The organism is Streptomyces sp. NPDC048411, from assembly GCF_040704695.1.
GTDB lineage: Bacteria > Actinomycetota > Actinomycetes > Streptomycetales > Streptomycetaceae > Streptomyces.
In genome coordinates this window covers 115,176-172,846 of the sequence record NZ_JBEZKL010000003.1, presented here as the reverse complement: position 1 = coordinate 172,846, position 57,671 = coordinate 115,176, and the positions used below count along the sequence as shown (strand labels likewise).

Annotated in this window: 42 protein-coding genes and 1 tRNA gene (2 of these 43 cut by a window edge); 14 read left to right on the top strand and 29 right to left on the bottom strand. The window is 71.5% G+C overall.

All coding sequences use genetic code 11. From position 1 onward, the window contains the following. The 3 genes from AB0915_RS02375 to AB0915_RS02365 form a co-directional block, all read left to right on the top strand. Window positions 1–199: the end of a PP2C family serine/threonine-protein phosphatase gene (locus tag AB0915_RS02375; RefSeq protein WP_366689307.1), read on the top strand. It extends 1,151 nt beyond the left edge of the window; only the last 199 of its 1,350 coding nucleotides appear in the window; its start codon lies beyond the left edge, outside the window; it ends in the stop codon at window positions 197–199. Window positions 200–280: 81 nt separating this feature from the next. After that, window positions 281–1,642: a VWA domain-containing protein gene (locus tag AB0915_RS02370; protein WP_366689295.1), complete on the top strand. Its 1,362-nt coding sequence runs from the start codon at window positions 281–283 to the stop codon at window positions 1,640–1,642. Between the two features lie 87 nt (window positions 1,643–1,729). Then, the gene (locus tag AB0915_RS02365) at window positions 1,730–2,941 is read left to right on the top strand and encodes an FHA domain-containing protein (RefSeq protein ID WP_366689294.1); all 1,212 of its coding nucleotides are present in this window, start codon (window positions 1,730–1,732) and stop codon (window positions 2,939–2,941) included. Window positions 2,942–2,950: 9 nt separating this feature from the next. Here the strand turns inward: AB0915_RS02365 and AB0915_RS02360 are convergent, their stop codons facing one another. Continuing rightward, window positions 2,951–3,937, bottom strand: a complete 987-nt coding sequence (locus tag AB0915_RS02360; RefSeq protein ID WP_366689293.1) for a methyltransferase domain-containing protein — start codon at window positions 3,935–3,937, stop codon at window positions 2,951–2,953. Between the two features lie 434 nt (window positions 3,938–4,371). Here AB0915_RS02360 and AB0915_RS02355 point away from each other — a divergent pair, with 434 nt between their 5' ends. From AB0915_RS02355 to AB0915_RS02330, 6 genes are all read left to right on the top strand, one after another. After that, entirely contained in the window at window positions 4,372–4,776 is a 405-nt protein-coding gene (locus tag AB0915_RS02355) for a globin (protein WP_366689292.1), read from the top strand. Window positions 4,777–4,964: 188 nt separating this feature from the next. Next, the gene (locus tag AB0915_RS02350) at window positions 4,965–8,282 is read left to right on the top strand and encodes an ABC transporter permease (RefSeq protein ID WP_366689291.1); all 3,318 of its coding nucleotides are present in this window, start codon (window positions 4,965–4,967) and stop codon (window positions 8,280–8,282) included. A gap of 1 nt (window position 8,283) precedes the next feature. Then, a complete protein-coding gene (locus AB0915_RS02345) occupies window positions 8,284–11,106 on the top strand; it encodes an FtsX-like permease family protein (RefSeq protein WP_366689290.1) in 2,823 nt (940 codons plus the stop codon). Then, window positions 11,103–12,065 (top strand): ABC transporter ATP-binding protein, encoded by a 963-nt coding sequence (locus AB0915_RS02340; protein ID WP_366689289.1) that lies wholly within the window; start codon window positions 11,103–11,105, stop codon window positions 12,063–12,065. Before AB0915_RS02345 ends, AB0915_RS02340 begins: the two co-directional genes overlap by 4 nt. Window positions 12,066–12,178: 113 nt before the next feature. Then, entirely contained in the window at window positions 12,179–13,729 is a 1,551-nt protein-coding gene (locus tag AB0915_RS02335) for an alpha/beta hydrolase (RefSeq protein ID WP_366689288.1), read from the top strand. Then, window positions 13,726–13,887, top strand: coding sequence for a hypothetical protein (locus tag AB0915_RS02330; protein ID WP_366689287.1), 162 nt, complete (start codon window positions 13,726–13,728; stop codon window positions 13,885–13,887). Before AB0915_RS02335 ends, AB0915_RS02330 begins: the two co-directional genes overlap by 4 nt. A gap of 24 nt (window positions 13,888–13,911) precedes the next feature. On the opposite strand, the gene AB0915_RS02325 is transcribed toward AB0915_RS02330, so the two are convergent. From AB0915_RS02325 to AB0915_RS02295, 7 genes are all read right to left on the bottom strand, one after another. After that, window positions 13,912–14,601, bottom strand: coding sequence for a hypothetical protein (locus AB0915_RS02325; RefSeq protein WP_366689286.1), 690 nt, complete (start codon window positions 14,599–14,601; stop codon window positions 13,912–13,914). Further along, window positions 14,598–15,020: a thioesterase family protein gene (locus AB0915_RS02320; RefSeq protein ID WP_366689285.1), complete on the bottom strand. Its 423-nt coding sequence runs from the start codon at window positions 15,018–15,020 to the stop codon at window positions 14,598–14,600. Before AB0915_RS02320 ends, AB0915_RS02325 begins: the two co-directional genes overlap by 4 nt. Before the next feature lie 5 nt (window positions 15,021–15,025). Beyond that, complete coding sequence (ettA, locus tag AB0915_RS02315; protein ID WP_366689284.1) at window positions 15,026–16,690, bottom strand: energy-dependent translational throttle protein EttA; 1,665 nt, start codon at window positions 16,688–16,690, stop codon at window positions 15,026–15,028. 196 nt (window positions 16,691–16,886) lie between these two features. Beyond that, window positions 16,887–18,329, bottom strand: a complete 1,443-nt coding sequence (locus AB0915_RS02310; RefSeq protein ID WP_366689283.1) for an LAETG motif-containing sortase-dependent surface protein — start codon at window positions 18,327–18,329, stop codon at window positions 16,887–16,889. A gap of 215 nt (window positions 18,330–18,544) precedes the next feature. After that, entirely contained in the window at window positions 18,545–19,105 is a 561-nt protein-coding gene (locus AB0915_RS02305; RefSeq protein WP_366689282.1) for a single-stranded DNA-binding protein, read from the bottom strand. A gap of 92 nt (window positions 19,106–19,197) precedes the next feature. Further along, complete coding sequence (locus AB0915_RS02300; RefSeq protein ID WP_366689281.1) at window positions 19,198–21,132, bottom strand: GTP-binding protein; 1,935 nt, start codon at window positions 21,130–21,132, stop codon at window positions 19,198–19,200. Beyond that, a complete protein-coding gene (locus AB0915_RS02295) occupies window positions 21,129–22,781 on the bottom strand; it encodes a dynamin family protein (protein WP_366689280.1) in 1,653 nt (550 codons plus the stop codon). Before AB0915_RS02295 ends, AB0915_RS02300 begins: the two co-directional genes overlap by 4 nt. Window positions 22,782–23,099: 318 nt before the next feature. Here AB0915_RS02295 and AB0915_RS02290 point away from each other — a divergent pair. After that, window positions 23,100–23,172 (top strand) — tRNA-Arg (locus tag AB0915_RS02290). Between the two features lie 498 nt (window positions 23,173–23,670). Beyond that, a complete protein-coding gene (locus tag AB0915_RS02285) occupies window positions 23,671–26,442 on the top strand; it encodes a hypothetical protein (protein ID WP_366689279.1) in 2,772 nt (923 codons plus the stop codon). Between the two features lie 260 nt (window positions 26,443–26,702). On the opposite strand, the gene pstB is transcribed toward AB0915_RS02285, so the two are convergent. The 9 genes from pstB to AB0915_RS02240 all read right to left on the bottom strand — a co-directional run bounded on the left by pstB (window position 26,703) and on the right by AB0915_RS02240 (window position 39,467). After that, window positions 26,703–27,527: a phosphate ABC transporter ATP-binding protein PstB gene (gene pstB / locus AB0915_RS02280; protein WP_366689278.1), complete on the bottom strand. Its 825-nt coding sequence runs from the start codon at window positions 27,525–27,527 to the stop codon at window positions 26,703–26,705. Between the two features lie 11 nt (window positions 27,528–27,538). Further along, window positions 27,539–28,459, bottom strand: coding sequence for a sortase (locus AB0915_RS02275; protein WP_366689277.1), 921 nt, complete (start codon window positions 28,457–28,459; stop codon window positions 27,539–27,541). Window positions 28,460–28,531: 72 nt separating this feature from the next. After that, window positions 28,532–30,517: an Ig-like domain repeat protein gene (locus tag AB0915_RS02270; protein WP_366689276.1), complete on the bottom strand. Its 1,986-nt coding sequence runs from the start codon at window positions 30,515–30,517 to the stop codon at window positions 28,532–28,534. Between the two features lie 130 nt (window positions 30,518–30,647). Continuing rightward, window positions 30,648–33,269 (bottom strand): hypothetical protein, encoded by a 2,622-nt coding sequence (locus AB0915_RS02265; protein ID WP_366689275.1) that lies wholly within the window; start codon window positions 33,267–33,269, stop codon window positions 30,648–30,650. Beyond that, window positions 33,266–34,939 (bottom strand): phosphate ABC transporter substrate-binding protein PstS, encoded by a 1,674-nt coding sequence (locus AB0915_RS02260; protein WP_366689274.1) that lies wholly within the window; start codon window positions 34,937–34,939, stop codon window positions 33,266–33,268. Before AB0915_RS02260 ends, AB0915_RS02265 begins: the two co-directional genes overlap by 4 nt. After that, window positions 34,939–36,192 carry a phosphate ABC transporter permease PstA gene (gene pstA / locus AB0915_RS02255; protein WP_366689273.1) on the bottom strand — a complete coding sequence of 418 codons (1,254 nt, stop codon included), beginning with the start codon at window positions 36,190–36,192 and terminating at the stop codon, window positions 34,939–34,941. Before pstA ends, AB0915_RS02260 begins: the two co-directional genes overlap by 1 nt. Window position 36,193: 1 nt before the next feature. Then, window positions 36,194–37,219, bottom strand: coding sequence for a phosphate ABC transporter permease subunit PstC (gene pstC, locus AB0915_RS02250; RefSeq protein ID WP_366689272.1), 1,026 nt, complete (start codon window positions 37,217–37,219; stop codon window positions 36,194–36,196). 314 nt (window positions 37,220–37,533) lie between these two features. Next, window positions 37,534–38,484: an NAD-dependent epimerase/dehydratase family protein gene (locus AB0915_RS02245; protein ID WP_366689271.1), complete on the bottom strand. Its 951-nt coding sequence runs from the start codon at window positions 38,482–38,484 to the stop codon at window positions 37,534–37,536. Beyond that, the gene (locus AB0915_RS02240) at window positions 38,481–39,467 is read right to left on the bottom strand and encodes a ScbA/BarX family gamma-butyrolactone biosynthesis protein (RefSeq protein WP_366689270.1); all 987 of its coding nucleotides are present in this window, start codon (window positions 39,465–39,467) and stop codon (window positions 38,481–38,483) included. Before AB0915_RS02240 ends, AB0915_RS02245 begins: the two co-directional genes overlap by 4 nt. 132 nt (window positions 39,468–39,599) lie before the next feature. Here AB0915_RS02240 and AB0915_RS02235 point away from each other — a divergent pair, with 132 nt between their 5' ends. After that, entirely contained in the window at window positions 39,600–40,268 is a 669-nt protein-coding gene (locus AB0915_RS02235; RefSeq protein ID WP_366689269.1) for a ScbR family autoregulator-binding transcription factor, read from the top strand. Between the two features lie 262 nt (window positions 40,269–40,530). Here the strand turns inward: AB0915_RS02235 and AB0915_RS02230 are convergent, their stop codons facing one another. The 8 genes from AB0915_RS02230 to AB0915_RS02195 all read right to left on the bottom strand — a co-directional run bounded on the left by AB0915_RS02230 (window position 40,531) and on the right by AB0915_RS02195 (window position 52,418). Beyond that, window positions 40,531–43,563 carry a SpoIIE family protein phosphatase gene (locus AB0915_RS02230; RefSeq protein ID WP_366689268.1) on the bottom strand — a complete coding sequence of 1,011 codons (3,033 nt, stop codon included), beginning with the start codon at window positions 43,561–43,563 and terminating at the stop codon, window positions 40,531–40,533. Window positions 43,564–43,683: 120 nt separating this feature from the next. Then, the gene (locus AB0915_RS02225; RefSeq protein WP_366689267.1) at window positions 43,684–44,160 is read right to left on the bottom strand and encodes a phospholipase; all 477 of its coding nucleotides are present in this window, start codon (window positions 44,158–44,160) and stop codon (window positions 43,684–43,686) included. A gap of 198 nt (window positions 44,161–44,358) precedes the next feature. Beyond that, window positions 44,359–44,991: a response regulator transcription factor gene (locus tag AB0915_RS02220; RefSeq protein WP_366689306.1), complete on the bottom strand. Its 633-nt coding sequence runs from the start codon at window positions 44,989–44,991 to the stop codon at window positions 44,359–44,361. After that, complete coding sequence (locus AB0915_RS02215; RefSeq protein WP_366689266.1) at window positions 44,991–46,283, bottom strand: sensor domain-containing protein; 1,293 nt, start codon at window positions 46,281–46,283, stop codon at window positions 44,991–44,993. The genes AB0915_RS02220 and AB0915_RS02215 overlap by 1 nt, the downstream gene beginning before the upstream one ends. A gap of 193 nt (window positions 46,284–46,476) precedes the next feature. Beyond that, on the bottom strand, window positions 46,477–46,935 hold the full coding sequence (locus AB0915_RS02210) for an anthrone oxygenase family protein (protein WP_366689265.1): 459 nt from the start codon (window positions 46,933–46,935) through the stop codon (window positions 46,477–46,479). Between the two features lie 124 nt (window positions 46,936–47,059). After that, a complete protein-coding gene (locus tag AB0915_RS02205; RefSeq protein ID WP_366689264.1) occupies window positions 47,060–48,664 on the bottom strand; it encodes a von Willebrand factor type A domain-containing protein in 1,605 nt (534 codons plus the stop codon). 140 nt (window positions 48,665–48,804) lie between these two features. Then, window positions 48,805–49,680, bottom strand: a complete 876-nt coding sequence (locus AB0915_RS02200; RefSeq protein WP_366689263.1) for an ABC transporter permease — start codon at window positions 49,678–49,680, stop codon at window positions 48,805–48,807. After that, window positions 49,677–52,418 carry an alpha/beta fold hydrolase gene (locus tag AB0915_RS02195; protein ID WP_366689262.1) on the bottom strand — a complete coding sequence of 914 codons (2,742 nt, stop codon included), beginning with the start codon at window positions 52,416–52,418 and terminating at the stop codon, window positions 49,677–49,679. The genes AB0915_RS02200 and AB0915_RS02195 overlap by 4 nt, the downstream gene beginning before the upstream one ends. Before the next feature lie 567 nt (window positions 52,419–52,985). Here AB0915_RS02195 and AB0915_RS02190 point away from each other — a divergent pair. Beyond that, a complete protein-coding gene (locus AB0915_RS02190; RefSeq protein ID WP_366689261.1) occupies window positions 52,986–54,302 on the top strand; it encodes a sporulation protein in 1,317 nt (438 codons plus the stop codon). A gap of 5 nt (window positions 54,303–54,307) precedes the next feature. Here the strand turns inward: AB0915_RS02190 and AB0915_RS02185 are convergent, their stop codons facing one another. The 3 genes from AB0915_RS02185 to AB0915_RS02175 all read right to left on the bottom strand — a co-directional run bounded on the left by AB0915_RS02185 (window position 54,308) and on the right by AB0915_RS02175 (window position 56,377). Then, complete coding sequence (locus tag AB0915_RS02185) at window positions 54,308–54,925, bottom strand: DUF4291 domain-containing protein (RefSeq protein ID WP_366689260.1); 618 nt, start codon at window positions 54,923–54,925, stop codon at window positions 54,308–54,310. 51 nt (window positions 54,926–54,976) lie between these two features. Further along, the gene (locus tag AB0915_RS02180) at window positions 54,977–55,795 is read right to left on the bottom strand and encodes a maleylpyruvate isomerase family mycothiol-dependent enzyme (protein ID WP_366689259.1); all 819 of its coding nucleotides are present in this window, start codon (window positions 55,793–55,795) and stop codon (window positions 54,977–54,979) included. Between the two features lie 147 nt (window positions 55,796–55,942). After that, complete coding sequence (locus tag AB0915_RS02175; RefSeq protein ID WP_366689258.1) at window positions 55,943–56,377, bottom strand: hypothetical protein; 435 nt, start codon at window positions 56,375–56,377, stop codon at window positions 55,943–55,945. Between the two features lie 538 nt (window positions 56,378–56,915). On the opposite strand from AB0915_RS02175, the gene AB0915_RS02170 reads away from it, so the two are divergent. Next, window positions 56,916–57,338, top strand: coding sequence for a hypothetical protein (locus tag AB0915_RS02170; RefSeq protein WP_366689257.1), 423 nt, complete (start codon window positions 56,916–56,918; stop codon window positions 57,336–57,338). Between the two features lie 115 nt (window positions 57,339–57,453). Here the strand turns inward: AB0915_RS02170 and mmsA are convergent, their stop codons facing one another. Next, on the bottom strand, window positions 57,454–57,671 hold the final stretch of the coding sequence (mmsA, locus tag AB0915_RS02165; protein ID WP_366689256.1) for a CoA-acylating methylmalonate-semialdehyde dehydrogenase. Its footprint extends 1,282 nt past the window's final position; only the last 218 of its 1,500 coding nucleotides appear in the window; its start codon lies beyond the right edge, outside the window; its stop codon occupies window positions 57,454–57,456.

Sequence of the window (57,671 nt, the reverse complement as noted above, 5' to 3'; positions counted from 1 at the left end):
GGTGTGCACGGACGGGCTGTGGAACTACGCGGAATCGGCGGACGAGATGGCCGCCGCGGTACCCGCCGATGCGCACGAACGACCGCTGCACGGCGCCCAGGTCCTGGTGGGTCACGCGCTGGACGGCGGGGGCCACGACAACGTAACAGTGGCTCTGCTGCCGTTCGCCGTGCCGTCACCAGGGGCAGGATCGGCGTAAAGGCCCCACGTCCGGTACTGCCCGCTCTCGTGTCCGCTGCGACCTTTGCCAGCTCTGCCACCTCTGCCAGGAGCCGATCAGATGGCCAAGTTCTCCAAGTCCCACGTGCCGCAATTCTCCGTCGAGGTGTATCAGAACGAATATCTGCCGGAGGGCGGGCGCGAGGTCAACGCGATCGTCACGGTCACCTCGACCGGCGGCGGCACCACCGGTGGCGTCCCGCTGACCGGTGCGACTCTCTCGCCCGCGCAGGTGCCCGGCCAACGGCCGAAAGCCGCCGTGGTGATCATGGTGGACTGCTCCGGTTCGATGGACTATCCGCCGACGAAGATGCGCAACGCCCGTGATGCGACGGCAGCGGCCATCGACACCCTGCGCGACGGCACCTCGTTCGCCGTGGTCGGCGGTACGCACATCGCCAAGGAGGTCTATCCGGGCAACGGCCGCCTCGCCGTGGCCGGCGCGCAGACCCGCGCCCAGGCGAAGGAGGCGCTGCGCCGGCTCAGCGCGGGCGGCGGTACGGCGATCGGCACCTGGCTGCGGCTCACCGACCGACTGCTCGGTGCCGCCGACGTGGACATCCGGCACGGCATCCTCCTCACCGACGGCCGCAACGAGCACGAGTCGCCGGAGGATCTGCGGGCCGCGCTCGACGCGTGTGCGGGCCGCTTCACCTGTGACGCCCGCGGTGTCGGAACCGACTGGGAGGTGAAAGAGGTCACAGGCATAGCCTCGGCGCTGCTCGGCACGGCCGACATCGTCGCCGACCCGGCGGGGCTCGCCGCGGACTTCACGCAGATGATGGAGAACGCGATGGGCAAGGAGGTCGCGGACGTGGCGCTGCGCCTGTGGACGCCCGTCGGGGTCGAGATCACGTTCATGAAGCAGGTCGCGCCGACGGTCGCCGAACTGACCGACCGCCGCACCGAGGCGAGCCCACGCGCCGGGGACTACCCGACCGGTTCCTGGGGTGACGAGTCCCGCGACTACCACGTGTGTGTACGGGTACCGGAGGCCGGGATCGGGCAGGAGATGCTCGCGGCCCGCGTCTCGCTGATCCTCCCCGACCCGTCGGGCGCGGCGGCCCCGCAGGTCCTCTCGCAGGGGCTGGTGCGGGCGGTGTGGACGGACGACATGGTGGCGTCCACCTCGATCAATCCGCAGGTCGCGCACTACACCGGCCAGGCGGAACTGGCACAAGTCATCCAGCAGGGGCTCGATGCGCGCAAGTCGGGAGACTTCGACGGAGCGACGGCGAAACTCGGCCGTGCGGTGCAGCTGGCATCGGCGTCCGGGAACGAGGACACTGCGAAACTGCTTTCGAAGGTGGTCGACGTCGTCGATGCGGCGACCGGTACTGTGCGACTGAAGGCGAAGGTGGCGGAGGCCGACGAGATGACCCTCGAAACGCGCTCCACCAAGACCGTCCGCGTGAAGAAATAACACGAGGGCCGCGCAGCTCAGCGACGTGGCGAAGCGACAAGAAGTGACGGCCCCCGGGGCCGGACGAGGAGAGGGGGAAGCGCCGACATGCCGACCTGCCCGAACGGACACCAGTCGGGTTCCGAGGACTGGTGCGAGGTCTGCGGCCATCGCATGGCCGGGGCCGGCGCGCCTGCGGGTGCGGTCCCCCCGCCGCCTCCACCGCCGCCCGCGCCCGGATACGGCCACCCGCAGGGCCCCGGCTCCGACGCCACCCAGCAGGCAGAGCTCTGCCCGCAGTGCCGCACCCCGCGGGAGGCGATGGCGCCGTTCTGCGAGGAGTGCCGCTGGAACTTCCTCACGAACACGGCAACGTCGTACACCCCGCTGGCCCCGCAGCACGGCGGTCCTGGCGGGCCCGGCCCCGGCCGTCCGGTGCCTGGTCTGAACCTGCCGCCCGGCTTCCAGGCACAGCAGGGGCCGCCCGCGCCGCCGCAGCAGCGCGATCCGTACGAGTACCAGAGCTCGCGGCCCTCGCAGGTGAACCGCCCGGCCGAACCGCTCACCCCCGGGCCCCCGGCGCCGGGCCCGCAGCAGTCGCCGCACCCGTTCCAGCGGCAGGGCCCGACGCCCCCGCCCTTCCAGCAGCAGGGCCCGCCTCCTGCGCCGTCCTTCCAGCAGCAGGGCCCGCCTCCTGCGCCGTCCTTCCAGCAGCAGGGCCCGCCGCCTCCGCCGTCGTTCAAGCAGCAGAGCGCGCCGTCCTCGTTCGAACAGCCCGGCCCGCCCGCGCCTCCGCAGCCGCAGGCCACGGGGGACGACTGGATGCTGCCACCGCCCTCGCAGCAGCAGGTGCCGACGCAGCAGCCGCCCCAGAGCCAGGGCCCTCACCAGGGACCGGACCAGGACCAGGCGCCTGCGGGCTGGACGGCGGTCATCGCCCCGGACCGTCAGTACTTCCTCGCGATGATGCAGCGCAGCGGCCCCGAGGCGACCGGGCTCAACCTGCCCGCGTACTCCCCGGAGCAGCGCCTGCCGCTCACCGGCAACCAGGTCACCATCGGCCGTCGCCGGCACAGCACCGGCGAGTCCCCCGACGTCGATCTGTCCGTGCCGCCGGAGGATCCGGGCGTCTCGCACCAGCACGCGGTACTGGTTCAGCAGCCCGACGGCGGCTGGGCCGTGGTCGACCAGAACTCCACCAACGGCACCACGCTGAACGGCGCCGAGGACCCGATCCAGCCCTACGTCCCCGTACCGCTCCAGGACGGCGACCAGGTGCATGTCGGGGCGTGGACGACGATCACCATCCACCGCGACTGACCGGGTTTCTCAGCCGGAGACCAGTGGCCAGGCGTACGGCCCCTCGGGGTCGTCCAGCCAGGCCCACTGCCGCCCGTCCCGGACGGTGATACCGAACCTCTCCCTCTCGGGACGCTTCTCGCGCTGCCAGAGGGAGAGGGCCTCACGCGGGTCGAGGGTGGTGCCGGTCAGCGCCAGCAGGAACCGGAACAACTCGTTCTCGGCCACCCGCCTCGGCACTCCGCCGGTGTGCGGGTGGCGCACCGGCGGCGGCACCACCCCGCGCAGGGGCACGAAGTACGCGGGTGTGTGCAGGAACCGCCCCTCGGCATACGGGCCGTGCGGTGACGGGCGTACCCGCAGCAGGATCAGACCGGTCGCGAACGGTGCCAGGATCCGCGCCCGAGGCCTGCACTGCGCCAGCCAGGCCTCCGGTACGGACGGCAGGGTGCAGGTCACGATGATCCGGTCGTACGGGCCCCGCTCGGGGCAGCCCCGCGCCCCGTCCCCGGTGATCACCGCCGGGTGATAGCCCGCCGCCGACAGATGGTTGCGGGCCGACTCCGTGATCTCCGGGTCCAGGTCCATCGTGGTCACCGCGTCGTCGCCGAGGCGGTGGGCGAGCAGCGCGGCGTTGTAGCCGGTGCCCGCGCCGATCTCCAGAACGGTGTGGCCGTCCCGTATGTCCAGCTCTTCCAGCATCCGGGCCATCAGCGACGGCTGGCTGCTCGACGAGACGAGTTCGCCGTCCCTGATCCGGGTGGCCAGCGCCCCGTCGGCGTACGCGCCGTGCAGCCACTGGGCCTGCCGGGCCGGGTCGGGGTCCTCGCACCAGAGCCGTTCGGGCCCGCTGGTCCCGGTCACGTAGTAGTACGGCACGAACAGATGGCGGGGCACCGTCTCGAACGCGGCACGCCAGGCGGGGTCCTCCAGCGTCCCGCCCTCGGCGATCCCCCGCACCATCGCCCACCGGGCCTCGGCGCCGGCCTTCGCGAACTGATCCAGATGTGGGCCCATACCTCCACTCTCCCGCTCGCGCCCCCCGGAAGCGACGAGGTGGACGGCGGGCCGGACCTCGGGGATGCGGTTCCCTGTGCGCTCGCCCGGTGAATGGGTGCGCCGACGGCCTGTGCGGTCGTGTCGAGCGAGGGTGCGGCGACGTTCGCCGGCGGGTCGCTTTCCCGGGAGTACCGGCACAGGTGGGTGCCCGGGGGACTAACGACCTCACCCACGATTGGCAGTGGGAGAAGGAGCGGTGCCTGGGGCCTTCGAATCCAAGGCGGAGGAGGGAGCGATGGCGGAGCCATCGCGACTGACGACAACGCGGGAGGCGGAGGCCCCAGGCGCTGCGACGCCGCTGCCAATCGTGGGTGAGGTCGTAACGTCCGGGTCTGCCGGGTCCGGGTCCTAGGACCCGGGTCCTCGGCCGGTGCGTCTGCGACCATGGACGGGTGACAGAGAACCCGCACGACACGCTTCAGGAGCAGACCTTCTACGAGCAGGTCGGCGGCGAGGCGACCTTCCGGCGCCTGGTCCACCGCTTCTACCAAGGGGTAGCCGAGGACCCGCTGCTACGGCCGATGTATCCGGAGGAGGACCTGGGGCCGGCCGAGGAGCGGTTCGCCCTGTTCCTGATCCAGTACTGGGGTGGCCCCCGGACGTACAGCGAGCAGCGCGGTCACCCCCGGCTGCGGATGCGGCACGTCCCGTTCCGGGTGGACCGGGCCGCGCACGATGCCTGGCTGGGCCGGATGCGGGCGGCTCTCGACGAACTCGGGCTGTCTCCCGAGCACGAGCGGCAGCTGTGGGACTACCTCACGTACGCCGCCGCCTCGATGGTGAACACCGAGGGCTGACGGCACAGCACCGTCCCTCTCCCCCCACAAACACGCATGCACTGTGCGGAATGCGGTGCTCCGCTGCCGGATAACGGTCACGATCCCATCAAGGTGTGTGCGTAAGCGGTTTCCAGCAGTGGGTGTGCTCTGACAGCATCCTGGGATGCGTCGGGGGGCGTGCGGGGCAACAGTGTCGAGGGGGCCATGTGACGGGGTTCGTCTTTCTGCGGGTGAGGGCACACCGGCTCCTTCTCGCCGCAGCCGTCCTGGCCGTCCTGCTCACCACATCGGTACTGGCCGCGCTCACCGCCTTCTCCGGCTCCATCGGCGACGCGGCCATGCGCCACACGCTCACCCACCGCTCCGCCGCGTCCGCGTCGCTCGTCATCTCCGCGCAGGTGGGACGCGAGCAGCGGGAAGCGGCCGACGCGACCGCGCGCAAGACCGCCCGTGAGACGTTCGACGGCCTGCCGGTGACCGTACGGAAGCTGGAGGCCTCGGGGCCGTACGCGCTGCCGCGCAGCCTGCAGCCTCCGGCGGCCCGGAACGGCTACCCCGATCTCACCCGGTTCGCCTCGCTCGACCCCAGCCGCGTCCGTCTCACCGCGGGCCGCATGCCCAGTGCCGGAAGCGGGAAGATTGGCGGCCCCGTCGAGGTGGCCCTGCCCTCCGCCGCCGCCGATGTGCTGAAGCTGAAGCCCGGCGCGCGACTCACGCTCACCAGTCGGCTCGACGACGGCACCAAGCAGCCGGTCCTGATCACCGGCCTCTACAAAGCGGCCGACCAGGCCGACCCGTACTGGCAGTTGGACGAACTCGCCGGGCGCGGCGTCCGCAAGGTCGTCTTCACCACGTACGGTCCACTGCTCACCGATCCCGCCGTGCTCGCCTCCGGACGGCTCAGCCCCGGCGAGATGTCGTGGCTGGCCTCAGCCGACTTCCGGACCGTCACCACGGACCGCATCCACGCGCTGCACACCGCCGCGACCAAAAGCCCGAAGGCGCTCCTCGCCTCCCCGGATTTCAAAACCGGGGCCACCGTGCAGACCTCACTGCCCACCGTTCTCGAGCAGATCGACCGGGCGCTGCTGGTCTCCCGCTCGACCCTGATGATCGTCGGCGTGCAGCTGGTGCTGCTCGCCGGTTACGCGCTGCTGCTCGTGGCCCGGCTGCTGAGCAGTGAGCGCGGCGGGGAGACGGAACTGCTGCGGGCCCGCGGTGGTTCGCGCGGGCGGATCACCTCGCTCGCCGCGATCGAGGCGCTCCTGCTCGCGCTGCCGGCCGCCGTCATCGCCCCGCTGCTGGCCGGGCCACTGACCCGGCTCCTCGCGGACCGCAGTGAGCTGACCCGGATCGGGCTGCGGCTCGACGAGGGCGCGACCGGCACCGTGTGGCTGGTGGCCGCCGCCGTCGCGCTGGCCTGTGCGCTGGCCGTCGTCGCGCCCGCGCTGGCCGCCAGCGCGGGGGTGCGCAGCCGCAGCCGGGCCGCCGCGCTGCCCGGACCGGTGCGCGCGGGCGCCGACATCGGGCTGCTGCTGATCGCGGCGGTGGCCTACTGGCAGCTCGACCGGCAGACCGGCAGCGGTGCGCTCAGCGGTGACCGGAAGGGCGGTCTCGGCATCGATCCGCTGCTCGTCGCCGCGCCCGCGCTGCTGCTGCTCGCGGGCACCGTACTGACGCTGCGGCTGCTGCCGCCCGCGGCCAGGCTGGCGGAACGTCGTGCGGCGGGCGGCCGGGGGCTGCCCACCGCGCTGGCCGGCTGGCAGTTCAGCCGCCGTCCGCTGCGCGGCGCCGGACCGGTGCTGCTGCTGGTCCTTTCCGCCGCGATGGGCATGCTGGCGATCGGGCAGAGCGCGTCCTGGGACCGTTCGCAGGGCGACCAGGCCGACTTCAGGGCCGGTGCGTCGGTACGCGTGGTGGGCAAGGTCTCCAGCGATCCGGCGAAGGCGGGCGCGTACGCAGAGCTGCCGGGGGTACGGGATGCGGCGCCCGCTTTCCGCACGACGGTGGACCTGTCCGGTGACCGCGCAGCCGACGTGATCGCCCTGGACACCGCGCACGCCGACGAGCGGATGCTGATGCGCGGCGATCTCGCCGGCGGGTCTGCGGACGGGCTGTTCGGCTCGATCACACCGCCGAAGAGCGCGCGGGCCGGGCTGCTGCTGCCGAAGGGCAGCACGGAGATCCGGTTCGACCTGCAGATCACCGTGGCCTCGGCGCCGCACCGGGCGTCGCCGTCCGGCATGACCCCGCAGGTCACCTTGGAGCTGGAGGACCGGTACGGCCTTCCGTACCGGGTTCTCGTCGGAGCCGTACCGGCCGACGGCAGGGCGCATCCCATGTCGCTCGCGGTGGCGGCCGCCAGTGAGCTGGCCGTGACCGGGTTCGAGCTGACCGGCAGCCAGCCCGTCGACCGGGGCGAGACGCACCGGTTCGCCGTGAGCCGGCTGCGGACCGTGACCACGGACGGCACCGAGCAGCCGGTCCCCGTCCCCGCCGGATTCGGCTGGCAGGGCACCCTGACCACCAGCCTCCTCAACCAGACAACGGAGCCCGGCCCCATCCACGCGGCCGCGTCCGACCAGGCCCCGCTGACGGCCGGATACGCCACCGGGTTTGTTCCGGCTGAGGAGCTGGCGTACGGGGGGGAGTCGACCATCAACGTGCGGGTCGTCGCGGCCCGCGCCAAGGCCCCGGCAGTCCGCGCAATCGCCAACGACACCTATCTGAAGGCGTCCGGGGCGAAGGTGGGCCAGGACGTCGATGTCACGCTGGTCGGCGAAACGGTCCGGGTGAAGATCGTGCGGTCGGTCCGTCAGCTGCCCACCACCGGGCCCGGTGCCGCCACCACCGCCGCTGCCGCCGAGGCGTCCCGGCTCCGGGACGGCGGCGCGCTGCTGCTCGACCTCAAGGGCCTCGGCCAGGTCCTCGCGGACCGCCCGAACGCCGTCCTCACCGCCACCGAATGGTGGCTGAGCACCGACCCCGGCCAGGCCGGGAAGGTCGCCGCCGCGCTCCGTGAACAGCCCGACACCGACCCGGCGCAGGTCCTGGTCCGCGACGAGGTGGCCCGGGATCTGCTGGGCGACCCGCTGGGCGCAGGGCCGCAGTCCGCGCTGCTCGCGGTGGCCGTCGTCGCCGCCGCGCTGGCAGCGGTCGGCTTCGCGGTGAGCGCCGTCGGGTCGCAGCGCGAACGGTCCGCCGAATTCGCCGTGCTGCGCGCGCTGGGTGCGCCGCGCCGCGGGCTGGCCCGGATGGTCGCCGCCGAGCAGGGCGTGCTGATCGCCATCGCGCTGCTGGTCGGGTTCGCGCTCGGGGCCGTACTGACCAGGGCCGTCGTGCCACTCATCGTGCTGACCGGGCAGGCCGCCCAGCCGGTACCGCCCGTGCTGGTGCAGCTGCCGGCCGGGCAGGTCATCGCGCTGCTGGCGGGCGTCGCCACGCTGCCGCTGCTGATCGTGGCAGCGCTCGCCCTGCGCCGCGCCGACCCGGCGATTTCGCTGCGCCACCAGGGGGACAACTGACATGAGTCCGCGTTCCGACAGCGGTCGTTCCGCAGCCATCGCCCGGGCCGGCGCCTGTGCCCCGTGGGTCCGCACCCGGCTGCGTACCGCGCCTGGGGCCGCCTGCGCGCTCGGGTTGCTGGTGCTGCTCACCGCGTTCCTCGCCGCCGCGTTCCCGCGGGCCGTCGACGCGTACGAGACCAAAGGGCTGCGCCACGACCTGACCGTCGAGGAGCCCACGCGCAGCGTGTTGGAGCTGAACGCTCCGCCACCGGCCCTGGGGGTAAAGGAGGCGGAGCGCGAGGCCGCAGTGCGCGGGGCAGCGCTGGGCGCGGTCCACCGCAAGGTCCTCGCCGGGCTGCCCGAACCGGTGCGCGCCGACGCCTCCCAGTCCTCGTACGGCATCCACACGACGGAGACGATCCTCGCCGGGGAGAAATGGCTGCCTCGGCCCAACGGCCTCGACCCCGAACTGACGTACGCGACCCCGTCGGCCCTGCCGGCCCACGCCACGCTGCGCGACGGCGCCTGGCCCACCGTCCACGGCGAGGTCACCACGGCCTCCACGGAGGTCGAGGCCGCAGTCACCGAAGCGACCGCGAAGGCCCTGCGGATCAAGGTGGGGTCGACGATCGCCGTACCGACCCTGGGCGATCGGCCGCTGACCGTACGGATCACCGGCATCATCGCCCCGAAGCTTCCGGAGGCCGCCTACTGGTCGTACGAGCCCCTGCTGCGCACCCCGGCACTGGCCGCGAAGCCCACCAAGACCGACCCTCTTTACTACTGGATGGCGGCCCTGCTGCTGCCGCCGGACGCGGCGCCCGCGCTGCTCGCCACGACCGGTGTGCCCGAGCCGTACTGGCGGATCGCCCCGGACGCCGACCGGCTCACCGCGCTCGACGTGGACCGGCTGTGTTCCCGGGTGGCTTCTCTGGAGAACGGCCCCGAGCTGCTGAAGCTGCGCGCGCTGGCCGGTCCGGCGGCGACACTGACGACCGATCTGGACAAGGTCCTCACCGAGTACGACGCGATGCGTTCCGCGATCAGCCCGGTCGTCACGGTCGCCGCCGTCGGGATCGGTGCCGTCGCCGTCGTCGTCCTGCTGATGACGGGCGGACTGCTCGCTACGCGCCGCCACAGCGAACTGGCTCTGCTGCGCTCACGAGGCGGATCGCTGCGCGGCATCGGCGGGCGGCTGCTCGCCGAGACCGCGGTGACGACGGTGCCCGCGGCGGCGCTCGGTCTGCTGCTCGCCGTTGCCACCGTCGGCGAGGCCCGGCTGTGGCCCGCCGTCATCGGGGCCGCAGCCGTCGCCGTCCTGGTCTGTGCTGCCCTGCCGCTGAGTACGACGCTCAGTCACCGCAGACCGCTGCTGCACGGCGCCCGCGACGACATGATGACCGCCCGTCCGTCGCGGCGGCGCACGGTCGCCGAACTCACCCTGCTGGTGCTGGCCGTCGGCGCGGTTGTCGCCTTGCGCCGCCGGGGTACCGCCGCGGACGGTGGTACGGACTTCCTGGTCAGCGCCGCTCCGGTGCTGGTCGGACTGATCGCGGCGCTGGTCCTCGCCCGCCTGTACCCGCTGCCGCTACGGCTCGCCTCCCGCTCCGTCGCACGGCTGCGGGGCGCGGTCGGCTTCCTCTCACTGGCCCGTGCCGGGCGCGCGTCGGCGAGCGGCACACCGGCGCTGCTGGCGCTGCTGGTCGCGCTGACGACGGCGGCGTTCGGCGGCTCGGTGCTGGCGGGGGTCGCCGGCGCCCGGGACGAGGCGGCGGTGCTGGCCACCGGTGCGGACGCCCGGATCAGCGGCGAGGGCGATGAGATACCGCTGCCGGACCAGCTGGTCCGGGACGTGCGGAAGGCCCGAGGCGTACGGGAAGTGACGCCGGTCCAGATCGAGTACAGCGTTGCGCTGCCGTCCAGCATTCTCGGCAAGGACGCGAAGACCGCGCTGATCGGCGTCGATCCGGGAACGTACGCCAGGCTGGCCCGCGCGACCGGTCTCGGACCGTTCCCCGCGGACCGGCTGAAGGCCACCGGAGCGGCGCCCGGGAAGGGCACGCCGCCGTCGGAGGACCGGGTGCTGCCCGTCCTGGCCTCGCCGGCCGTGGCCGAGCAGCTCGGCGAACGGCCCCGCGACATCAAGTCGCTGGCCGGGAACTTCAAGGTGCGGGTCGTCGGAACGGTGCCGCGTACGCCCGCCGTCGACAACGGCGACTTCCTGATCGTCGACGCCGCGTCCCTCACCCAGCGGCAGACCACCACCCTGCTGGTCACCGGCGACTCCCTGGACGCGAAGGCGCTGCGCGCGGCCGCGCACCGGGCGGGCTCGACGTACTTCGCAGTGCTGCGGTCCGAGGAGCGCGCGGCGTTCGTCGACACCCCCATGCAGTCGGGTGCCGAGCGGATCTACGCGGCGGCGATCGCGGCCGGCGCGGGCTACGCACTGCTCGCCGTACTGCTGTCGCTGCTGCAGAGCGCACCGGAACGCAGCGCGCTGCTGGCCCGGCTGCGGACCATGGGCCTCACCCGCCGGCAGGGCCGACGGCTCCTCGGCCTGGAGGCGATGCCGCAGGCACTGCTGGCCGCCGTCGGCGGACTCCTCGTCGGCTGGGCGACGATCGCCCTGCTGGCACCCGGCGTCGACCTCGTCCAGCTGGCGCTGTCCAGCGGGCCCGGATCCGACGTTCTCGACACCGCTCCGCTGCGGGCCGACCCGCGGTCGCTGGCGCTCCCGGCGCTCGGAGTGGTCGCACTCGCCGCCGCCGTGGCAGCCGTGCAGGCCTGGTGGGCCGGGCGCCGTGGATCGATCACCGAACTCAGGGCAGGAGACACCCGATGACGTCGTCGACGACCGAGACCACGCTGGCGGAGCTCGAACAGCGGGCCGCCGCACGCCGCGACCGGCCCTCGTACGGGCACGACGCACTGATCGCCTGCGATCGGCTGGTCCGCATCTTCACCGCGGACGGAGTGGAGGTGCAGGCCCTCCAGGGCCTCGATCTGCTGGTCACCGAGGGCGAGTTGATGGCGCTCGTCGGGGCATCCGGCAGCGGCAAGTCGACCCTGATGAACATTCTGGCGGGCCTCGACGTGCCGACGGCCGGGTCGGCGAAGGTCGCGGGCTGCGATCTGCTGTCGATGGGCCAGAAGGAACGGCTCCGCTACCGCCGGGACGTCGTCGGGTTCGTCTGGCAGCAGACCGCCCGCAATCTGCTCCCCTACCTCACCGCCATCCAGAACGTCACGCTGCCCATGCAGCTGCGCGGCCGCGGCCGCAACCGCGAACGCGCCGCGCGCGCCGAGTCGCTGCTGCAGATGCTGGACGTCGCGGACTGCCGCGACCGGCGGCCCCCGCAGATGTCCGGCGGCCAGCAGCAGCGGGTGGCGATCGCGGTCGCGCTCGCCAACAACCCCTCGGTGCTGCTCGCCGACGAACCGACCGGCGAGCTGGACTCGGCGACGGGCGAGCAGGTGTTCGCCGCGTTCCGCCGGGCCAACGAGGAGCTGGGGACGACCATCGTGATCGTCACCCACGACCAGGCGGTGGCGAGCGAGGTCCGTCGTACGGTCGCCATCCGGGACGGCCGTACGTCCTCCGAGGTACTGCGCCGCACCGAGGTCGACGCGGCGACGGGCCTGGAGTCCCAGGTGGCACGCGAGTACGCGATGCTCGACCGCGCGGGCCGGCTGCAACTGCCCGCCGACTACACGGAGACGCTCGGGATGGAGCACCGGGTGATGCTTGAGCTGGAGCGCGACCACATCGGGGTCTGGCCGGACGACCAGCCGCGCCCGTGACGGGTGTTGGTGATGCTAGCCCCAGGTCGCTTAGGCCGGGTGGCCCGATGTTCTCGCGCCGCGTACGCCCCTAGCGTCTTACGGGAGCAATCCACCTGATCCCGAGGAGCACCATGCGCGTCGCCAAGCTGGCCGCCGCCGGCCTGGGCCTGACCTGTCTACTGACAGGCTGCGTGTCCGCGTCGGCCACCCCCGCCGCCCCCGCCACCCCCTCCCACCAGCGGCTCGTCTGGGGGCCCTGCTCGCCGCAGCAGCAGGAACTGAAGGAGGCGGGCGCGCAGTGCGCGAAGGTGACCGTCCCGCTCGACTACTCCGACCCCCGGGGCCGGACCATCCGGATCGCCGTCTCACGAATCAAGGCCACCGCGAAGCACGGGCAGCGACGGGGCGTCCTGCTGTCCAACCCGGGCGGTCCGGGCGGCACCGGACTCGCAAGCACCCTGCTTCTGCGGCCCGCCTTGAAGGATGCGGCCGACCGCTACGACCTGATCGGCTTCGATCCCCGTTTCCTCGGCGAGTCCACCCCCATCGCCTGCGACCCCGCCGCCCCGACGCCCGCGCCCGGCCCGACCACGACCCGCCGCGAGGACTTCGAGCAGTCGGTACGGTCCGCCCGCGACACCGCACGCCGCTGCCAGGAGCACGGGGACAACGCACAGCTCCTCCCCCACGCCACGACCCGGAACGTCGCCCGCGACATGGACGCGATCCGCGCGGCGCTGGGTGAGCGCAGACTGTCGTACTACGGCGTCTCGTACGGCGCCGATCTGGGCGCCGTCTACACCCAGATGTTCCCGCGCCGCACCGACCGCGTCGTCATCGACTCCTCCACCGACCCGTCGGACACCCAGTACGAACTCTTCCAGCGGGCGGGCAGACCGCTCGAAGAGGCGCTGGACGCCTGGGCCGGCTGGACCGCGCGGCAGGACGGCACCTACCGGCTCGGCAGCACACCGGCCGAAGTCCGGGCGAGCGTCCAGCGGTTGCTCGACGGGGCCGAGCGGCGCCCGGTCACCGTCTCCGGCGTCCGGCTCGACGCGCCGTTGCTGCGGCTGGTGCTGAGGCAGCTCATCCAGCACGAGGAGTACGACCCGGCGCTCGCCGCTACGGTGCGCGACCTGGCCGATGCCGCCGCGGGCAGGCCGGTCGAGCCCGGCCCGGAGCTCGCCGCCATGCTCCAAATGCTCGCGTCGCCCGAGATGGCGGACAGCATGCTGGGCGGAACCCTCTTCATGTGCGGCGACCGCGGCTGGCCGGCCGGCGGCTGGCCGGGGAACCCGGAGACGTACTGGCGGAACATGGAACGCAGCCGCGCCGCCCAGCCCGTCTTCGGCCCGCTCGTCAACAGCATGATTGCCCCGTGCGCGTTCTGGACGAGCACGTCCCGCGAGCCCGCCACGGTGATCGGCAACGACGTACCCGTGCTGATGCTCCAGGCCCGGCGCGACAACAACGTCCCGTACGAAGGGGCCTTGGCCCTGCACCACCGCCTGACCGGCTCCCGGCTGGTGACGGCGGACATCCGCTCGCACGGGGTGTACGGGCGCGGATTCGACGGCCTCACCCCCGTTCCCTGCGCCGACCGGGCCGTCAACGACTATCTGCGCGGCGGCCCCCTGCCCGCGGCCGACCTGAGCTGCCCCGGCACCGGGGAGGACCGTTGATCAGCCGACGTACGGGCCTGGCGGCCACGGCCCTGCTCACCGGAGCGTCCGGCACCGCGGCAACGGCCACCGCACCCCGCCACGCCCCCGGGCTCTGCAGCCGCCTCCAGAGCGATGTGGACACGATCCTGGCCACCGGGGGTGACGGACCCTCCTAGGGCGTGTCATCGGCCCGCCGGTGCTCAGCCCGCGCCCACCGTCACCGCGAGCGTGCCGAGTCCGCTGCCCGGGCCGCGCAGCGCAATCGAGCCGAACGGGGTACGCAGCCGCAGCCAGGTCCCGGCCGCGAGCAGGGCGACCGGGAAGTCCGGCGCCGGGCGGAGGAATCCGAGGGACTGGGCGGCATGGACGGCCCGCAGCGGAAGCGGGGTATCGCCGACCGTGCGCGACCAGATCTCGCGGCCGATCAGGTCCCGCTCCGCCCGGGTTCGGCGGTCCTCGGGCAGCGCCTCGTCGCGGGAGCGGAACTCCGCCACCGCGGCGGTGAGCGCCGTGCGCAGGGAGACCGGGTCGGGCAGGCCCGGACGTTCGTGCCAGCCGCTGCGGGGCGGGAGGACGCCCGTCCACGGCGGCCCGGTGACGGGCGTGGGCAGGGCGCCCGAACCGGCCGCCGTGCCCTCGGCATCGAGGGATTCGAGGAGTTCACCGGCAGACACTGTGACGTCGAAGTCATGCGGGCCGTCCAGCCGCGCCGTCCGGATCGCGAGGACCTCGAACGACGGCGGCCTGCCGAAGACGGCCAGCGCGCTGCCGCCCGCCTGCATCCGCACTGCGGCGGCCCGGTCGTAGTGGAGCAGCCGGCCGAGGAAGGCCGCGAGATCCGCGGCCTCCCTCGCGTCGGCGAACTCCAGCGACCGCACAGGCACCGTCATACGGCGGCGGGCTCCTCGGCCAGGTACTGCTGGAGGAAGAGCTTCTCCTCAGCGGAGATCCGCCGGGGTCGCTCCTCGGCCAGGTCGTACGGCACGACGACGGTCGAGGCCCGTACATACACCTGGTCCGGGTCCTTGATCTCGTACGAGATCGTGAGGGACGCGGCACCTATTTTCGTGACCCAGGACTCGACGGTCACCGGCGCGTGCCGGTGGACCAGCGGGCGCACGTAGTCGATCTCGTGCCGGGCCACGACGGACCCGCCGGCGAAGGACGGCGAGCCGTCCCCCGGCGCCAGCCGGAACATGAAGTCGATGCGCGCCTCCTCCAGGTAGCGGAGGAAGACCACGTTGTTGACGTGGCCGAAGGCATCCATGTCCGACCAGCGCAGCGGGCAGTTGTAGATGTGACGAGCCAAGACGATCAGCCTCGCGTGAGCTTCTTGTACGTGGCGCGGTGCGGGCGGGCCGCATCGGCGCCGAGGCGGTCGACCTTGTTCTTCTCGTACGACTCGAAGTTGCCCTCGAACCAGTACCACTTGGAGTCGCCCTCGTACGCCAGGATGTGCGTGGCGACGCGGTCCAGGAACCAGCGGTCGTGGGAGATGACCACGGCCGCACCCGGGAACTCCAGGAGAGCGTTCTCGAGCGAGGACAGCGTCTCGACGTCGAGGTCGTTGGTGGGCTCGTCGAGGAGCAGCAGGTTGCCGCCCTCCTTGAGCGTCAGCGCCAGGTTGAGACGGTTGCGCTCACCACCGGAGAGCACACCGGCCGGCTTCTGCTGGTCCGGGCCCTTGAAGCCGAAGGCGGAGACGTACGCCCGCGACGGCATCTCGACCTGGCCGACGTTGATGTAGTCGAGCTCGTCCGACACGACCGCCCAGAGGGTCTTCTTGGGGTCGATGTTGGCGCGGCTCTGGTCGACGTAGGAGATCTTGACGGTCTCGCCGACCTTGATGCCGCCGGAGTCCGGCGTCTCCAGGCCCTGGAGCATCTTGAACAGCGTGGTCTTGCCCGCGCCGTTCGGACCGATGACGCCGACGATGCCGTTGCGCGGCAGCGTGAACGACAGGTCGTCGATGAGGACCTTGTCGCCGAAGGCCTTCGAGAGGTTCTCGACCTCGACGACGATGGAACCGAGCCGCGGGCCCGGCGGAATCTGGATCTCCTCGAAGTCCAGTTTCCGCATCTTGTCCGCCTCGGCCGCCATCTCCTCGTACCGGGCGAGACGCGCCTTGGACTTGGTCTGCCGGCCCTTGGCGTTGGAGCGGACCCACTCCAGCTCTTCCTTGAGCCGCTTGGCGCGCTTCTCGTCCTTACGGCCCTCGACCTTGAGGCGGGTGGCCTTCTTGTCGAGGTACGTGGAGTAGTTGCCCTCGTACGGGTGCGCGCGGCCGCGGTCCAGCTCGAGGATCCACTCGGCGACGTTGTTCAGGAAGTACCGGTCGTGCGTCACGGCGACGACGGCGCCCGCGTACTTCGAGAGGTGCTGCTCCAGCCAGTTCACCGACTCGGCGTCGAGGTGGTTGGTGGGCTCGTCGAGGAGGAGCAGGTCCGGGGCCTCGATCAGCAGCTTGCAGAGCGCGACGCGGCGCTTCTCGCCACCGGAGAGGTTGACGACCGGCCAGTCGCCGGGCGGGCAGCCCAGGGCGTCCATGGCCTGCTCCAGCTGGGCGTCCAGGTCCCACGCGTTCGCGTGGTCCAGGTCCTCCTGGAGCTTGCCCATCTCCTCCATCAGCGCGTCCGAGTAGTCCGTCGCCATGAGCTCGGCGACCTCGTTGAAGCGCGTGAGCTTCCCCATGATCTCGGCGGCGCCGTCCTGGACGTTCTCCAGCACGGTCTTCGACTCGTCGAGCAGCGGCTCCTGCATGAGGATGCCGACACTGAACCCGGGCGACAGGAACGCGTCACCGTTGGACGGCTGTTCCAGGCCCGCCATGATCTTCAGCACCGTGGACTTACCGGCACCGTTGGGGCCCACGACACCGATCTTCGCGCCGGGCAGGAAGTTCAGGGTGACGTCATCGAGGATCACCTTGTCGCCGTGCGCTTTGCGCGTCTTGCGCATGGTGTAGATGTACTCAGCCAAGAGAAACCGTCCGGCTATCGATGTGTGGGCAGATACACCCCATCTTGCCTGACGTCCATCCCAGGACGGAAACCCGTCCGGCCGACGGTACGCCCCATGGGTGCCTTCCGGTACGCGGCAGCCCCGATACGCGTGGGCGTACCGGGGCTGCCATCAGCGCATCGTGACGGTGTGGACTCGATGCGTCACTCTTTGTCTACTCCGCGGTGGTCTGCGTCTTCCGCTTCCGGAGGAGGAAGACCGCGCCGCCGCCGACGACGACCAGGGCGATGGCGATGCCCGCGATCACCGGAGTGGCACTCGAGCTGCCGGTCTCGGCGAGGTCGCCCCCGGTACCGGCCGAGCTGCCGCCGGCCGTGGCCGGGGCGGGCTGGGCGAGGGTCTGGGTGTCGGTGCCGCCGGTGGAGCTGCCGCTGGTCTTGCAGTCCAGGACGCCCTTGAACGTCTGGGTGAACCCGCCGGGGCCGGTGATCGTGAAGTCATACGCCTGGTCCTCGGCGACCGGGACGGTCACCGTCTCGGACGCGCCGGCCTCGACGGTGTGCTTGATGCCGGCCAGCTCGAAGGTGAACGCCTCGTCGCCCTCGTTGCTCGCGGTGACGTCCACGCCGCCCTTGGCGCAGTTCTTCTTCGCGGTGACCGCGGGGATCGCGCCCTTCTTGGCCCAGGTCGCGGTGGCGGTCGCGGAGACCGTGGACTCGCTGGAGCCGGCCAGGATCTGCGTCTGGCTCTTGGTCACTCCGGCGAAGGCCCGGCCGACCGGCACCGAGGTGGTGGCCTGGACGGTCAGCGAGGCGGTGCCGTCGGCGGCGCCCGCCGGGACGTCGAAGTAGAGCTCGGCGCCGTTGGCGGCGGCGGTGACGGGCTTGCCGGTCTTGTCGGTGACCTTGACGCCGCTGGCGGAGTCGGCGGGCGGGGTCACCGAGACCTGGCCGGCGTTGGTGCGGACGGTGACCGGCCCGAGCCGCTCACCGGACCGGCCGGAGACCGCGACCGGGTCCAGGGCGAGGGACGCCTTGGGCTCGGCGACGTCCTCGGCGTGCTCCTCCAGCCAGTCGGCGAGCTTCTCGGCCTGCTTGTCGGCAGCTTCGACATCGGCGTCGTCCGAGTAACGCCAGATGGCGACCTGGGTGCCCGCCGCCGCGGTCCGCTCGGTGAGCGGCCCGGTGCCGGCCTGCTCGGCGAGCGCCGCGAGGTCGTCGATCTGCGGGTAGGAGTGCTCCAGGATCCAGCGGATCCGGCCCGCGTTCTTGTTGGCGCCGAGCGACGTCTGGTTCCAGGGGGTCTCCAGGTACTTCGCCTGGTCCTGGGTGGGGTTATGGATGTCGATGCAGTACGTCTTGAGCTTGCCGCCGCCGTCGACGGTCATCTCGAAGAGCCCGGCGGGCAGTTCCTGCTTCTTCCCGTTCGTGGTGAGCACGGCCCGGTCGTAGGTCTTCAACCCGTCCAGGACCGCGCTGGCACCGCCCTGGTGCTGCGGCGCCTCGTCGGCGGTCGCAGTGCCCGCGCCGACGAGGGCCCCGGCTATGACGAGTCCGGATGCCACCACTGATGCGGCCAGCCGGGCAATGCCCCGGCCCCGTGGCGGATTCGCCCCCGCATTGGACGATGAAAAGGTCGCTGAAGAAGCAGAAAACACAGATGTCCCCTCCGGGCGGGGCCCTCCGCGCCTGATGCGCGTGTGGGGATTGCCCCGCCAGTCGACTCAAGTACCCGTGAGTACTGGGGAATCCTAAGGAAGCGACGAAGCACAGTCCCCCGTCATACCGTCGTACAACCATTCCGAATCGGAATCGTTATCGCCGGAACTGTTTACCGCCCGCTGTCACCCCCTCCCCCCATCTCCGGGCGGCGTCACGGTGCCGACGCCAGCTCGGGGATGGGCTCCTGACGCATCATCATCCCCACCGGTGTCTGCGCCGGTGTCCCCGCCGTCTCCCCCGCTGCGACTGACGCTCGCCGTCGCCCCCGCTCGGCGGCCTCTCCCCTTCCCCGCACATCTCCCGCCCCGTCCGGCCCGTCCCTCCTGCCTGGCCGTGCCGTCAGCGTCGGGTCACCCCGCAGCACCCGCCGGAACGCCGACGTCCCCCGTGTCAGATCGTGTCCGACCGCCACCGCCTCGATGTCCACGAACGTCCTGCGCTGTCCGTCCCGTTCCTCCTCGCGCACCTTCAACCGACCGTGCACGAGCAGCGGTTCTCCGACGGAGACCGAACCCGCGAGATTCGCCGCCAGTGTGCGCCACGCCCACACGGTGTAGAAGCTGGTGTGCCCGTCCGTCCAGAGCTGTTTCTCCCGGTCCCATCGGCGGGCCGTCACGGCGAACCGGAATCGCGCCATTCCCCCGGTCGCGGTCTCCCGGAATTCCACCCCGGTCGCCGCATTGCCCACCAGCGTCACCACGGTCTCGTTCATGCCTCCGCCTCCCCTTCGGCTCCGTGACCGCTGCCGCGCGGTCACTGATCTCATGCTGAAGGGGAGGCGGGGATCCTGCTGAGGACTGTGTACTACCGACCGGTTGTGGAAAACTCCGTCACCGTCACGTACCGCTCGCGCACCTCCCGGTACCGCACCAGTTCGGCCGCCACCGGATCGAGCACCCTCGCCCGGCCGACGGCCGCCGCCGCCTCGCGCAGGCACCGCTCGGCCTCCTGCCCGTACCGCCGGGCGGGCCCCCGGGCTGCCGCCGCACACGACCACTCGACCAGTGGCCCGCCGATCACGCCAGCCAGCATCACCAGCGCGGGCGTGAGGAGTCCCGGTTCGATCACGCCGATGATCTGGCCGACCAGCCAGAGCCCGCCGAAGATCTGCAGCAGCGTCATGGACGCCTGCGCCAACACGGCGGCGGGCCACCACGCGGGCCTCGGCGGCTTGCCTCCCACCCGCCCGCTGTGCGCCACACCCGATGCACCGGCCACACCGGCGGCCACCACGCCCCCACCACCGACTGCGGCCGCGGTACCACGCCCCGCGTCGTCGCCCGCGCCCCTGGCCCGCCCGTGCCCCACCGTTCCGGCCTTCCCGGCCAGCTCGTCCAGCGCCTCCGGCAGCCCCGTCGCCCCCTGCACCGCGGCCTCACGGACCGCCTGCGCCCAGGGACCCGGCAGCCCGTCCGCGGCGGCGTCCGCCACCGTCCGTACCGCCTGCTCGACGCGTTGCCGGGCGGTGAGCTGTTCCTCCGGCGGCGCGGGCGTGGCCGCCGCCCGGTCCGGACTTCCCGGCCGCCGGGTGGACTCGTACCACCGCCACAGCCGCAGCCACGGCGTCCCGCAGGCGCGCCCGGCGTTCCTGCGCCACGCACGTTCGGCGGCCTGACCGGCCGCGGCCGCACCCACCGCCTCCCCCAGCCGGTCGGCGAACTCCTCGCGGGCCCGTTCCCCGAGTCCCGGCCGCCCCTCGGCGACGTACACCGGCCGCAGCTTCGCCGCCGCGGCGTCCACATCGGCCGAGAGCCGGCGCGCCGCAGCTGTGCGCTCCTGCACGAACCGGCCGAGCAGCTCACGCAGTTCACCGACACCTTCGCCGGTGAGCGCGGACAGCGGCAGGACGGTGGCGCCCGGTTCGCCGTGTTCGCCGAGCGCCATGCCGTCCTCGTCGAGGAGCCTGCGCAGATCGTCGAGGACCTGGTCGGCGGCGTCACCGGGCAGCCGGTCCACCTGGTTGAGGACGACGAACGTGACCTCCGCGTGGCCGGCCAGCGGTCGCAGATAGCACTCGTGCAGGGCGGCGTCCGCGTACTTCTCGGGATCGACGACCCAGATCACCGCGTCGACCAGGGCCAGCACCCGGTCGACCTGCTCGCGGTGCCCGGCCGCTGCCGAGTCGTGGTCGGGCAGATCGACGAGGACAAGCCCCTGGAGCGCCTCGTCCGCCTCCGTACCGCCCTGCTGCGGCCTGCGCCTGAGGCGTCCCGGAATGGCCAGCCGGTCCAGCAGTCCGGCGGCGCCGTCGGTCCAGGAGCAGGCAAGGGGCGCGGCGGTGGTCGGCCGACGCAGTCCGGTCTCGGAGATCTGTGCGCCCGCCAGGGAGTTGAAGAGCGTCGATTTGCCGCTGCCGGACGCCCCGGCGATGGCGACGACGGTGTGCCGTGAGGAGAGCCGCTGTCGTGCGGCGGCCTCGTCGAGTACGCGCCCCGCCTCGGCGAGCGTGGTCCCGTCGAGGCGGGCCCGGGACAGCCCGACGAGTTCGCGCAGCGCGTCGAGCCTCGGCCGGAGCGGGCCGCCGGAGGCTACGTACGCCTCGACCTGAGGACGTACGTCGTCGGGGGCGGCCTCGGACTCGGGATCCTCGGGGTCCGTGGCGAGGGCCGCTGCGCGCCGGGCGATGAGCCCGTCGTCCCACCGGCCCCCGGACTCGGGGTCGTGCCGGCCCTGGCATACGACGACACCACCGGCCTCGCCCTGTTCCTGGCCGTGATCCTGGTCAGTGACGGCAGTCAACGCTGCCCCCTCTCCTTCTGCAGTACGGACAGCGCGGCAATCAGTTCGGCCTGCGGCTCCGGGGCCACGTCGAGCGCGTCGAGCGGCGCCAGCCGCCGGTCGCGCTCGCTGCCCAGCACCCGGTCGAGACAGCTGGTCAGCAGGGCCCCGCCCTTGTCGCGCAGCCGCAGCGCGCCCTGGGCTCCGATACGTTCGGCGAGCTGCTCCCCGGCGCTGCGGGCACGACGGCCGCCGAGCAGCGCGGCGGCCAGCAGCGCGGCCACCGTCTCGGCGTCGGGTGCGGCGCTGCGTTCCAGCCGGCGCACCTCTTCCTCGGCCAGCTCCTCCAGGACCCGCCGCCACCGCCGTACGGCCATGGCGATCCGGCCCCGGACGTCCTCGGCGGGCCCCCATCCCCCGGCCCCCCGGCCCGAGTTCCCGAACCCGAACACACCGGCTGCAGGTTCGCGCTGCCAGGCGGTACGGATCTGCTCGTCGGCGGCGGCCACGGCGCACTGCAGAAGTACGGCGAGGCTGTCCACCAGCGATTCGAGAAGTTCCTCGGACGTGCTGTGATGCGGGTATCCGCGCCATCGGGTACGCGCGTCCCCGGAGAGCACGCCACCGTTCTCCACCCGCAGCCGGACCCGTGCATTCTCCTTCTGGTAGGCGTCCTCGACCACACCGGTGAGCCGCACGGCTGCGGCGTGCTGTGCGGCGACGGCGCCGGCCAGCTCCGGCATCCGTACGTCCATCGAGTCGATGACCCCGGCCGCCGTACGCCCCACCGCCTGCTGACGGGCCGCCGGATCCTGTACGCGGTGGCTGAGCCAGGCGCGCAGTGGGGCAACTGCGGTGGTGGGCAGCAGCCCGCTGCCGCCGCCCGCCGACTCGGGCAGTTCCGGGATGGTGAACCGCGGCACCTCACCGAGTCCCGCCTTGGTGAGGAGCGCCCCGTACTGCCGCGAGACCTCGCCGATCACCTGGTGCGGTACCCGGTCGAGCACGGTGACGAGCGAGGCGTCGTACTCCTTCGCGGTACGCAGCAGATGCCACGGCACCGCGTCCGCGTACCGGGAGGCGGTGGTCACCATGACCCAGACGTCGGCGGCACAGATGAGTTCGGCGGCCAGCACCCGGTTCCGTACGACGAGCGAGTCGATGTCCGGGGCGTCGAGCAGCGCGAGCCCACGCGGCAGACTCGCGGCGGTCTCGACCCGCAGTGTGGTCCCGTCGTCCTCCGCACCGTCGTCGAGCCCGTCGAGCTCGTCACGGAGGCCGGGGTCCATGGACTCGCCCGGCGGCAGCCAGACCCGGGTCAGTTGCGGCAGCACCCTGCCCCCGGCGAACCAGTGATGGTCATCCGGATGGCAGACAAGGACGGGGATCCGGGTGGTCGGCCTCAGGACCCCGGCCTCACTGACCCGCCGCCCCACGAGCGAATTGACGAGCGTCGACTTCCCGGCGCCGGTGGATCCGCCGATGACCGCGAGCACGGGCGCTTCGGGATCCTTGAGCCGGGGAAGCAGGTAGTCGTCGAGCTGTGCGAGCAGCTCGACCCTGGTCTGCCGGGCGCGTGTCACCCCGGGGAGCGGGAGTGGGAGACGCACGGCGGCGACACGGTCGCGCAGGGCGGAAAGTGCGTCGATGAGCTGAGGCCGTACGTCCATGGTCACCACATGCGAAGAATGCCCAATTTTGGCGCCTTTTTGAAGCGTATAGCCACCTCTGCGCGCCGATTGCGCCGTCGGGACAGAGGGGGCGAGTGGGACGCAGGCATAACGAGTGCACAACACCCGGGGCGCGAGGCGTCAAAAGCGATGCGCGAGCCGCGCCTACCTGCGATTATCGGTTCGCTTCACCGAACCTACACATCGTGCCACGCAGGTGAAGCAACCGGGTCAAGGCGGTCGGAGCCCTATCCTTGTCCCGGCGAGGTCACGGACCGGCCCGGCCCCAGGGCTCCAGGCCACCGAGGCCACCACCCGGCCCCCGTAGCTCAGTGGATAGAGCAGGCGCCTTCTAAGCGCTTGGCCGCAGGTTCGAGTCCTGCCGGGGGCGCTTTGCCCGTACGACGTCAGGCCCTCCCACCGGGAGGGCCTTCTTGCTGGTCATGGCACGGTAGCGAGGCCCCTGTAGCGAACGCGTAAGCGCCGGACCGACCCCAGGTCACGGTGGGGAGGGTCCAGCGCCGTCCGGCTGTCACCGGGTTTCTGCAGCGCGGTGGTCGGCGCTCCGGGTCCGGCCGCCGGGCATGAAGGCCGACAGGGCGACGACTACGGAAGCCAGTGCAGCCACGAAGATCCAGGTGATTCGCGTCGCAGCGGGCAGGTCACGGTTCGCCGCACGGACGTCGGACCGCCGCTCCGGGCCAGGATCCCTCGATCAACGGACCGGCCCCATGACTCCTGTTCGGCTCCTGTTTGGTTCCTGTCAGATTCCTGTCAGATTTCCCGAGGTGGGAAACCGGTGACGACACGTCACCCTCTCCCAGGTGCGGGGGGTGCTCCTGGGATTCCTGGGGCGCTGAAGCACGACCAACGACGAGGAGACACCATCGTGAGACAGGTCTCACGCGCGCTGACGGCTGCCTTGGCGGCCGTGGCGCTGGCGGCGGGTGCGCCAGGGCCGGCGCACGCGCAGCCGGCCGCCGAGTCCATACCCGGCGCGCCGCCGGGCGCCTCCGGGGAGCGGCTGCCGGAGGGGTGGCGTGTCGAGGGCGGAGAGCTGATCTGGAGCTCGCCCGAGCCCGTGGGCATGGGCGGCGCCCTGGTCGAGTTCCGCTCGGGGGAGCGGACCCTCGGCGTCCCGAAGCCCTCCCCCGACCAACGCACCTTCCGGCTCCGCCTCGACGGGGCAAGGGTCGGACCGGTGAGCGAACTCCAGGTGGTCGCCGGCTCGCGGCGGCTGGACGCCGCAGGGGCTGACCAGGCACCCGGTCAGCGGCGCTCGTCGGCCGCGGCGGCGCCCCAGGACCCGTTCCCCGCCAACCCCGTCGACCCCGGTGTCGCCGGTAAGTACCGCACCATCAGCGGTGAGTACGTCCTGAAGTCGGTGATGCTGCCGGGCTACGCCGAGCCCGTGGAGATGCGCGCCACGGTCGTCGGCCCGACGGACGCGCCGGGGAAGCGACCGCTGGCGCTCTTCCTCCACGGCCGCAGCGCCACCTGCTACGAGCCCGGCAAGAACAGCGCGGGCATGCAGTGGCCGTGCAAGCCGGGTCACAAGGCGGTCCCGAGCTACCGCGGCTTTCTGCACGACCAGAAGCGCCTGGCGTCCCAGGGCTATGTGACGGTTTCCATCTCCGCGAACGGTGTCAACGCGCAGGACGGCCGCGCGGCCGACTTCGGGGCGCAAGCCCGTTCGTCCCTGGTGCGCCAGCACCTCGCCCGCTGGGCGGAGTGGGGCGCGAACCCCGCGAAGGCCCCCAAGGCCGTGCGCGCGACGGAGCCCGCGGACCTCTCGAAGGTGCTCCTGGTCGGCCACTCCCGGGGCGGCGAGGGCGTGAACCGGGCGGCCCTCGACAGCGTCTCCCCGCCGCCGCCCGCCGAGGACGGCTACCGGGGGCCGGTGGGCTGGCGGATCCGCGGCACCGTCCTGATCGGCCCCACCATCTTCGGCCAGAACCCCACGCCCGACGTGCCCTCCATGACCATCCTGCCGGGCTGTGACGGCGATGTGAGCGACCTCCAGGGCCAGATCTACCTCGACGGCACCCGAGGTATCGGCCGGGGCACCGCGCTGCACAGCGCGGTGTACATGGTCGGCGCCAACCACAACTTCTTCAACACGGAGTGGACGCCCGGCCAGGCCGAGGCCCCGGCTGCCGACGACTTCTGGGACGACAAAAGCAACCCGGACCCGGTCTGCTCGGCACGGGCCAGGACCCGGCTGAGCGCCAAGCAGCAGCAGACGGCGGGCACCACCTACATCGCCGCCGCCGCACGGCTCTTCCTCGCGGGCGACGACCGGGTCCGCCCGCTGCTCGACGGCTCCGACCGGCGCGCGCCCTCGGCCGGCCCCGCCTGGGTGCTGACCCACGCCGTCGGCGGCAACCGCACCCCGGCGATCCGGCCCGACGACCCGCTCTCGGTGACGAACGGGCGCGTGTGCCAGCAGATCACGACGAGCGCTACCCGGGCCTGCAGGCCGGACTCCGAACCCGGTAAGTCGCCGCACTTCGCGTCCTGGGCGGACACCACCAGTGAGCCGGGCCGCAACGCGGTCACGGCCCGCTGGACCAAGCCGGGCACCCCGATCCGGCTGACGCCGGAGCGCGCCTTCTCGCTGGCGGGCTCCGACGCGCTCGCCCTGCGGGTGATGGTGCCGCCGAACACCCGGGGCACCCGGCTCGACGTCGCCCTCACCGACGCCTCCGGCAAGGGGGTGAGGCTCGGTCAGGTCACCGTCGACGGCCTTCCCGGCTCCGACTCGACGGCCGCGCACTGGGCGCGTGAGGTCCGCGTCCCGCTGAAGGCCGCCGTCAGCGCCGGTGTCGACTTGAAGCGGACGCAGTCGTTGGAGCTCACCCCACGCAGCAGCTCGGGCGAGCTCTGGCTGATGGACGCCTGGGGCTGGCGCCCCGGCACCCCGGCGGTACGCCCCGTCGCGCTCCCGCGTGTCGGCATCGGCAGGCTGACGGTCAAGGAGGGCGACTCCGGCACCCGCACCTACCGCGTGCCCGTCCGGGTCACCGGCAAGGGCACCGGCGTGATCAAGCTCGCCGTCCGCGACCCGGAGACCTACAAGTCCACCGTCCGCACCGTGACGGTGAAGGCCGGTGGCTCCGTAGGCGTATCGATCACGGTCAAGGGCAACTCCCGCTACAACTACGATCTCCGCCACGAGGTCGCGGCCAAGGCCGTGCGCGGCACGGCGGTCGGCGACGCCTTCGGGGGCGTGCTCGTCGAGAACGACGACCCCATGCCCACGGTCACCGTGACCCCGGTCGCCGACTCGGTCACCGAGGGCCAGAAGCTCACCTGGAAGGTGGAGCTCTCCCAGCCCGCCGACACCAACATCGAGACGCGGTTCGACCTCCTGCCGGTGCGCGAGGGCACGGAGCTGTCCACGAAGGACGTCGACAAGGAATGGCTCTCCGAGCTCGGCGCGGCCGCCGACCCGGAGCGGCCCCTGTCCACGGACAGTCCCTCCCTCTGGGTGTCCGTCCCCAAGGGCGGGACGAGCACCGAAGTGTCCGTTCCCACGGTCACCGACGCGCTGACCGAGCCGGAGGAGTCCCTGCGGATGCAGGCGTACATCCTCAAGGAGAACGAGTGGATGGACGGCCCCCTCCTCACGGGGAAGGTCACCGACGCACGCCAGGGCTGACGCCCGGGTCCACGTCCCGCACTGACGGTGCCTGAGCGCACCACCTGGACGATGGCACCGGCCCCGCCACGGGGGCCGGTGCCATCGGCGTGAGGGGGCACGCGGGGGCCACGGAAACCCGCTTCCCCCTCGACGGCCACTCCGGCTCCCCCGGGGCGACAGGTGAGGGAAGGGGCTGGACTCCCCGGGGATGATTCGTCCGGTGTCTCACACCAGCGACGAGCTGTCTTCTCGATTCCTCGACCGCCGAAGGCCGCACCTCACCCGAAGCGGCCCGCGACGTAGTCGGCGGTGCGCTGGTCGGAGGGACTGCCGAAAATCTGCTCCGTGGGGCCGTGCTCCACGATCCGGCCGGGCGTGCCCTGCTCGGCGAGGAAGAAGGCGCACTGCGCGGAGACGCGGGCCGCCTGCTGCATGTTGTGCGTGACGATGACGATGGTCACCTCGCCCGCCAGCTCCGTGATCGTCTCCTCGACCCGCCGCGTGGAGGTGGGGTCCAAGGCGGAGCAGGGCTCGTCCATGAGCAGCACGCGCGGCCGGACCGCGAGCGAGCGGGCGATGCACAGCCGCTGCTGCTGGCCTCCGGACAGGGCGCCGCCGGGCTTGCGCAGCCGATCGCGGACCTCCTTCCACAGGCCCGCGCGGGTCAGGCACTCCTCGACCAGCTCGTCCTTCGTACGGCGCGTGGCGCGGACACCGGTGAGCTTCAGCCCGGCAACGACGTTGTCGTAGATGCTCATCGCGGGGAAGGGATTCGGCTTCTGGAAGACCATGCCGATCCGGCGGCGGGCGTCGGTGAGGCGACGGCCGGGCGCGTAGACGTCCTCGCCCTCGAAGAGCACCTCGCCGGACATGGCGGCGGCCGGGATCAGCTCATGCATCCGGTTGAGGGTGCGCAGAAAGGTCGACTTGCCGCAGCCGGACGGGCCGATGAGGGCGGTGACCTCCCCGGCGGGCATCGTCAGTGAGACCCGCTCCAGCACCTTGTGGCTGCCGAACCAGGCGGAGACGGCGCGGGCCTCCAGCGCGGCCGGGTTCGCTCCGGTGGCGGCGGTGGGGTCGGGAAGTACGACGGTATCGGTCATGGCGGTTTCCTCTAAAGCAGGTTGGGGAGCAGCTGGGTGACCTGGGCGGCGACCTGGAGCCCCAGGACGGCCGTCACGGGGACGAAGACGATCCAGGTCTGGTGGCGGCCCCAGCGGTACCAGGCCCAGACGGCGGCGATCGAGACGAGGGCGAGGCCCTGCAGCCACATCACCAGCGGCCAGGGCACGCCGGAGCCGGCGGCCATCGGCTGCTCGGACTCGGGCAGAGTGCCGGGCCGGATGGTGGCGGCCGGGGTCTCGGCGGTGGCGGACACCTGCTCGGCGTCGACGCGCAGGATGCCGGCCGGGAGGTAGGCCGGACCCGTGGCGGTCACCAGGACGAGGCGGCCCTTGCCCGCGGCGACGGGCGCGGGCGCCGGGTCCCCGGCCCTGCGGACGTCCATGACGCGGTAGGAGACCTTGCCCTGGCCGGTGGTGACCGTGAAGGCGTCACCGCTCTTCAGCTCCGACAGCCGTCCGAAGGGGCCGCCGTAAGCAGCCGCGCGGCCGAGCAGCACACTCGTGCCGGCCTGGCCGGGCATCGGGGTGTCGCGGCGGTGGCCGGGGCCGTCGATGAGCACATGGGAGTCGGTGCCCTCCATGACGACCTCGCGCACCTGCAGGGACGGGATGCGGAGGAGGGCGACCGGAGTGCCGGGGGCGAGCAGCCTGCCCTGCGGGTCGGTCTGGGCGACGGGCGCGGTGCCGAGCGCGAGATTCGCGCGCAGCTCGTCGAACGCTCCCTGCTGGGCTGCGCGGTGCTGCAAGTGGCTGACGACGAGCAGCTGCGTGGTCAGTCCCAGCAGTACTGCGGCAAGAGTGAGCAGGGCGCCCCGGGCAAGGTGCTGAGCGGTGGGTATCCGTGTGAGGGACGGCGTTACGGTGGCGCCCCGGTCACGGATACGGGGCGGGTTCGGTGCGACGACCGTCACGGCGGCCTGCCTCCTACGGATGGGGTCGGGGTGCCGGGGAGGCCGCGGTGTGCGGCCTCCCCGGCAGGTGGATCAGGTGGACTTGATGGTGAAGTTCGCGCCGTTCTTGGCGTTCACCGTCGAGGAGCCCTGGTAGTGCGCGTGCAGGGTGTGCTTGCCCGTCTTCAGCTTCGGCAGGGTGATGGTCACCTTGCCGCCGCTCAGGGTGCCCGTGGCGAGGACCTTGGTGCCCTCGACGATCTGCACCTTGCCGCCCGGGGTGGTGCCCGTGGCGGTGACCTTCACGGTGACCTTGGCCTGCTTGGTGTGGCTCACCGAGGTGGGCGCGCTGGTGGTCACCGCGGCCGTGGCCTTGGTGACCGTCAGCTTGACGGTCGCGGTGGAGGAAGAGAGCTTGCTGTTGCCGCCGTACGACACCGTGAGGGTGTGCGTGCCGACCGACAGGTGGCTGGACACCGGGACGGTGACCTTGCCGTGGCTGTCGAGCGTGCCTGTGCCGCGGGTGGTGCTGCCTTCCTTCACCGTGACCGTGCCGCTCGGCGCGACCGAGTTGCTGCCGGTGACGGTGACGGCGACCTTCGGGGTGCGGCCGTACGCGGTGGTCGCGACAGTGGCAGCGGTCTTGCTGGCGTACTTGACCGAGCCGGTCCAGGAGGCCGCCTTGCCCGCACCGTTGAGGTTGTTGGCGGTGACCGTGGCGGAGTAGCTGCCGGCGGTCAGGCCGCTCGCGGTGTACGAGGTGGTGCCCGCGACCAGGTCCTTGTTCGCCACGACCGAGCCGTTGGGGCCGGTGATGACCACGCGGTAGTCGGTGACGGCCAGGCCGGTGCCGGCCGGAGCGGTCCAGCTGAGCTTCAGGCTCCCGCTGCCGGGGGTGGCCTTGAGCACCGGGGTGCCGGGCAGGTTCTTGGAGACACCGCCGTCCTCGAGGCCGCCGAACTTGGCGTGCTTGGCCGGGTTGATCGAGCCGTTGTAGGGCTCGTTCATGAAGCCGAAGTCGTCGATGACGTCCTCGGCCTTGTCCGAGGCAAGCGCCGCGACGTGGCTGCCGTTGGTGACGAAGATGTCGTACAGCGCCTTGTCGAAGAAGGCGCTGCTCGGGTCGATCGCCCGGGACGGCACGACGTTGTAGACGTCGCGGCCGAAGGTCGCATCGTCGTAGTAGTCGCCCACCGGTGCGAGCTTGCCGTTGACCTTCGTCACCGGGGAGGTGGGGACGGCGTCCCCGCGCAGCTGGATGTTGGCCAGGAATGCGCCAGCGGCGACCGCGGTGGAGCTGTGGTCCGGGGCGACGCCGTTGTTCTGGGCGATCCAGCTCGCGACGGAGAAGGGCACCAGGGCGCCCTCGGCCGTGAGGGCGTCGTCGGCCTGGTTCTCCTGGACGGTGGGGACCCAGGCGACGTCGTTGTCGTTCAGCCCGATGGAGGCCAGGAAGAACTTCCGGGTGCCGGATCCGTTCTGCGGGATGTACGGCTTGACGGTCAGGCCGTTCAGTGTCTTCATCGTGCCGTTGTAGATGTCGTGCAGCTGGTCGACCGTCAGGTTCTGCAGTCCGGAGCCCCGGGCGGCCACGCCGACCGCGTCGCGGGCCATCGGGATGTAGGTGAGGGCGTTGCCGCTCGCGCTCGGGCCGCCCGACGAGCGGGCGAAGTCCACCTGGCCGGTGATGCCGACGCCGTCGCTGTTCGGGAACTTGCTGCCGGTCAGTGACATGCTCAGCGCGATGCGGCCGTTGCCGGAGCCGTTGGGGCGCAGGAAGGACGGCCCGCCGGAACGGGTGGTGATCTTGGAGGTGGCGGAGCCGGTGCCGGGCTCGACCGCGTCGTACGAGGCGAGGCCGGCGCCGCCGGCGGTCACGGCCGTGGCGGCGTAGCTCTTGGCGTTGACGGTGTCGCCCGCCAGCGCGTTGAGCACGTCCTGGGTGGTGTCGGAGCCGACGCCGACGAGCTTGCGGAAGGCTCGGGCATCGGGATCGGCCTGGGCCGGGCTCGCGAGAGCCAGACCGCCGGCCACGACGGCGGACACGAGGGCCACGGCCGTAAGGCGCGTAGAGCGCATGAAAGGTCTCCTGCTCATGAACGTGAAACCGGTGATGGGAAGGGATCTGGCAAGGTGGTGCCAACCGTCCGCCCCGACTGCCTTTCGGGGCGGGCGGCCGTCTGTGGGGGCGGCTGAGCCGCCGGGCGGGTCACAGTCCGACGCGGCGTCGCAGTCGGCCGAACCGGTCCCGCAGGGCCGCCGACTCCGGCAGCACCGTCAGCGCGCGGCCGCCGGGCAGCGGCACGCGCAGCGGCAGCCGCGGCCTCGCGCCGCCCGCGAAGGGCGCGCCCAGACCGGCGGCGGCGCCGAGCGCCGCGCCGATCGGGACGGCGTAACGCAGCGCGTTGGACGGGTCGGCGGGGGTGGTTCCGTTCGCCGTGACCCGGACGGCGTCGCCGCCGTCGTAGGAGGGGGAACCGCTGGGCACCGGACTCGCCCCGGTGGGCGTCGCGTCGGGGCCATCGCCGCCGGTCGGCCCGGCGTCCGTGCCGTCGCTGCCGCCCGAAGTACCGGAGCCGCCGCTGTCGCCGGACCCCTTGTCGTGGCCGGCGGAGGCGCTGGGCTTCCAGGAGGCCAGCTTGGCCGCGGCCTTGGCGGCCTCGGAACGCAGGGCGGACGGCAGTGGGGCGTAGCCGGGCGGCAGTTCACCGGGGCCGGTGCCGCTGGTCTGGCCGGAGCCGGCGGCGAACGTCAGGAGCGTCGCGTAGTCCTTGCGGGCGTCGGCCTCGAGCGCGGCAGGACGTACGGCGGCGTGGACCAGCTGGGCGAGCGGGTAGGCGTCCTTGGCCTTGGCCGTGGCCGGGTCGATCTCCTGGACGGAATCGCCGGACGCGCTCGCGGCGGCCGCGACGAGGGTCTTGTCGGTCGGTGCGGTGAACTTTCCCGCGGCGTTGAGCAGCCGCGCGGTCTGCAGTCCGTACCGGGCCGCGGAGGCGGCGTCGGTGATGGTCAGCACGAAGCGGGACCCGACGGTCTGTGGGCCGGGGCTCTTGAAGGCCGGCGGGCTCGCGAGCGCGTCCCAGGAGGACCTCCACAGCGTGTCCGCGCGGCGGGTGTGCAGGGCTCCGGCGTGCATGTCCTGCACGTACGGGTGGAAGTCGGTCATGCACTGCTGCTGCGTGGCGTCCGTCCCCGGCGGGATCGTGCACCAGCGGTCGCTCTTGGGGAAGTCGTCGCGTGCCGGGTCGAAGGCGCCGTCGGTGTTCAGGTCGGCGTTCGTGCTGTAGTACGGGTTGACCGTCATGCCCCAGTCGTCGGGGATGCCGGCCAGGAAGCGCCGGGCGTCCTTGTCGGCGGTGACCCACTTCCACACCGCGCGTGCGGAGTCGGAGTGACCGAGCGCGGTGATGAGGTCGGTATCGGTGGCCGGGGTCTCGGAGACCGACAGCTCCGCGAACTCCGGGTTGTACGCGAGGAACTCGGGGTCGGTGACCAGACCCGCCGGGTTCTTCTTCGCCCACTCGTAGTGCTTGGCGGCGGTGAGGCCGGCCGTACCGTCGGAGAACGTGGTGACCACCGCCGCCCACGGGGAGTTGCGGTAGGACTCGGTGAGCAGCTTGGCGACCAGCCGCGGGGTGAGGTCGATGGACTCCACCTTGGTGCCGGAGAGTTTGCGCACCGAGTCCGGGGCACCCGCCCTGGCGCGGCGTTCGATCGTGAAGCCGATGACCACGCCGGACAGCGCGACGGGCGCGTACGTCACGTCGTTGGCGGTGTCCAGGGCGCGGGTGGTGAAGGCAAGACCGCTCTTGCCCTCGCGGGCGAGGCGAGCGCGGGCTTCGGGCTCGCCGAGCTCGGTGTAGCCGTAGACGGTGCCGCTGGGGCAGAGCGCGGCCTGCCAGCTGGTCATGGCGTCGGCGGCCAGTTCGCTGCCCCTGGTGGCCCGCTCGTCGGAGCCGAGCGGGCAGGTGGCGCCGACCTTGTTGAAGCCGAGCTTGATGGCGACGCGGTTCTTCCAGTTGGTGGAGGAGACCGGCGAGCCCGCGTTGACCTGGGTGTGGTCGGCGTACGGCTTGCCGTCGAGGTCGAGGTGGCCCTGGGGCACGATGACCAGCCAGCAGGAGCGCGGAGCGGTGCGACCGTTCTTGGTGACGGCGGTGCCGCAGCCCAGGTGGGGGGCCTCGAAGGCGGTCTGGACCTCGAAGAACTCCTTGCCGGTGCCGTCGGCACTGGTGCGGGCGAAGTCGACTTCGTTGGTGGTGTTGCGGTTGTACAGGGCGTTGTTCTGCAGACCGCTGGTGATCAGCGTGCCGTCGACCGACTTGAAGGGCACCTCGCCCTGGCCGAAGACGCCGCCGGCGCCGTAACGGTCGTCCTGCCCGTAGTTGGACGGGCCGGCGCTGTAGATGACGTTGCGGGTGTCGTCGTTGTTGTTCCCCGGCCAGCTGCTGCGGTCGGTGGTCGGCGAGGCGCCGTACTGGCACTGGGTGCGCGGCGGGCCGGGGTTGCCGGGGACGGTGCCGTCGTCGTCGCCCCAACACTGCATGATCTGGACGAAGTCGGTGTTGAACTGGGTGCCGGCAAAGGCGGTCGGGCTGCCGCCGCGCCAGGACACGGTGACGGCCTGACTGGTGAGGTGCTCGGTCTGGCTGACCGTGAACTTCATGTCCTGGAACTCGCCGCGCCCGGAGACGGTGACGGCCGAGTTCCTCGGGTCCGCCGCGGCCGCGGGCTGCGCGGCCTGGGCCACGACGCCGCCGAGGAGCGCGCCGATCGCCGATCCGGCGGCGACGCGCAGAAGGAGGCGCTTGATACGGCTCCGCGTGCTCATCGGGATCTCCTTCGCAGCGCCTGCGAGACGGCGGCGGGCAGCAGCACGAGCCCGAGCAGGGTCACCACGGCCAGCAGCATCAGCGTCTGGGCACCGCCCCAGCCGCCCCCGGCGGCCACGGTGACCGGCTGGGCAAGGGCGACGGTGCCGGTGGCGCCGCCGGAGGCACCGTCGCCGCCCGAGGTCCCGCCGCCCGGGGCGACGGTCTGCCCGGTGTCGGGGTCCACGGAGGGACCGCCGGACGTACCACCGGACGCGGTCGTGCCGCCGGAGGCCGTACCGTCCGTGGCGGCGCTGCCGCCGGACGTACCGCCGGACGAGCCGCCGGACGAGCCGCCGTTGCCCTTCGCGCCGCCACTGCCGGTGGTGCAGGGCGGGGCGCCCTTCTTGTCACAGGCCTTGGGGTACGGGGCGGTCTCGGCAAGGCGGTTGCGGCCATCCTGACTGAACGTGGGGTTGTTGCAGCCCTTGATGTTGATGTTCTGCGCCTTCACGCCCGGGATGCGGCGGATCTGGTCGAAGCCCGCCTGCACCAGGTTGATCGGCAGCGGCGAGTAGCCCAGCTCGGGTGCCTGCCGCTGGCCCTGGCACATGAAGTAATACGAGAAGGCGCCCAGGGTCTTGCCCTTGGCCTCGGTGAAGGTTCCCTGCTCCTTGAGCGGCAGGATCATGTACGAGTAGCTGGACAGCGGGTAGTTGCGCCGGTCGGTGTCGTTGTAGACACCGTCGAGCTGCTGGGTGAGGTAGTCGGTGGACTGCTTGTTGGTGTTGATCCTCGCCTTGAGCAGCGACACAGCGACGTTCTGCGCGGTCGGCTCGGTGTAGTAACCGGCGTGGTTGAGGACCTTGGCCACCGGGAAGCCGGCGTTGAGGGCATACGAGTAGTTGACGTACCCGATCGCGCCCTCGCCGTAGTTCTGCGCGACGTAGCCCGCCACGCCCAGGTCGCCGGACTGGGCGATCATGCCGGAGACGCTCGGGAAGTACGAGGTCTGGCCGCACGCCCCGGAGCGGCCGACCCGCCCGCAGTAGGCCTGCCACAGCGACTTGTGCTGGTTGGCCATCCACAACGTGAACTGGGCGGTGGAGCCGGAGCCGTCGGAGCGCACGACGGGGATGACTTTGCGGTGCGGCAGCCGGATCCCGGGGTTGTCGGCGGCGATCGCCTTGTCGTCCCAGTAGCTGATGGCACCGGTGAAGATCTTGGTGACCACGTCACCGGAGAGCCGCAGGTTGCTGACCCGCTTGCCGTTGATCGTGAGGTGGTACATGAAGACCGTGCCGCCCGCGACGATCGGCATGTACGCGTACGTGCCGGCGCCCGGTTGCTCGGCGGCGGAGCCGTCGGTGGGGTGGGTCTGGAACGGGATGTCGGAGACGGCGAAGTCGACCTGGCCGTTGAGGAACTGCCGGCGCCCGTCGGAGCTTCCGGTGCCGGAGTAGCTGATCCGCATGCCGTACTGAGTCACGCCGCGACGCCACTCGTCCACGGCGTTCTCGGCCCATGTGGAGCCGGCGCCGGCGATCGGGGTGTAGCCGGAGTCGGCGGTGGCGGGCTGCGCGGCGGGCAGGACCACGCCGGACAGCACGCCCAGCAGCGCGGCCAGCGCGCCGAGAACACGCCATCGGGCCCGGACGGCCGCATACCGTCGAGTGAAGGGGATGCGCATCAGTCGTTGTCTCCAGGGGCGGCGGCGGGGGCACCGCCGAGCACGGACAGGGCGGGGGCGTGCAGTTCGGCAAAGCGCTCCACGTCGCGGCGGGAGGCCCGCTCGGCGCGGCGCGCCTGGCGCTTGGTGTGGTGACCCGGGCCGCGGCCGCCGAGCATCCGCGCGATCGCGAAGAGCACCAGGACCAGGGCCATCAGCACGGCGGCGGCGCCGAAACCGCGGGCGATCATGGTGGGTTCCGGGGACTTGACGAAGTTGAAGACGGCCAGCGGCAGGGAGACCATCGGGCCCTGCAGCGGGTCGGCGTTGAGGGCCGCGGTGAAGCCGGCCGTGAGCAGCACGGGCGAGGTCTCGCCGACGCCGCGGGCGGTGCCGAGGATGACGGCGGTGGCCAGGCCCGAGCGGGCGGTGGGCAGGATGACGTGCCAGACGGTGCGCCAGCGCGGCGCGCCGAGCGCCTCCGAGGCCTCGGTCAGCGTGCCGGGGACCAGCCGCAGGACGACGTCGGACGCGCGGATCACGATCGGCAGCATCATCACGCTGATCGCGAAGCCCGCCGCAAGGCCCGACTTCTCCATGCCGAGGCCGAGGATCCAGGTCGCGTACACCATCAGGCCGGCCACGATCGACGGGAGCGCCGTCATGGCCTCGACGATGGTACGGACGAAGCGGGAGAAGCGCCCCGGGATCTGGTTGAGGTAGACCGCGCAGGCCAGGCCGAGGGGGACGGTGATGGCCAGCGCGATGCTGATCATGATCAGGGTGCCGAGCATGGCGTGCGCGATGCCGCCTGCGGTCAGCGGGTCCAGGGGACCCGCCGCCTGCATGTCGTGGGTGAAGAAGTTGCCGTGCGGCAGCGCCTTCCGGCCGCGCCACAGGGTGAAGCCCACGACGAGGACGAGCGCGGAGAAGAGGACCGTGGCCGCCGACCACAGCACGACCGTCATCACCCGGTCGCGGACAGCGGGTCCGTCGTCCTCCAGTCCGGTCAGCATCGCGTAGGAGGCCAGGAAGCACAGGTACGCGGTCACGGTGAAGCCCAGCGTGCCCGAGAGCGACGCCAGTTCGCCGAACAGCAGGATCGCGACACAGAGCCCGGAGGCGGCGGCGCCGGTGACGGCGAGAACGCCGCCCCGGGTGACGCCGCCGATCCGGCGCGGCCGGTCGGGCGGTTCGGGTGCTTCGGCGGTGCCCGGGGTGTCGGGGACGGCGTCCTCGACGACGTACGCGGGGGTCTCTTCGACGACGGTCATGTCATGCCTCGCTCTGCGAGCCGGAACGGGAGCGGGCCACCACGGATGAGGCGGTGAAGTTGACCACCAGCGTGAGCAGGAACAGCGCCAGGCCCGCCGCCATCAGCGCCGACATGCCGAACTCGGAGGCGTCGCCGTAGTGCAGGGCGATCAGCGAGGAGACCGAGTTGGCGCCGGTCTGCAGGATGTGCGGCTGGATCGTGAAGACCGGCGAGATGATCAGGTAGACCGCGATGGTCTCGCCGAGCGCCCGGCCGAGCCCCAGCATCGTGCCGCCGATCACGCCGCCGCGCCCGTACGGCAGGACGACGGTCCGGATCACGCCCCAGCGGGTCGCCCCGAGCGCGTACGCGCCCTCCCGCTCGCCCACGGGGGCTTGGGAGAAGACCTCGCGCATCACGGAGCACTGGATCGGTGCCACCATCAACGCGACCACGAGCCCGGCGATGAAGGAGGAGGCGGTGTAGACGCTGCTGGAGGCAAGCGGATCGCCCGGCTGCGCGCCGTCCACGTGCAGGAACGGGATCCAGCCGAGCCAGTCGGACAGCCAGCGCGACACTCCGACGACGTGTCCCTGCAGGAAGAACAGGCCCCACAGGCCGTAGACCACGGACGGGACGGCGGCCATCAGGTCGACCATCGCGATCAGGGTGCGGCGCAGCCTGCGCGGCGCGATGTCGGAGATGAACAGCGCGGTGCCGAGCGCGAGCGGCAGTGAGAAGGAAACGGCGACGGCGGCGATGAGCAGGTTGCCGATGAGGACCGCGGCGATGCCGAAGTTGTGGACGTCGGGCTGCCATTGGGCGGTGGTGAGGAAGGACAGGCCGGCCACGTTGAGCGCCGATCCGGCTCTCAGCAGCAGGAAGATCCCGACTGCGGCCATGAGGGTGAGCACGATCGTGCCGGCGCCCGTGAGCTGGAGCCGGAAGATCCGGTCACCGGTGCCGCGGGCCGCGTTCTTCGGGCGCGGCGGGGCGCTCTCCGGCTCCGGTCTGGCCGGTTCCAATCCCGCCTCTGCGGTCGACATGCGGCCCTCCCTCGATCACGCCCGTGGCAGGCGTGGGTTCGGGGAGATTCAATGGCTGGATCATGTCAACACCGACGTTCACACATGATGAAGGCGTGAACAGTGCGTGTTCTTACGGTGGTTGATCTGTGTAGCTTACAAGGAGTCGGAAGGCGCGAAGGATTGACCGTAGCCGACCCTGCGGGGAGAGGGGATCTTCTCCTTCTGGTCTCGCCCAGTGCTCCTTCGGATGATCACAGGGCGGTGACATCCTCAAGGCGCCCCGGGAACAACGTCGTCGAACGCGCCGCACGCCATCGACGGGTCCGGCCCGGTCAGCCCTGCCTGCCGGGCATCAGAACGCTTCTGTACCAGTCGGCATGGAGCGGGAAGTCCGCCTTGAAGCCGTCACCGGGATCGCAGTCGAGGAGCTCCCAGACCCGGTCATCGGTGAACCAGTGGTCCACGGTGAGCAACTGGAGGGCATGCAGGAGACGCGGTGACGCGGCGAGCCGTGCCCGGGCCTCGTCCAGCGCGATGTCCGCGGCGACCCACTCCAGTCCGAGCGCGGCGGAGACCGTCGCGACAAGATCGGAACAGGCCACCGGGTCAGGGTGGTTGACGTGGTGGACACCGGCGGTATCCCGGGGCGAGAGCGCCGCGGCCAGCAGAGCCCGGCCCAGCACCCGCACATCGATCATGGAGTGCCGGGCGGCGCACCCGGCCAGACCGGACGACAGTTCCCGGACCAGGGCGACCAGACCGGGGATCACCCAGCGGTCCCCCTCGCCGTGGACGAGGTGGGGGCGCAGCACGGTCCCGCCCGCAGCCAGCACATGACTCTCCGCGGCAGCTCGCGTGACGCTGGTGAGCGAGACCGGGGCGAGCGGTGCCCGGCCGGGGGCCAGGTCCGTGAACGGCCCGCGTCCGTACACGGCCGCCGTGCTCAGATAGACGATCCGGGCGACGCCTGCGCGCCCCGCCTCCTCCACCAGTGCCCGGGTCCCGAGGTCGTTCACGGACCGGATCGTTCGTTCGTCCCCGTTGATCTGCGAGGCGCAGTGAATCACCGCGTCGACCCCGTCGCAGACGCCGCGCAACGACGCGATGGCGGCGAGGTCCCCGGGCACGGTTTCGATGCCGGAGCCTGCGCCGGACGCAGGGACGTCCACGGGCGCCCGGTGTTCCATCAGACGCAGCCGGACGCCGGGGACGGCATCCGCAGCCGCCACCACATGCCTGCCGACGAAGCCGCTCGCCCCGGTGATGAGGATGTGCGTGGTCACAACCGGTCGTCCCCATGTGTGTGAGTGAGTGCGCTGGTGAATACCGGCTCGCCGTCCTGTTGTCCGCGTACCCGCACCACGGTGCGGGAACTGTCGCCGGAGGGCATCAACTCGGCCTCCACCCAGCACGGGCTGTCGAGTTCGGCGTATTTGTGGAAGGCGATCTCCACCGACGTCGGGAGAAATGCGTGCCCCGGAGCGACGGCGACGGCTGCCTGGCGGGCCGCCTCCAGCAGCACGATGCCCGGAACATGGTCGTTCGGGCGCCTGAACAGGGTCGGGTGGGTGGTGTCCAGCCGCAACCGCCAGCGGTTCGGCTGAGGTGTCGGCGCCAGTACGACGTCCGACTCCGCCGTCCGGCCCACCTCGTACGGATCCGCACCGGGCGACAGCGGTACGGGACGGCCCATCATGTCCAGACGGTCCTGGCGGAGGCGGCGGTAGGCCCGCGCCGATGTGCAGCTGATCCGTCCCGAGCTGGTCGCCAGTACGCTGCCGCCGCGGCAGAAACGCAGGTCGACCCGCATGCCGGCGATGCTCTTGCCCCGCTTCCGCACATCCGAGCAGGTCAGATCGATGAGGACCTTTCCGGACGCGGCCTCCAGGGAAAAACCCGGAACGACGGTGTCGTACGCCAGGTCCCACATGACGAACTGGTCGTCCACCGGTACTCCCAACTCCGCGTGGGCCAGCATCATCGTTGCCTGCCGCATGGTCTCGGCTATCAGCAGGGGATCCTGGTGGTGGCCCGATGCGGCGGCGAAGAAATGGTGCGGGCGCGGCCATTGGGCCGATACGGAGAACTCCGTATCGCTCAGCCTGCACCAGGCGGTGGGAAAGATGTCCCTGGGGTCGGACCGGTGAACGAGTTCATGCGAGACATCAGTTCTCCAGCCTCTCTGCGACGGGATCGCCGGCCCGTGGAGACCGGATGGTTCGGTCTCGGCGAGGGTGACAGTGTCGGGCAAATCAATGTGAACCATGGAAATACCCCCAACTCATCCGTGGGGGAGTGCCTCGCTCCCCCACGGTAAGATACCGACGGCCCTGGTTCTTCCACAGTCCGGCTGGCGTATGCGAGATCCATCGCCGCGAGAGACAGGAACGCACAGCTGATGGCCCAACAAGCTCGAGCGATCCAGACCCGGCGGTCGATCCTGCTGGCTGCCGCCACTGTCTTCGACGAGCGCGGCTATGGAAGCGCCACCATCAGCGAGATTCTCGCACGGGCCGGCGCGACCAAAGGAGCCCTCTACTTCCACTTCGCCTCGAAGGAGGAGCTGGCCCTCGGAGTGATGGAGGCGCAGCTGGAAGTCGGTTCGCTGCCGACGCAGTTGACGAAGCTCCAGGAGCTGGTCGACCAGGGCCTGGTGCTGGCCCATCGACTCCGCCACGAGCCGCTGGTGCGCGCGAGCGTCGGGCTGGCGATGGAGCAGGGCGGCGGCGAACTGGACCGCGGCCTGCCGTTCCACTCCTGGATCGCCCGGCTCGAAACCCTGCTGATCGAGGCGAAGCAGCAGGGCGAGGTCCTGCCCCACGTCAACCCCGCGGAGGCCGCCCAGCTCCTGGCCGGCGCCTTCTCCGGCATCCAGGCGATGTCCCAAGTCCTGTGTGAACGAAAGGACTTGGAGCAACGGATCTCGATGCTGCTGCGCTATGTACTGCCGAGCATCGCACTGCCGGCCGTGCTCGCCGTGCTGGAGATCACCGAGACCCGCGCCGAGCAGCTGCTGGCCACGGTCACGGACCTGGACGTACCCGAGGGCGGGCGCGAAGAGGAGTAGGTCCCCGTCCCTGGACTCCGGCGGGGGGCGAATTTCCATACCGCACGCCCGGAAACAGCGACGGAACCTGCGCAACGGGAGCGGGTACGCACTCGGCTCGCCGCCCCATCACCCAGGCGGTACCCCCACGCCCAGGGCCGTGACGGTCCAGGCGCCGACGCGGCAGCGGGAGAGGAATCGGCCGTACCGGACGAGTTAGTCGACCGGCGCCGTTGATCCGGCCGCGCCGTCCGCCCGTTCGCGCGCACCTGCCGCACGGCGGTCAGGTCACCGGCTGTTCGGTCCAGATGCACTTGCCGGTGGCGGTGTAGCGAGCGCCCCAGCGGTGGGCGAGGGCGGCGACCAGTTGCAGACCGCGGCCGCCCTCGTCGGTCTCCGCCGCATTGCGGATCCGGGGTGTGGACAGGCTGCCGTCGGAGACCTCGCAGATCAGCCCCTCGGCGCGGAGCAGGCGGAGGGCGATGGGGCTTTTGCCGTACCGGACGGCGTTCCCGACCAGCTCGCTGACCAGGAGCTCGGCAGTCATGGCGAGGTCGTCGAGCTCCCAGCCCTCCAGCTGGTCCCGGACATGGTGACGTGCCTCGCTCGCGGCGATCGGACCGTCGGGAAGCGTCCAGCTGGCAATGGAGTCGGCCGGTATCACAGAGGTGCGGGCGATGAGCAGTGCGGCGTCGTCCATGAGCTGGGTGCCCGGCAGCAGCTCGGCCAGGACGTCGTCGCACAGCTGCTCCAGCCCGAGCGCGCTGCCCGCGGCGTCGTCCTCCCGTGCGGCGGCCGCCGCAATCGAGAGCGCCTTCGCCAGGTGGAGCATGCCCCGGTCGATGTCGCGGGTGACGGATTCAATCAGTCCGTCCGTGTAGAGCACCAGCAAGCTGCCCTGGGGGAGAACGACCTCAGTGGTCTCGAACGGCGGGCGTGCGGTGCCCAGCGGCGGATCCGGCCGGTGGGCGATGAACTCGGTGTTGCCGTTCGGGTACACGACGGCCGGCGGCGGGTGCCCGGCGGAGCCGAACCTGCACGTGCAAGTGACGGGGTCGTACACCGCATACAGGCAGGTGGCGTAGAAGTCGTCGCCGAGGTCGTTCACCACTTGGTTGAGGCGGGTGAGGAGTTCGGAGGGCGGGAACTCCAGATCGGCGAGCGTGTGCACGGCGGTCCGCAGCCGCCCCATGGTGGCCGCCTCGGCCAGGCCGTGCCCCATCACATCGCCGATGACCAGCGCCACCCGGGCGCCGGACAGCGGAATCACGTCGTACCAGTCGCCACCGACCTCGATGCCCTCGTTGGCAGGCACATAGCGGGCGGCGGTACTGACCGCGCACAGCGTCGGAAGCTCGCTCGGCAGCAGTCCCCGCTGGAGCTCCTGGGCCCTCATGTGCTCGGCGTCGAACAGCCGGGCGCGCTCGATGGCCTGCGCCATCAGTCCGCTGAGTGTGATGAGCAGAGCCTTTTCCTCTCCGCCGAGACGCCGCGGCTCGGTGAAGGAGACGACGCAGCAGCCGACGGGGCGGCCGGAGGCGATCAGCGGCAGGAACGCCCAGGATGCCTTCCGGGACTCGGCCGGGCGGTCGGCCATCCGGGGGTAGCGCTTGACGTACTCCTCCACCGAGTCGATGAAGGTGGCTGTTCTCATGCGGTACACCTCGCCGAGCGGGGACATGTCGCCGACCTGCATTCCGTCGATGTCGCGGAAGAACGTCTCCGGGTATCCGACCTGCCCGGCGATGGGCAGCGTCTCGCCTTCGAGGAGATGGACGACGAGACCGGAGGCGCCGAACGGCGCCATGATCCGCTCGGCGGCGGCGTTGACGACGTCCTGCACTGTGAGGGCCTCGGCGAGGGCGCCGGCCAGCGCAGTGATGCGGGCGTTGCGGTCGGCCGTGACGCGTTCCGCGGCGGCGGACTGGGCCTCACGCGACCGCGTCTCGGTGACATCGGTGGCGTACACCGTCAGGCCGTCCGGTACCGGGACCAGTCGCATCTGGTACTGACGCCGGTTGGTGGGCCACCGCACCGTGAAGCCGACCGGGGTGCCGCGGTCGACGGCCCGCCGGTACGACGCATGCAGGCCGAGTCCCATGGCGTCGATGCCGGTTTCGGCGAAGACGTCCCACAGGTTCTGGCCGAGCAGTTCCTGCGAGGCGCCGAGGAGCCGCTCCGCCTCCATGTTGAGGAAGGTGATCCGCCACTCGCTGTCGACCGCGAAGAACGCATCGCTCATGTGCCGCAGCGCGCGGCTGACCGAGTCCCGGGCGATCCGGCTCTCGGTGGTGTCCCACAGGGTGCCGACCATGCGGCCGGGCCGGCCGCCCTCCCCCGGCAGGACCCTGCCCCGCGAGCTGACCCAGCGCGTGGTCCCGTCCGGGCGGCGGATCCGGTACTCCACAGCGGACACCCCGTGGTTACGGATCGCCTGCTCGGTCTCGACCAGGAGCCACGGCAGGTCGTCGGGGTGGACCAGCCCGCTCCAGGTGTCGAAGCGCTGGTTCGGGGACTGCCCGGCCATGCCGAGGATGGCGAGCGTCGACTCGTCCCACAGCTGCTCCCCGGTGGCCAGGTCCCATTCCCAGGAACCGACCTTGATCGCTTCCAGCGCCTGTCGGAGCCTGGTGACGGGTGGCTCCTTCCCCAGCCGGCCGGGGTCGGTCCTGGCCCAGCCCATCGAGGGCTCCCGCAGCCGCAGGGCGGCCCAGGCGGCGAGCGTCTCGACGGCGGACCGCTGCTGCGGCGTGGGCCGCCCCTCGCCGACGGTGAGCACGGACAGCGCGCCGACGACCCCGTCCGGCGTGAGGAGCGGAACGGCCAGCAGCCCGCTGCCTGCGGGCAGCACGGAGGCCGGCGACCCGGGGGCGGCATGGGGGTGGTGGCCGAGGGGGCTGTCGGGGCCCCGGCCGCCGTGCCGTGCGCCGGCGTCCGTACCGCCCTGTCCGGTGCGTTCAGTGCCGCCCCCTGTGCTGCGCTCCGCCACGGAGACACGGGGAAGGCTCTGCCCGCCCGGAGCGGGCATCCATACCGAGGCGCCACCGGCCACCGCGCGCGCCGGCGCGGTGTCGCCGTCCACCGCGATCTCTTCCCAGTCCTGGGCCACCGTGCGGACGATCCCGCTGGCCGCCATCAGCAACAGCCGACCCCCGGGGCCCCTCACATGGACCATTCCGCCCAGTCCGTCGGCCTCCGTCACCGCATGGTCCAGGGTGAAACCGAGCAGATCGACTCCTCCCAGCCCAACCCCCGCTTCGATGATCATCCGAAGCCGTGCCGCACCGGCCTTGTCCGTCAGGAGCCGCTCAGCCATCGCTCGCTCCCTTCCGCGAACCCACGTAGGACACAGGGCACCCGGAATGAGTGATATTGCCCTTTAAGTGTACGTACGGGCACGGACCAGTGAAGGTGCAGGCGACTGCCGCGGGACTCGCTACGCGGCGTCCACCACCGCCGTGTAACCGAGCTTGTCGACCGCCTGGTAGTAGGTCCAGGCCGTCGCGTCGCAGGAGGCCTTCTTGACGCCCGAATATGCCGCGCAGACCCGCTTCAGGTCGGCGTAAAAAGCGCTGTCGATACGGGCCTTGTTGGCGCTGAAGGTGCCGGCCGCTTTGTAGTTCCGGTAGCCGAAGTCGTGGCGGACACACGAGTTGGCGAAGGGGAAGCCGAAGGGGTTGTCCGGCGAGCTGGTGCAGTAGTCGGTCGACCAGTCGAACCCGTACGCACTCCATGCGCTCTGGTTGCCTCTGGCCGCGAAGAACGCGTTGTAGCTGCTTGCGCTCGTCTGCGTCCAGCTGCTGAGGACCTGGGGCTTGTCGGCGGGCGCGGCGGCGGCGTCGGCGGCGGGGAGAAGTGCGGCGGACAGGGCGAGGGCCGCGGTGGCCAGAGGGACGGTGATGCGTCGACGCATGGGGGACTTCCTCCGTGAGGGAACGCGACTGTCCCGGCGGACTTCGCTCGGGACGGGCGCAGCATCCGGCAGTGGACTGTCACGGATGTATACGGGAGCTGTACGCCCTGCATCATGGAGACACATCGACTACTGCACAGAAAAGTTGACGCCGCCACACTCACAACGGTGACGCATCAACGGCCACGGGACGGAGAGTTACGCGCGGAGGAACGCCAGCACCGCCAGCACCCTGCGGTGTGTCTCGTCGGCCGGCGGCAGGTCCAGCTTGGCGAGGATGTTGCCGATGTGCTTGCCGACCGCGGCCTCGGAGACCACCAGGTCGCGGGCGATCGCTCCGTTCGACCTGCCCTGGGCGACCAGGGCGAGCACTTCCCGTTCGCGGGCGGTGAGCCGCTCCAGCGGATCGCGGCGGCGGCGCAGGAGTTGGCGTACGACCTCCGGGTCGACGACGGTGCCGCCGTCGGCGACTTCCCGCAGGGCGTCGATGAACTCCTCGACCTGGCCGACCCGGTCCTTGAGCAGGTAACCGACACCGGATCCGTCGCCGGAGTCGAGGAGTTCGGCGGCGTACGTCCGCTGCACGTACTGGCTGAGCACCAGCACCGGCAGAGCGGGCTCCCTCTCGCGGAGTTCCACCGCCGCGCGCAGTCCTTCGTCCTGGAGACCGGGCGGCATCCGGACGTCGGTCACGACGATGTCCGGGGAGTGCGCGGCGACGGCCGCAAGGAGCGCTTCCGCGTCGCCGACGGCGGCGACGACCTCGTGGCCGCAGCGGGTGAGCAGTCCGATGAGACCTTCCCGGAGCAGCACGCTGTCCTCGGCCAGCACTACACGGAGCGATCGGTCCACTCGCAAGGAATCTCCACACGCAACAGGGTCGGGCCGCCGGGCGGGCTGGACAGCGCAAGTCTCCCATCCAGCACGGAGACCCGGTCGACGAGACCGGTCAGCCCGGTCCCTTCGCCACCGGTGCGCGCGCCGCCCCGCCCGTCGTCGCGGATCTCCAGGAAGAGCCGGCCCGCGCTGTGGCCGCCGGTCACCTCGGCGCGGCTCGCACCGCTGTGCTTGCCGACGTTGGCCAACGCCTCGCAGACCACGAAGTACGCGGCCGCCTCGACGGCCTCGGGGAACCGGCCGGGGAGCGCCAGTTCCAGGTCGACGGGGGTCGCGGAACGGTCGGCCGCGTCGGAGACGGCGGCTTCCAGGCCGTAGTCGGCAAGGACCTTGGGATGAATGCCGTGGATCAGTTCGCGCAGTTCGGCCAGTGCCTGACCGGCCTCCTGGTGGGCCTTGGCCAACTGGTCGGCGAGGGTGCCGGGCGGCGCGTCGAGGCGGGCGAGTCCGAGGGTCATGGTGAGCGCGACGATGCGCTGCTGGGCGCCGTCGTGGAGATCGCGTTCGATGCGGCGCCGTTCCGTCTCGAAGGCGTCGACCAACCGGACCCGGGAGCGGGTGAGTTCGGTGACCCTGTCCCCCATGTCGTCGCCCCTGTCGGCGATCAGGAGGCGGGCCAGTCCGGCCCTCGCTCCGGCCAGCAGGCCCAGCGCATAGCAGCCGAGCGCGAGGAGTACAAGGCCGAGCGCAGCGGTGGCGAAGGCTTCGGGCCAGGTGGTGACCGTCCACTGCTTCACCACGCGGGCCTCTTCGCCGTTCCCGTACACCTGCATCACCGCGGGCGTGGACATCAGCGCCAGCGGGACGGCCACGCACGCACCCAGCGCGAGGGCGTCGAGCGGCCACAGGACCACGGCCCAGAGCAGCGCGTACCCGAGTTCCCGCCAGGTCGCCGGCTCCCGGTAACGGAACACGAGCCAGTTCCACAGCCCGGGTTCGGCCGGGCGGCGGTGCGGGCCGGGCGCCGGGGTCCGGTCCATCAGGCGGAGCCGTGCCCGCTCCAGGGCCCCCACCGGGATCCCCGCGAGGGTCATCAGGGCGAGCAGCGGAAGCCCGATCACCACGAGGGTGAGCGCACCGCCGAGCAGCACGCCGAGCGTGATCACGAACAGCACCACGGCGCCTGCCACGGCTCCGCTCAGCAGGTATCCGGCCGACCGCCAGGGCCAGGACGACAGCAGATAGCGGGCTCCCGGCAGAGCCTGCCACACGTTCCGAGGACACATGGCCCCACCGTAGAAGACGCTGCCGCACCGGAACCATCGGTGCTGCCGGAGTCCCGGGGGTAGGGCTGTGCCTACCCCCGGGACTCTTCGCGACCGTGCTCAGCGGGCCACGGCCGAAGTGAACGGTCTCGTGGACGTCGGACCGGAGGTGCGGGCCGGGAAGACCCGGAGCGCACTCGGACCGTCCGCGCGGCTACACCGCGGCAGCGACCAGCAGCGCGAACGCCGCGGCCGAGAACACGGTGCGGATCCGGTGGAGGGCGGTCCAGCGGGACTCGAATGCCTGGCGGGCCGCGCTGTCGTCGCCGCCCTCGGCCGCCGCGAGCGCCGAGTTGAGCGGGATGTTGCCGCTGATGGTGACAAGGTGGCTGAGCGCCGCGCAGACGAGCCCGCCTGCGACGAGTCCCCGCTCGGCGGAGGTCCGGCCGTCGACGGGGACGACGAGCGCGGCGACCGGGAAGGCGATCACCGCGAGGAAGAGGACCAGGAACACCGGCCTCGGCACCGTCTCGTTGAACCGGCGCATCGCGGCGGTGAACTGGTCGTCCGGCAACAGCTTCAGGCCGGGCATGATCCCGGTCGTGAAGGACATCAGGAAGCCGGCGTAGAGACCGGTGGTGACGGCGGCGAGCGCGAGCAGCAGAGAGGCCATGGCGCACATCATGGCGCGACGGGGCGGGCCGCGCGGCACCATTTGACCAAGGCGCCGCTGCCCGGCCCACCCCGCCCCCGTCCGTCCCTGCTCCACTTGACCGAATCCGGTGCCCCTGGCCGGGTCAGCCCATCTCGCCCTCCTGCTCGCCCCCGCCGCCGGGTCCCCTGTCGTCGCCCCGGAGCCGGTCGGCCTGCGCGATCGCCGTCGCCAGCTTCCGTACCGAGCTGTCCTCCGTGCCGGCCGCCAACGCCTCCGCCCGGGTGGAGAGCTCGCCGAGCCCCGGCTGATCCGGCAGTGCGCCGCCGCGCAGGTCCTCCGCGAAGTACGCGGCCACCGCGGCCACCTGGAGCCGCTTGTTGCCGTCGTCGCCCCACAGACTGCCGTCGATCGCGCCGGTCTCGACCGTACCCGACCGCTCGTGCGGCGCCCGTGTCTTCGGGTCCAGCCAGCGCACCGTCGCGGTCGCCACATGTCCGGCTGCGCCGTCCCGGAGCCGTACGGCATAGAGCGCGGTCACCGTGTGCCCGGGGCCGACCTCGCCACCGTCCACGCTGTCGTTGCGGAAGTCGTCGTCGGCGACCTTACGGTTCTCGTACCCGATGAGCTTGAACTGCTTGACGTTCTTCGGGTCGAAGGCGACCTGCGCCTTGGCGTCGCGGGCCCGCAGTTCGATGTGGGCGGGAAGCTGGTCGACGAAGACCTTGCGGGCCTGGGTCTCGTCGCCGATGTAGGTGGTGTGGCCGTCGCCCCTGTCGGTGAGGCGTTCCATCAGCGCGTCCCCGTAGTCGCTGCCGACGCCGACGCCGAAGAGGGTGATGCCGTACTCGCGGCGGGCGTCGTCGATCCGTTCGAGGATGGCGTCGGCATCGGTCTCACCGGTGTTGGCGAGGGCGTCGGAGAGCAGGACGACCCGATTGCTCGCGCCCGCGCGGTGACCGGCGACCGCCTCTTCGTAACCGCGCCGGACACCCGCTTCCACATTGGTGGAGTCGGTGGGTTCCATGGAGTCGACGGCGTCGCGGATCTTTCCGCGGTGGTCCCGCAGCCGGGTCATCGGCACCAGGGTCTTCGCCTTGTCGCTGAAGGTGACCAGGGAGACGGAGTCGTCGTCGCGGAGTTCGTCGGTGAGGATCGAGAGGGACTTCTTCACCAGGTCGAGGCGGCCGGTCCCGGCCATCGAGCCGGAGATGTCGACGACGAAGGTCAGCGCGGCGGGCGGGCGTTCGCCGTCCTCATCCGCGACACGGGTGGCCAGACCGACCCGCACGAGCGACCAGCCACCGGCCCCGGAGCCTTCGCCCGTACGTGCCCCGTCGACCGTCACCGAAAATCCGTTGCCGGCTGGCCGCCGGTAGCCCTGGCGGAAGCTGTTGACGAACTCCTCGGGCCGTACGGTCTGGGCCCCCGGCAGCTCGCCGTCGTCGAGCTTGCGGCGCGCGTACCCGTAACTGGCGGTGTCCACGTCCAGCGCGAACGTGGAGAGATAGTCCGGCGCCACGGGCTTCTCCGGCCTGTCCTCCGCCTTCTGCGAGGCGTCGTCCTCAACGCCGGGCGCGGGCGCGGGGACGACCTGGCCGCCCCCGCTCGTCCCCTGCGGACCGTCGGCGCGTTTTTCGGACGAGTTGTACCCGCTTTCCCCAGCCCCGCAGCCGGTGAGCAGCGCCACGCCCAGCATCCCGCCCGCCAGCGCCACTCCGAGCGTCCTTCGATACGTCCGGTTTTCCATCCCGTTCCCCCAACCATCGCGTCAGCACTTGTGAATGTGACGTTCGGGGCGGCGCAGGGGAGCCGACGAAGACGTTGCGGAACAGTCTCGATGCGGCAACAGCGGGCGGAAACGGCGCGAGACGCCGCGGAACATCAACGTCAGGACACGATGTCCTTACGACTGAACCCACGGAACGCACAAGCGAAAAGGATCAGGGCGTACGTCACCGAGATCGCCGCCCCCTTCGCCATGCCACCCCACTCCAGGTCCGGCTGGAGCGCATCCGCCCAGGCGAACTGCCAGTGCGCGGGCAGGAATTCGCGCCAGGAGCCGAGCGCGGTGACGGCGTCCAGCACGTTGCCGACGATGGTCAGCCCGACCGCGCCGCCGACCGCGCCCAGCGGGGCGTCGGTCTTCGTGGACAGCCAGAACGCCAACCCGGCGGTGACCAGTTGGGAGACGAAGATGAAGGCGACGACGAGGGCGAGCCGCGGCACGGTGTCGCCGGTCGCGAGCGCACCACCGGTGGGGAGTTCGAGCGGCCCCCAGCCGTATGCCGCCGCTCCCGCGGCCAGTGCGACGAGCGGCAGCAGCACCATCGCGGCCAGGCTGAAGCCGAGTGCCACGAGGAGTTTGCTCCACAGCAGCCTGGCCCGGGGCACGGGCGCGGCGAGCAGGTAGCGCAGCGAGGACCAGCCGGCCTCCGAGGCGACGGTGTCCCCGCAGAACAGTGCCACCGGCACCACGAGCAGGAACCCGGCCGAGACGAACAGGCAGGTCGCGGCGAAGTTCGCGGCGGACGCGGTCGCGGTGTCCATCAGGGTGATCCGGTCGCCGCCGCCCCGGGAGCCCGGGGTGCCGCCGATCGCGAAGGCGGTGATCAGGATGAACGGCAGCGCCGCCAGCACCCCGCCCATCAGCAGAGTGCGCCGCCTGCGCAGCTGCCGAACCGCCTCGACACGCAGCGGCAGGGTGCGCCGGGCCAGGTAGCCGGGCGCCTCGGCGGCGTGGGTGACATCGACTGCGGCACTCATGCGGAGCCTCCGGAGATCAGAGTGAGGAACGCGTCCTCCAGGCGACGGTGCGGCCCGACCCCCGTCAACGGCACGTCCAGCCGGACCAGTTCGGCGATCAGCCGGGAGGAGTTCGCGCCGTCGAGTCGGACGAGCAGGCCCAGCCCGTCGTCCGTACGGATGGCCGAGCCGATCCCGGGGAGTGCGGCGATCTTCTCCACCAGCGGTTCGGCGATCTCCTCGGCGGTGGCGACGAGCAGCATGTCGCCCGAGCCGGTGATTTCGGCGACCGGTCCAGCCTGGACGAGCCGGCCCCGGTCCATGACCACCAGGTGGGTGCAGGACTGCTCGACCTCGGAGAGGAGATGGCTGGAGACGATGACGGTCCGGCCCCCGGCCGCGTAACGGATCATCACGTCCCGCATCTCGCGGATCTGGGGCGGGTCGAGCCCGTTGGTCGGCTCGTCGAGGATGAGGAGGTCCGGCATGCCGAGCATGGCCTGGGCGATCGCGAGCCGCTGCCGCATGCCCTGGGAGTACGTACGCACGGCGCGGGCCAGCGCGTCACCGAGCCCGGCGATCTCCAGGGCCTCCTCGATGTGCGAGTCCCCGGCGGGGCGTCCGGTGGCCTGCCAGTACAGCTCCAGGTTGGCGCGCCCGGACAGGTGCGGCAGGAATCCGGCGCCCTCGACGAACGAGCCGACCCGGGACAGTACGGGCGCGCCCGGCCGGATGGCATTCCCGAAGACGCGGATCTCGCCGTCGTCGGGCGTGATGAGCCCCATCAGCATGCGGAGCGTGGTGGTCTTGCCCGCGCCGTTGGGCCCGAGGAGTCCGAGGACCTGGCCCTTCTCCACGCGGAAGGAGAGGTCCTGCACGGCGTACCTGTCGGCGGACTTGGCGTACTTCTTCGACAGTCCGGTGATCTGGAGGGGGACCTCGGCGAGCGCCGGGTCGGGGGTGGGGGTCGCGGTACGCCGCCGTGCAGTGAGCAGCAGTGCGAGAGCGACCGCGGCAGCCGCCGCCGGGAGCCCCCAGGTCCACCACGGCAGGGCGGCCGATGCCGTCTTCACCGCGGGGGCGGTGGGGACGGTCAGCGGGCCGTCGAGGGAGACGCTGTACGTGGTCGGCTCGGCCGGTGAGGCGTAGCCGAGGTCCGTGGCGGAGAGGACGAGCCGGAGCCGGTGTCCGGCGTCGAGTGCGTGGTCGACGGCGGGCAGGGTGAGCTCGACCGTCTTGTTCTGCCGCTCCGGTGTGATCCGGTAGGGGGCGACGAGCTGGGCGGGCAGCACCTGCTGCTTCCCGTCCGGCGAGACGTCGTACACCTTGCCGAACAGGACCGCGTCGCCCCGCCCGGCCGTCACCTTCACGCGGACGGTGGGCGATCCGGTGATGCGCATCGACGTATCGAGCGGTGCGGAGTCGAAGCGGGCGTACTGGCCGGGGAAGTCGATCGACAGACCGACGCCGAGGGACGAGAGCTGGGCGATGCCGCCGCCGACGCCCGGGACGGCGGAGATGGCGGGCGGGTTGGCACCGGCGGGGTTGCGGAAGGTCTGCGTCCGACGGTCCGCGGATCCGCCGCTCCGCCCGCCACTCGCCGGCGTACCTGCGCCTGCGCCTGCGCCTGCGCCCACGATGCCCGGCCCGTAGCTCGTCGCGGTCAGCGCGATCTCCCGGTCGCCGCTGGACAGCCCGGGATACGTGTCGCTGCTCGCCCCGCGCTGGAGCGCCGCCCCATCCGTGGAGTCGATGCCTCCGGTACGGGTGACGCGGAAGGCGGGTCCGGTGTCGGCTCCTTTGTCCTCCTTCAGATAGCGGTCGAACCAGGCCCCGATCCTGTTCTCGACCCGCCCGCTCTCCATGTCTCCGCCGTCGTGACCGCCCGCGATCCAGTCGACGGCGACGGGTGCGCCGTTCCCGCTGATCGTCCGCGCCATGGCATCGGCCTGGCCGAGCGGGAAGAGTGAGTCGGTCTGCCCCTGCACGATGAGCGCGGGCACCTTGATGCGGTCGCCGACGGCGCTCGGCGACCGCTCGCTGAGCAGCGCACGCGCGGCGGCGTCCGGCTTCCCGGAGACGGCGACCCGTTCGTACATGGCACAGAGCTGCTTCTCGAACTTCTCGCAACCGCCGCCCGAGGTGACGAAGATCCCGGCCCAGAGCTTCTTGAAGACCCCGTCTGGGAAGAGTGCGTCGGCGAGGTTCCAGTATGTGATCACCGGCGCGATGGCATCGACGCGCCGGTCGTACCCGGCGGCGAGAAGCGACACCGCGCCACCGTACGAGGCGCCCGTGACGCCGACCCGCGGGTCGCCCTTCGCGTCCAGCTGCACCTCGGGCCGCCGGGCCAGCCAGTCGATCAGCCCGGACACGTCCTTGACCTCGCGGTCGGGCGCGTTGAGCGAGATCTCCCCGCCGGACTTCCCGAATCCGCGGGCCGACCAGGTCAGGACGGCGTACCCGGCACCGGCCAGCTCCTCTGCCTGCGCCCGCACATCGTCCTTGGAACCGCCGAAGCCGTGCCCGATCAGCACGGCGGGCCGTCGCTCCGAACCACCGGACGTGAAGTACGAGGTGTCCAGGGACACCCCGTCGATCCGCATCGTCCGGTCCTCGCGGTGCACGGTGGGCGCACGGTCGTCGGCCACCGCGGTCCAGGTACCGGCACCCGCGAGCACGACGAGCGCGGCCAGGGCTGCCGCCCACCGGCCACGCTCACGGTTCCACCGGCGCCATCGGGAGTCAGGGGTCTGCATGTGTCGACCCTAAGCGCACGGCCCTCGCGCCCGGGCTGCCGCGAAGGGGAAGTGTCCGGCATCCTTCCGGCGTACGGCGCTCCCCGTCGTACTCCGTACGCGGTATGCCCGCCCGACTCGCCCCCGCCCGGCCCCTTCCCCCGACGGGGACTTCGCCATGCTGACGTGGAAGTTCGACGCCACCGCATGGCGGCGGACACTGATGGCCGTCCTCTACCGGCGGCGCGCCCACGAGAAGATCGCATAAAGGGCGGCACCGACCGGAATATGAAACTCCAGCGTTGCCTCCGGGGACAGGACCACTGACAATTCGATCAGTTTGAACATTCCTGGATCACCACCTTTATGGATTTTCCGATGTTCCGCGACTGCGGAATTCCCACTCCCCATGGGAGCCCGATGCGGCGGAACCCAGAAGGGCTCACAGGGGGGCTCACAACTCGCGCACTGGGCCCAACTAGCCCTGATCCTCGGTATGCTGAGGTCCAGGGAGGCGGCATGGCGGAGACCCAGCACGTGACACAGCGCGGAAATCCATGGCTGGAAAAGCTTGTGGCGGAATCAGGAATGAGCCACAAACGCCTCGCTCACCGGGTGAATGAGCTGTGCCTCGCCGACGGGAAGCCCAGCCACTACACGCACACCTCGGTGGCGAACTGGTGCCGGCGCGGAATGGTGCCGAAATGGCCGATACCCCGGCTCATCTGTATGTCGCTCTCCGAGGCGCTGGGCAGGCCGATGACCCTGCAGGACATCGGCATGCAGGGCGCGGAGGGTGACGCCTCTCAGTTGGGCCTGGAGTTCGCCCGTCGCCAGGACGACGCGGTGACCGAAGCAGCATCGTATTGGAGTGCAGTGAACCGCCGTCAGTTTCTCGCGAGCCAGACGTTCGCACTGTCCGCCTTCGCCACCCCGGTCACCCGGTGGCTGATCGACCCGGCGGAGGAGACCCGGTCGCGCAGCCAGGGGCCCGTGGTGGTCGGTGAGCACATCAAGGAACTACGGGAGGCGGCCGATGCCGCCCGGGTGTGGGACTCACGCTTCGGCGGTGCCAACTGGAAGTCCCGCTCACTCACCGAGTATCTGTACGAGCGGGTCGTCCCGCTGCTCAAGGGCAGCTACTCGGAGAAGGTCGGCCAGGACCTCTTCGGGGTGACCGCGGAGATGGCCCGGCTGGCGGGCTGGACCGCGTTCGACGCCGGTCAGCAGCATCTCGCCCAACGCCACTTCATCCAGGCGCTGCGCCTCGCCCGCGCCGGGGGCGACGCCAACCTGGGCTCGTACATCCTCAGCACGATGGCGATGCAGACCCTGATGCGCGGCTTCACCTCCGAGGCGATCGACATGGCCCAGGGCGCGTTTCAGCGCGGCCGCGCGCTGGAGCCACGGGTGGCGGGGTTCGCCAAGCTGATCGAGGCCAGGGCCCATGCCCGCGCGGGCGACGCCCCGGCCGCGAGCGCCTGCCTCGCCCGCGCCCAGAAACTCCAGGAATGCGGCGCCGACGGCGAGGGCCCGGCCTGGATCGGCTTCTTCACCCAGTCCAGGATCATCACCGACGCCACCGAGGTCTTCCGTGACCTCGGCAACCCCCGCGCCACCTTCGCCTGGCACGCCACCGGCGGCATGCCGGGCGACGCCTTCCTCCGCTCCCGCAGCATCCGCCTCTCCGTCCTGGCATCCGCCCATGCCCAGCAGGGCGACCTGGACCAGAGCCTGCACCTGGGCCGTGAATCCCTCTCCCTGTTCACGCGGCTGGGCAGCGTCCGCGGCATGGAGTACCTGCAGGTCTACAGCCGGTCCTTGGCCCCCTGGCGCAGGGACCCGCAGGTGGTGGACTTCATGGCGGAGATCCGCAGATCGACCCGGTCACTGACGGTGACCTGAGCACGTCACGGCCGGCCCTCCGGCCCGACCCGCATCGGCACGGGCACAGTTCCCGTCGGATACGGCGACTCGCACGGCAGAAGCGCCGTTGCCGCGTCGGTCCTCCCGGCGCGGACCAGTTCGTGGACCTGCCGGGCCAGCGGTGTGACGTCACGGATCGAAACCGTCCACTCATCGGCGTACCGCCGCGCCGCCTCGCCCGTGAGACCGAGTTGCAGGGAGCGGTGCGGGAGCGAATTGAGGTGGAGGTCGCGTTCGGGGTCCCACTGGACGCGGGCCGGGGACCGGCGCAGACTGCGCTGCCAGCTCGCACGGTCCGGGTGGACTCCCCTGACGTAGTGGGAGAGTTCGGCGTTGTCCAGCGCCCAGTCGAAGCCTTCGCGGCTGATCTCGACGGCCAGGACGGTCTCCTGGCCCTCCTTCATGGCCCAGCCGCAGCGGTACATCATCCACAGGAAGCTCGGCTTGATCCATGTCATGCGGTCGCGCTTCCAGGCGGTGGGGAAGCGTCCGTCACGGGCGGCGGGTAGGCCGATGAAGCGTGAGTAGGCCTGGTAGACGGTGATGGTGGTGTCCGTGTGCTGGGCGCGGATCTGGTGCTGCGGGGCGGCCGATGCTGTCATGTCGTCATCACAGCACCGGCCGGTCCGGTTCGGCGAGCGGGTTTCCGTGGCTCAGGGCGCCGTGAACAGGGACGGGAAGCGGGGTGCGAGCCAGGGCTTGCGGCCCCATGTCAGCACCCGGCCGCGGGCCATCGCCCCCCATGGATCGCACCGGCCGAGGGCGATCAGCAGGAAGGTGACCGGCTCGATGGAAATGGTGCAGTCGGGGCGGCGGAGCGGCTCGCGGCTGACGGCCACCACACCGTCGGTGACGGCCACCCCGAAGCTGGAGCCGCCACGCAGCCGGATCGTGTAGCGGGCGGTCAGGCCGGCGGATGCGGCGGAGACGACCCGCGGCATGACCGTGAGCATGAAGGGCATCGACAGCTCGACCCGGGTGCGGTCGAGCATGTGCGGACGGCCGAGCGCGCGGGCGAGGTCGTAGCCGTGGCCGAGCATGTGGGTGAGCAGGTACGAGCCGAGCTCTGCGAGATCCATCGAGCCCAGCGGCGTCTCCACCGGCTCGTCCGGTGCTCGACGTTCCGCGGCCCGGAGAAATGCGGCCGCCTGCGCCACGATCATGGCCGCCAGCGGATCCGCCCCACGTTCCTCGAACCCGGCGAGGGCGCGCTCGTTGGCCGCCGCCAAGCTCTGCGGCGTGCCGTCCCCGTAGCTGCGCTCGTGGCCCGCGGCGACCTCCGCCATCAGCTCGTTGGCCTGCGCCAGATGGGCGGCCGCCTCACCGAGCGTCCACTCGGATCCGGGGACGGGCACGCTCGTGTCCGTGCGGCCGCGCAGCAGCGCCGCTATCTCCTCGGCGGTGTCGCGTATCGCCTCGGCGAGCCCTTCGGGAAGCGTGTCGTGCCGCTCCCGGGCAGGCGTGGGTTCCACGGCTGTCTCCCCTCGTCCCTCTCCCCTGACCGGTCTCCGCGTTCGGGGCCCGGTGGACACGTGCAGAATGCCAGGCCGCGCGGGTCGGGTCAGCCCCTGGGCGGCATCGCGTCCGGCCCGCCGAGGCTCCTGCCCGGTCCGAGGCAGTCAGTCGGCCAGAGGCAAGGCGGCCGATATCTCGTTCCGCTCCTTGCGGCTGATCAGCGGGAAGATGATCTTCAGGCCTTGCTCCCTGTCCATCGAGGAGATGACGAAGGATGAGTTGAGCACCCGCTCCTTGATCTTCGAGCGGACGAGACCGGTGCGCGGGATCGTCATCAGGTGTTCTTCCGGCCGGGCGAACGTCGGGTTCGCGCGGAAGATGAAGATGCGGCGGTCGGTCATCGCCAAGTACATGGGGGTCGGCGTCGGGATCACGGCCATTGCGCCGCCGCTCAGGATCGCGGAAGCTGCCGCCATTGCCGCCGTCCGGCGCACGGTGACGGAACTCAGGCCCACGATGGCCGTCACCTCAACCTGCTCCCCGGGCTCGAGCATGGGGTCGACGGCGGCCAAGAGGAGCCGACGGCGCTTTCTGTTCACGGGAGTACTCCTGAAAAGTCGGGCGTGAGCCGTACGGGACTGTCCCGTGCGGCTTGCGGCTGTCCGGCACCGCAGGGGTCCCCGTGCCCGAAAAACGGCCGGGTCTCGGTCCCGCACAGTGCCCGGCCGGCGTGAGTCGTCGGCATACCTTGCCATACATGGTCAGGGGGCGGGCCGGACCCGGCCCGCCCCCTGAGCGCGCACCGGCAACCGCCGGTCCCTGAACCGGTGGTCAGCCCAGGATTCCGCCGGGCGACGATTACCTGCGAGGTAATTGAGGCGGCCGTGTGCCGGTCATTACCGTCCCCGTATGGGCCTTCGCGCCGCGGCCGCGCGGGTGAACGCCCCGGCACCCTCTTCTCCGATCTCCCCTCCGGTCCGCCGAGCGGCATCACGCTCGAGTCGTTCCTGCCGGCGAACACCAGGACCCGGGTCCTGCCCGGTCCGCCCACCCCGGTGTTCTCCGATGCCGGGACACCTCCGGCCCCACCCGGCACACAGCTGCGGATCAGCAACACGTTAAGGAAAGGAAGACCTCATGATGTCGTCCCAGAACGCGGGTACGGTCACGGCGGCAGGCGCCACCCGCTCCGACAGCCTGCTCCGGTTCGCCCTCCTGGCGGACGTCGTCCTCACCGGTGCGAACGGCATCGGATACCTCGTACTCGCCACGGTCCTGGACTCGTTCCTCGGCGTACGTCTCTCGGTGCAGTACCCGGTGGGCGTGTTCCTCACCCTGTACGCCCTGTGGGTGCTGGTCGTCTCCCGCCAGCAGAACATCAGCCGCGGCTCGGTCGCCGTCATCATCACCCTGAACGTGGCCTGGGCCGTGGCGAGCATCGCGGCGGTCGCCGTGGACGCGCTGAGCGCGACGGGGATCGGCAACGGGTGGATCGTGTTCCAGGGCCTGGTGGTGGCGGCCATGGGTGCGCTCCAGTACGTGGGCCTGCGGCGCATGTGAGAGCACGCCGGACGACCGTGGCCGCCGGACACCGCCCGTCCGCGCATGCCGACGGCCCGTACGGAAGCAGTCCGTACGGGCCGTCGGCGGGGAAGAGCAGCGGAACCAGTGGCGATCAGTGGTTACGCGGGAAGCCCAGGTCCACGCCCGCCGGGGCGTCCGCCGGGTCCGGCCAGCGGGTGGTGACGACCTTGCCACGGGTGTAGAAGTGCACGCCGTCGTTGCCGTAGATGTGGTGGTCGCCGAAGAGGGAGTCCTTCCAGCCACCGAAGGAGTGGTAGCCCACCGGCACCGGGATCGGCACGTTGACGCCGACCATGCCGGCCTCGATCT

Coding starts and splice junctions, on each gene's coding strand:
- AB0915_RS02370 (WP_366689295.1), top strand. CDS start 281: ATGGCCAAGTTCTCCAAGTCCCACGTGCCGCAATTCTCCGTCGAGGTG.
- AB0915_RS02365 (WP_366689294.1), top strand. CDS start 1,730: ATGCCGACCTGCCCGAACGGACACCAGTCGGGTTCCGAGGACTGGTGC.
- AB0915_RS02360 (WP_366689293.1), bottom strand. CDS start 3,937: ATGGGCCCACATCTGGATCAGTTCGCGAAGGCCGGCGCCGAGGCCCGG.
- AB0915_RS02345 (WP_366689290.1), top strand. CDS start 8,284: ATGAGTCCGCGTTCCGACAGCGGTCGTTCCGCAGCCATCGCCCGGGCC.
- AB0915_RS02340 (WP_366689289.1), top strand. CDS start 11,103: ATGACGTCGTCGACGACCGAGACCACGCTGGCGGAGCTCGAACAGCGG.
- AB0915_RS02335 (WP_366689288.1), top strand. CDS start 12,179: ATGCGCGTCGCCAAGCTGGCCGCCGCCGGCCTGGGCCTGACCTGTCTA.
- AB0915_RS02325 (WP_366689286.1), bottom strand. CDS start 14,601: ATGACGGTGCCTGTGCGGTCGCTGGAGTTCGCCGACGCGAGGGAGGCC.
- AB0915_RS02305 (WP_366689282.1), bottom strand. CDS start 19,105: ATGAACGAGACCGTGGTGACGCTGGTGGGCAATGCGGCGACCGGGGTG.
- AB0915_RS02295 (WP_366689280.1), bottom strand. CDS start 22,781: ATGGACGTACGGCCTCAGCTCATCGACGCACTTTCCGCCCTGCGCGAC.
- pstB (WP_366689278.1), bottom strand. CDS start 27,527: ATGACCGATACCGTCGTACTTCCCGACCCCACCGCCGCCACCGGAGCG.
- AB0915_RS02270 (WP_366689276.1), bottom strand. CDS start 30,517: ATGCGCTCTACGCGCCTTACGGCCGTGGCCCTCGTGTCCGCCGTCGTG.
- AB0915_RS02265 (WP_366689275.1), bottom strand. CDS start 33,269: ATGAGCACGCGGAGCCGTATCAAGCGCCTCCTTCTGCGCGTCGCCGCC.
- AB0915_RS02260 (WP_366689274.1), bottom strand. CDS start 34,939: ATGCGCATCCCCTTCACTCGACGGTATGCGGCCGTCCGGGCCCGATGG.
- pstA (WP_366689273.1), bottom strand. CDS start 36,192: ATGACCGTCGTCGAAGAGACCCCCGCGTACGTCGTCGAGGACGCCGTC.
- pstC (WP_366689272.1), bottom strand. CDS start 37,219: ATGTCGACCGCAGAGGCGGGATTGGAACCGGCCAGACCGGAGCCGGAG.
- AB0915_RS02240 (WP_366689270.1), bottom strand. CDS start 39,467: ATGGTTCACATTGATTTGCCCGACACTGTCACCCTCGCCGAGACCGAA.
- AB0915_RS02235 (WP_366689269.1), top strand. CDS start 39,600: ATGGCCCAACAAGCTCGAGCGATCCAGACCCGGCGGTCGATCCTGCTG.
- AB0915_RS02230 (WP_366689268.1), bottom strand. CDS start 43,563: ATGGCTGAGCGGCTCCTGACGGACAAGGCCGGTGCGGCACGGCTTCGG.
- AB0915_RS02225 (WP_366689267.1), bottom strand. CDS start 44,160: ATGCGTCGACGCATCACCGTCCCTCTGGCCACCGCGGCCCTCGCCCTG.
- AB0915_RS02215 (WP_366689266.1), bottom strand. CDS start 46,283: ATGTGTCCTCGGAACGTGTGGCAGGCTCTGCCGGGAGCCCGCTATCTG.
- AB0915_RS02210 (WP_366689265.1), bottom strand. CDS start 46,935: ATGGCCTCTCTGCTGCTCGCGCTCGCCGCCGTCACCACCGGTCTCTAC.
- AB0915_RS02205 (WP_366689264.1), bottom strand. CDS start 48,664: ATGGAAAACCGGACGTATCGAAGGACGCTCGGAGTGGCGCTGGCGGGC.
- AB0915_RS02200 (WP_366689263.1), bottom strand. CDS start 49,680: ATGAGTGCCGCAGTCGATGTCACCCACGCCGCCGAGGCGCCCGGCTAC.
- AB0915_RS02195 (WP_366689262.1), bottom strand. CDS start 52,418: ATGCAGACCCCTGACTCCCGATGGCGCCGGTGGAACCGTGAGCGTGGC.
- AB0915_RS02190 (WP_366689261.1), top strand. CDS start 52,986: ATGAGCCACAAACGCCTCGCTCACCGGGTGAATGAGCTGTGCCTCGCC.
- AB0915_RS02185 (WP_366689260.1), bottom strand. CDS start 54,925: ATGACAGCATCGGCCGCCCCGCAGCACCAGATCCGCGCCCAGCACACG.
- AB0915_RS02170 (WP_366689257.1), top strand. CDS start 56,916: ATGATGTCGTCCCAGAACGCGGGTACGGTCACGGCGGCAGGCGCCACC.